The organism is Myxococcus sp. AS-1-15, from assembly GCF_020037055.1.
Taxonomy (GTDB): Bacteria; Myxococcota; Myxococcia; order Myxococcales; family Myxococcaceae; genus Myxococcus; species Myxococcus fulvus.
This window is the reverse complement of record NZ_JAIQDF010000001.1, coordinates 628,750-686,420: the sequence shown is the minus strand read 5'-3', so window position 1 is coordinate 686,420 and position 57,671 is coordinate 628,750. Positions and strand designations below refer to the sequence as shown.

The following is a 57,671-nucleotide window of genomic DNA, read 5'->3' as shown; positions in this document are numbered from 1 at the left end:
CTCGAGGTCGTCGAGCATCGACGCGTCCAGCGGCGCGATGCCCACGCGCGTGGGGACCTCGTCCACGTCGAGCGAGGCCTCCTCGACGAGCGTCGCCTGCTTGCGCGTGTCGGGCGCGGCGTCCTGGAGGAGCTGACGGGTGGGCGCGCGCACCATCGTCGGCGGCGGCGCGTCGTCATCGTCGCCCAGCGACATGGCCGCCATCGTGGACGTGGCCTCGTCGTCCGAGTCGCCCAGCGAGTAGCTCCCGTCGTCGGAGAGCGGCCCGTCCAGGTCGGCCGACTCGACGAGCGGCTCGTCGTCCGTGGACGCGAGGCCGGGCTCGTCCGTGAGCACCATCCCGTCGTCGCCGGACACCAGCAGCTCGTCCTCGGCAGCCGCCGCCAGGTCCTCCGGCGCGGGGGAGTCGTAGACGTCGTGCTCGCCCGAGGTGATGGCCTCGCCGACGAGCGCCTCCTCGCTGACGACGGTGGCGTCGTGCTCGTCGTCGATGACCTCGTCGGAGTCGCTCGAGGGCAGCGTGGCCAGCGCCAGCTCGTCCCCCGGAGGATGCAGCAGCGCGTCCTCGGGCGGCGGCGCGACGAGCACCTCGTCGTCGCTGGAGTCCACCAGGATGGCGTCCTCGCCCACCGACTCCACCACCGTCGCGGACGGAGAGGCCGTCACCGGGCCCTCCACGCGCAGCACCGACAGGAACGCCGGCACCTCCGGGTGCGCGGGGTTCTGCTGGAGGATGGTCGCCAGGTACGGCTGCGCGCGCGTCGAGTCCGCGGCGCGCGTGCACAGGCGCAGCACGTTCAACAGCTGCTCGCCCGCCTGCGCCGTGTTCCCCGAAGCGACGTAGATTTGATACGCCTTCTCGTGCGCGTCCAGGTTCTCCGGGTCAACGGAGAAGACCTTGCGCAGGTGCTCCAGCGCTTTGTCGTGGAGCCCGTACTTCACGTAGACGTCCGTCTCCGTGAGCAGCTTCGCCAGCTGCTCGCGCGCCATCCCCGCCTGCGAGGGGGGCGGCGCCGCGACGGGCGCGGGCTGCGGCTGGGCCGCGGGCTGAGGCGCGGCGCGGGCGGCCGGCTGGGGCGCGGAGGGCTGCTGGGGCTGCGGCGCCGCCACGGGCTGTGGCTGCGCGGGAGCCGGCGCCGGCGCGCGGCGCGCGAGCAGCTCCGGGTCCTGCGGATCCAACACTTCAATCTGCGTCCAGACCGCCTCGGCCTCGGTGAGACGGCCGCGCTCCTGGTGGATCTTCGCCAGCTCCTTGTAGACGGACACCGTCTTGGAGGTCTGCCCCAGCCCCTGGAACGCCTGGGCCAGGAGCGACAGCGTCTCCACGTCGCGGCCATCCGCCTTGAAGCACACCTGCAGCTTCGCGAGCGCGCGCTTCTGGTCGCCGCGCTGCAGGTACGAGGTCGCCAGCTCCTTGGCGAGCGGCAGGTTGTCCGGCTCGAGCGTGGACAGGCGCTCGGCCACGCGGGCCCAGTCGTCGCCGCGGCCGTTGCGCTTGAGGTACTCGGCGGCGCGCTTGAACTCCTGCACCGCCTCGCGCGACATGTTCTCGCGCGCGTACAGCTCCGCGAGCTTGATCTTCGACGCCACGTTCTCCGGGTCGAGGTCCACCATCTTCTTCAAGGTGTCGAGCGACGACTTGGTGTCGCCCGCCTTGTCGTAGTGGTTCGCCACGATCTGGAAGTAGGCCATCGCCTCCGACATCAGCCCGAGCTGCTGGTGCAGCTCCGCCAGCTTGAGGTTCACCTCGAGCAGGTTCGGGTTGAGCTTGAGGACCTGCTTGTAGAGGGCGACGGCCTTGAGGAAGAAGCCGTCCGAGGAGTAGCTCTCCGCGACCTTGGTGAAGAAGTGCGCCGCCTGGGCGTTGTCGTTCTTCTTCTGGTACAGCTCCCCCATCTTCTGGAGCACCCGGATGTCCTTCGGGTCGACCTCCAGGACCTTCTGATACTCCTTGATGGCCTTGTCGTACGCGCCCTTCGCGACCAGCTTCGCGGCGGCTTCGATGATCTTGTTCTTGTCCATCGAGCGTGGGCTTCCGGCGAGCCGAAACCCCTTGGAACTTCGCGGGTTTCTATCTTCAAAAGGGGGAGAGTCGGAGGCTAACGGAATCCTCCGACGCGGGTCAAGAAACAGCCCGGCTCCCCCCGGGGCCAGCTCACCTGCTTGCACACCCGCCCATTAGACGGACGCGCCACGTAGGCGGACGTGCGCTACGGCGTCTCTTCCACGGCTTTCTTGAGTCGACGGGAACCCGTCTCACTCGCGAGCAGTCGCTCCACGAAGCGCGTGTCGTAGTTGCCCTCCTGGAAGGACTCCTCGCCGAGCGCCGCGCGGTGGAACGGGATGTTGGTGCGGATGCCTTCCACCACGTACTCGCCGAGCGCGCGCTGCATGCGGCGGATGGCCGTCTCACGGTCCTCCGCGTGCACGATGAGCTTGGCCAGCAGGCTGTCGTAGTACGGCAGCACCGTGTAGTTCTCGTAGGCCCCCGAGTCCACGCGCACCCCATAGCCACCCGGGACGCTGTAGCCCGTAATCTTGCCGGGCCACGGCGCGAAGGTGATGGGGTCCTCGGCGTTGACGCGGCACTCGATGGCGTGCCCGCGGATCTGGATGTCCTCCTGCTTGAAGCGCAGGGGGTGGCCGTAGGCCATGCGGATCTGCTCACGGACCAGGTCCACGCCCGTGACGAGCTCCGTCACCGGGTGCTCCACCTGGATGCGCGTGTTCATCTCCATGAAGTAGAACTCGCCGCGCTCGTCGAGCAGGTACTCGATGGTGCCGACGTTGTTGTAGCGCAGCTTGCGCATCGCCTCGACGGACACCCGGCCCATCCGCTCGCGCAGCTCCGGCGTGAGCGCCGGGGACGGGGCCTCCTCGATGAGCTTCTGGTGCCGCCGCTGCACCGAGCACTCGCGCTCGTTGAGGTGGATGATGTTGCCGTGCTCGTCCGCGACGATCTGGATTTCGATGTGGCGCGGCTTCTCCACGTACCGCTCGATGTAGAGGTCGCCGTTGTTGAAGGACGCCACCGCCTCCGCCTGCGCGGTGGAGAACGCCTGCGCCAGCGCGCTCGGCTCGCGGACGATCTTCATCCCCTTGCCGCCGCCACCCGCGGCCGCCTTGAGGATGACGGGGAAGCCAATCTGACGGGCGAACTCCTCCGCCTCGCGCGGGTCCTTCACGGTGCCGGGGCTGCCGGGGAGCAGCGGCATGCCCGCCTCCCGCGCCGCCTGCCGGGCCCGCACCTTGTTGCCCATCATCCGCAGCATCTCAGGGCGCGGACCGATGAAGCGAATCTTGCAGTTCTCGCAGACCTCGGCGAACTCGGCGTTCTCCGACAGGAAGCCGTAGCCCGGGTGGATGGCGTCCGCGCGGGTGATTTCGGCGGCGGACAAGAGCTGCGGGACGTTGAGGTAGCTCTCCTTGGACGACGGAGGGCCGATGCAGACGGCCTCGTCCGCGAAGCGCACGTGGAGGGCGTTGGCGTCCGCCGTGGAGTGCACCGCCACGGTGGCGATGCCCAGCTCCCGACAGGCGCGGATGACCCGCAGGGCAATCTCCCCGCGGTTGGCGATCAGCACCTTCTTGAACACGGGGGTGTCTCCTGGAACGGTCGGCGTGGGAGCGCGCCCATCATGGGGCGAGGGGCGCGCCCGCCAGCGTCAGGCCGGCTCGATGCGGAACAGGGACTGGCCGAACTCCACCGGCCGCCCGTTCTCCACGAGGATCTCCACCACGCGGCCGGAGACCTCGGACTCGATTTCGTTCATCAACTTCATCGCCTCGATGATGCAGAGCACCTGGCCCTTCTTCACCACGGTGCCCACGTCAACGAAGGCCGGCTGGTCCGGCGCCGGCGTCCGGTAGAACGTGCCGACGAAGGGGCTGGTCACCACGTGGCCGGGCTTCTCCGGGGCCTTCTCAGCCGCGGGGGCCGGGGCGGCCACGGACGCGGCGGCAGGGGCGGACGACACGGGGCGGGGCGCGGGCGCCGCGTACTCCACCGCCGGGCCCACCGGGACGGCCGACGGGGCCGCGTGGTGGACGATGGTCGTCTCCGGGGCGTGGCCGCGGCGGATGAAGAGCTTCTCCTCCCCGCGCTTCCACACCAGCCTCGTCACGTCCGAGGCCTCCAGGATGTTGACGATTTCCCGCAGGGCCTCCACGTCCAGCGACGTGTTGCCCGCGTTGGCCGCGTTCGCCGGAGCGGACGCGCTGGCGGGCACGGAGGCCCGGGTCGACTTGCGCTTGGTTGCCATGCTCGCGTCCCCTCCCTCGGGCGTCCTGGGCTAGCCCGCGGTGGCCACGCGGGTCAGGTACTTGCCACCGTCGCGCGTGTCGATCTTGAGGACATCACCCTCGTTGATGAACAGGGGGACGTTGACCTCGAAGCCGGTCTCCAGCGTGGCGGGCTTCAGCGCGCCGGACACCGTGTCACCGCGCACGCCCGGGTCGCACTTGATGACCTTCAGGTCCACCGAGTTCGGCAGCGTGACGCTGATGGCCTTCCCGTTCCAGAACAGGATGGTCGCGTCGGTGTTCTCCTTCAGGAAGTTCTTCGCGTCGCCGAGCGCCTTCTCGCTGATGAAGGTCTGCTCGAAGTCGCGCTTGTCCATGAAGTAGTAGTCCTCGCCCTGGACATACAGGTACTGCATGTCCTTCTCTTCGATGTCGGGGCGGCCCACCTTCTCACCGGACTTCAGCGTCGGCTGCAGGACGCGGCCCGTGGTGAGGCTGCGGATCTTGGTGCGGACGAAGGCGGAACCCTTGCCGGGCTTCACGTGCTGGAACTCGACGATGACGAACGGCTCACCGTCGATTTCGATCTTCATACCGTTGTGAAACTCGGACGTATCGATGACACCGGCCATGGGGACCGACTCCTTCAGACTCGAAAATACGGAAGCTTGAAAAGTCGGGGGTGTCTAGCCCATGCCCCCTCCCATGGGAAGGGGAAAGCTGCGGAGCGCCGCGTCGTCCGGACGACTGCTTTACAGAGGGCGCGGCTAGAGCTCCGCGCTCACCTTGGGGGCCGTCACGCGAAGCACATAGCGGCCCTTGCCGTAGTTGCCATCCGCGCGCAGGGCGAGCACGAGGAAGTACTCCGGGGACACCAAGCGCATCAGCGTGAGGACCTTGTCGCTGTTGACGCTGACCTCGCTCACCGCGCCCGTCTTGAGCGTCTCCGCGGCGTGGCGCAGCTGCGTGAGGAGGTTGGCGTACTCCACCCAGGCCCCGCCCAGGTCCAGTTCGCCCGCCTCCTCGCGCTGGTAGGTGTCCACGGAGATGCCGTCGAAGCCCATCACGCTGCAGGCGAGGGCTCCGTCCACCTGGTTGACGACTGACTCGAGGTGCGTGCGAAAGGACATGGGCTCGTGGGGGGTTCCTGGGTGGAGCGGGACGGCGCTTACGGCTACGGAACGGGGATGTCCTCGCACTCCGGCACGATGCCGTTGTGGCCACGCAGGTCGCAGTTCGCGGTCGGCGCGGCGAATTGCTGCCCCGCCGAGCAGCCGTACCCCGAGCGACCGACCGTGAGCGGGAAGGTGAACTCGTTCGCTTCCACCTTGTTGTTGGCGGCTGTGTGACCCTTGAACTTGATGGTGATCAACGTATCGACGATGGCGCCACCCAACGTCGCGGCATCGAGCGCCTCCTGAGCCTCGCGCGTCAGCAGGTTGAGGAGCATGCTGCTCCCCTCGCCCCCTTCGAAGCCGCCGAACAGCCGCACATTGGCGTCCTCGATGCCGAGGTCCGGCTCCGTCTGATACGACACGTCCATCGACGTGATGAAGACGACCTGGGAGCCCGGGCTCGACACCTGACCGCCCTCGCCGACGAGGATCTCCGTGCCGATGCGGTTCGAGGTGACGATGAGCCCCAGCCGGTAGTTCGAGGCCAGGGTCATGTCCAACGAGCCCCGGAGGATGGCCTCGTCCTCCGGAATCGAGCAGTCGTCTTCAGGCAAGGCGGCGTGGAGGACCTGCAGCTGAGGAACGTCGTCGACACAAGACACCGAGCCGAACGCCAGCAGCGCGGCGAGATAGATGGGCTTCATGAGCGTACTCTCTCCTCGGAGAAGAGGCGCGATGCCTTACAGGCTCTGCGCAATGGTCTGCCGGTTGAGGATGCGGGGCGTGATGAAGATGAGCAGCTCCTGGCGCTCATCCGTGTCGTTCGTCTGCCGGAAGAAGAACCCGAGGACCGGAATCTTCGAGAGGAACGGCACCGAGTTGGTCCGCGTGGAGCCACGACGCACGTAGATGCCGCCGATGACCGTGGTGTCCCCGTCCTTCACCAGCACCTGGGTGACGGCCTCCTTGCGCTGGATGGAGGGCTGACCGTTGGCGCCCGTGTTGGCGGGGTCCGGCTGGTTGTTGGAGGCGTTGATGGCCATCAGGATGCTGCCGTCCTGGGTGATGTGCGGCGTCACCTCCAGCGACAGACGCGCTTCCACGAAGGTCGTGTTCACACCGGCCGCGGACGTCTGGCTGAACGGGATGGACACACCCTGGCTGATGCGAGCGGTGTTGTTGTCCAGCGTCGTCACGCGGGGAGCGGAGATGGTCTTGATGGTTCCCTCGGTCTCCGCGGCGGACAGGCGCAGGTTGAGTTGCAGCGCGCCACCGGCCGAGCCGAAGACGAAGCCCAGCGCACCACCGACGTTCTCACCCACCGGCGCCGGCAGGTTCACCGCGAAGTTCGGCACGGCCGGGACACCCTGGGCACCGACGCTCGGCGAACCGCCCGTCACGGCGACGTTGTTCGGGAAGATGAGGCCGGTCGAGTTGCCCGTGGCGGCGGCGGCCCGGGCCTGACCACCCCACTGCACGCCGAGCTGCCGGCTGAAGGTCGTGCTCGCCTCGACGATGCGGCTCTCGATGAGCACCTGCGGCGTCTGCGTGTCCAGGCTGCGCACCAGCGAGCGGGCCTTCTCCGTGTTGGAGCGCACGTCCTTGACGATGAGCACGTTGGTGCGCGTGTCCACCGTCACCGTGCCGCGCTCGCTCAGGACGTCCTTCACGCGGGCGGACATGTCGGAGGCCACCGCGTAGTTCACCGGGATGAGGTTGACCAGCAGGTCCTCCTGCTGCTGGAGCGACTTCTTGCGCTCCTGGCGCAGCCGGGCCTCCTCCTCCAGCGTCTTGAGCGGGGCGATGCGGATGATGTTGCCGAACTCCTCCTTGCCCAGCTGCTTGGTGCGCAGGATGAGGTCCAGCGCCTGGTCCCAGGGCACGTTGCGCAGGCGGATGGTGACCCGGCCGCTCACGTCGTCCGCGACGACCACGTTCTTCTTCGAGATCTCCGCGATGACGCGCAGGAGGTTCTGGATGTCGATGTCCTTGAACTCGAAGGACACGCGCTTGCCACGGTAGCGGGCCTGCTGCGGCGCGCCCTCGGCGGCGTAGGCGGGCGCCTCGGCGGTGAAGCCGGCGGTGCGCTGCGCGACCGACACCTCGTCCGTCTTCACGCCCTTGACGTCCAGGCGCCACGACAGGGTGTTGCCGCTCTGGCTGACCTTCTCCTCGATGGCGCCGTCGGCGGCGACCACCACGCGCACCTTGCGGCCCTCACCGGGGACGCTGAAGGCGCTGATCATCTTCACCGGCGTCTCCAGCGCGCTGGTGTCCAGGCTGCGCTCGAGCTTCTTGGGCAGCCGGGCGTTGTCCAGCGTCAGCACCGCGCTGCGGGGGTCCGGACGGTCCACCTTCCAGCCCGCGGTGCCGGACAGCTTCAGCACCACGCGGCCACCCGCCCCACCCTCCTGGAACGACAGGTCCTTGACCTCGACCACGGACGCGGTGGCCGGAGCCTCCACGACCACGGGGGCCGGACGCAGGGGCTCCACCTCGGCGACCGAGGCGATGACCTCTTGCGGCGCGGGCGACGGCGCGGCCTTGCGGGCCACCGCGCCACCGAGCACCACCTCGAGGCCCTTGTCCGCGCGGTCCACGCGGTAGGCGGGCATCTTGCCGCGCACGTCGAGCACCAGCCGGACCTTGTCCGAGTGGGCGCCCACGCGCACTTCCTTCAGGGTCGCGCCATTGATGCGGGGCGCGCGGGCCGCCAGGCCCACCCCGTACAGGTCCACCGCGAGCCGCGGCGGGTCCGCCAGCTCCAGCACCTCGTAGCGCGCGATGTCGCCGTCCGCGCGGATGCGCAGGGTGTCATCGGCGTAGGCGAGCTGGGTGATGCGCTGGGCGGGCTGCGCCACCTCGCGCTCGTCGGCCTCGGCGGCGACGACGTTCTCGGGCAGCGCGGGCTTCGCGGCCGCCTCCTGCTTCACGGGGGCCTCCGCGACGACGGCGGGCTTCACGTCGGCTGCGGGCGCGGGCGTCGTCGGGGCGGCGGGGGCCGTCGCGACGGTCGCGGGCGCGGCGGGCTTCGCCTCGGGGGCGGAGGCCGCTCCATCCACTGAGATGACCACGCGGTTGCCGTCCGCGCGCACGTCGTACTGGGACGCCTTGTCGAGCGCCAGCAGCACCCGGCCGACGCTCGCGCGCTCGTCCGAGAACTGCGACGCCACGACGCCGGACACCGGTCCGGAGCCGTCATGGTGGCCCTTGATACCCGTCGCATCCGCCGACGAGAGGTCCACCACCAACCGCTCCGGCCCACTGAGCCGGAAGACGGTGAAGGTGGGGGGCCGGGTTCCGGTCACCACCACCTGGGCGCCCGAGCCGGTACGGGACACATCCAGGTCCCGAAGCGTATTCAGTTCGGCGCCGCTACTGCTGGCGCCCGCAAGGACGACCGCGAATGCAGTCGCCAACATCCACTTGCCCCTCGTCACAGCGCTCCTCTCGAGCATGCGTCCCCTCACCAAGTTGGAAGCGGGCTGCCGCCCGCGGGCGCGCCACGGGGGCGCTACTCCCCGTAGTTTTTGCCCGTCATTAAATTGTAGCTCGGGTCCTGCCGATCATCGGGCTTGAGCTGCAGGGTCACCGGATTCTTGATGATCTCTCCGTTGCCCGAGAACACCTCGGTCACCGTCAGCGAATCACGGAGGATCTGCGTGACCTTGCCGCCCTGGCGCCCCACGCGGGTGTTGCGGCGCACGATGTGGCCTCGACCCAGCGGGTCTTCGACCATGGCAAGTGGATTGGCGTCGCCCGTGACGACCGCGACCAGCTTGAGCTGGTCCAGATCGAACGCGCACAGCGGCTCCGTGCAGGTGGGCGCCGCGATGTTGGGGTTCACCGGCCCCAGCTCTTCCAGCGGGCTGCGGAACGGGTCGCGCTTGCCCACCGGGTTGTACGAGTAGACGTACGGCGCAGCCGCCGCGGCCTCGACCGCGGCGGGGGCCGTCTCCGCCGGCGCGGCGGGGGCGGCCGGCGCGGGAGCCGCCGCCACCGGCGGAGGAGGCGGGGGCGCGTCCTCGCAGGCGGCGAGCGTCAGCGCGAGCGCGGCGGTCGTCATGGTGGCCTTGAACATCTTCATCCTCAATCCCCTTGTCGCCCTACTTCCGGGACGGATCAAGTTTCTAGTTCTTCTGGGTCTCGACGAACCGGAAGGTCGTCGCCAGGAAGCTGCTCTGAAGGACGACCTTCTCGTTCTTCAGCGTCGGCTGCCCCAGGTTGATGTTGTTGACGTTCACGATGCGGCGCATGTTCGCCATCTCCTGCAGGAACATGGCGATCTCGTGGTAGTTGCCGCTCACCGTCATGCGGATGGGGATGCGGGCGAAGAACTCGCCGCCACCCACGTACTCGCGGTCGGGCTGCACCAGGGAGATCTCCAGGCCGCTCTTCTTGCCGATGTCGTTGATCTGCGCGAGCAGCTCCTCGACGTCCTTCTTCTCCGGCAGCTCCGTGAGGGCCTCGGCGAGCTTCTGCTCCAGCACGTCCATCTCGCGCCGGCGCTCGTTGAGGTTCTGGGCGATCTCGCTCTTCTCGGCCAGCTCCAGGTCCAGCGTGCGCCGCTCACCCAGCTGCGCCTCGATTTGCGTTTCGGTCGGCTCGATGAGCAGGAAGTAGTTGGCGGCGGTCATCAGGATGATGATCGCGGCGAGGCCACCGAACTTGACGCCCGGGGACGCCTTGACGAATTGGTCCAGGTACTTGTCCATGGTGGGGCCTCGGTCAGATGGCGTAGTTCGCGGTGAGGGTGATCTTGAAGTCGACCAGGGCGGGCATGCCCACGGAGCCGGCGACCGCCTTGGTCTGCACCGCGCTGGTCAGGTCGATGTTGGTGAAGAACGGGGTGATCTGCCCGGCCGGGAACTCCTCGATGGTGGCCTCCGCCGTGAGCAGCTCCACGCGGGACGTCTTCGCGTCACGACGCTGGTCCACCAGGCGCCCCATGCCCTTGGGCGTCCACACCACGCCGTTCAAGCCGCGCATGAACTCGGCGACCTCGTCGTGGCTGACGGCCGAGCCATCGATGGACACCGCGCTGGCGGCCTCGACGAAGCCCTTCACCCAGACCTTCTTGGGGGTGGCGGACGCGAGCGCGTCCATCATCCGGACCGGGCCGTTGCGCCCCTTGCGCAGCGAGTCGAGCACCGCGAGCTTCTTCTCGACCTCCGCCTTGCGAGCGTTGATGTTCTTCACCTCGCCGATGACCTTCTCCAGCTCGGCGATCTTCGCGCGCGTCTGGGCGATGCCCTGGGCGTTGCGCTGGTATTCGGAATCACGGTCGTCGTACCAGAAGTAGTTGCCCACGGCGGCGCCGATGAGCGCCAGCGCGAAGAGGACCAGGACTTGCCGGCCCTTCTGCTGGGTCTGGACCTTCCGGACGGGAAGCAGGTTGATGCGAATCATCATGTGCGTCGTCTCCAGGAGGTGGACAGGTCAGGCCAGCTTGTCGCCCGGACGCCGGAGCGCCAGTCCCACGGCCACCGCGGCCATGGGCGCCACGTCCATGATGAACGCGGGGTCGAACTTGCGGTTGTCCACTTCAATCTTGCGGAACGGGTTGAGGATCTCCACCGGCACGCCGGTGCGCGCTTCAATCGTCTTGAACAGGGCCGGAATCTTCGCCGTGCCACCCGACAGGTAGACCTTGGTGAAGTTCGAGTCCGCCGCCGTGCCCGCGTAGAAGTCCAGCGAGCGCTGGATTTCGCCGGCCACCTGCTCGGCCACGCTGGAGAGCACGCGCTCGACATCCTGGGGCACCACGGCATCCGCGTCCGCGCGGTTGCCGCCGATCTTCAGCGCCTCGGCCTCCTCGTAGGAGACGTTGAGCTGCTTCTGGATCTCTTCGGTGAACTGGTTGCCACCGATGGTGACGTCGCGGGTGAAGACCGTGACGCCGTTGGCGATGATGTTGATGTTCACCACCGAGGCGCCCGCGTTGATGAGGACCACGGTCTCCTTCTCGGGGAGGTCGTAGTTGACGGAGAACATGTTCTGGACGGCGAAGGCGTCCACGTCCACCACCACCGGCGCGAGGCCCGCCTCGGAGACCACGGTGGTGTAGTCGTTGATCATGTCCTTCTTGGCGGCCACCAGCAGCACGTCCATCTGCCCGGTGGCGTCGTTGCCGCCGCCGTCGAGGATCTGCGTGTCGATGTTCACGTCCTTCACATCGAACGGGATGTACTGCTCGGCCTCCCACTGGATGCTCTCCTCGAGCTCCTCCTGGGACATGCGCGGCATCTGAATCTTCTTGATGATGACCGAGTGGCCGGACACGCCGATGGCGACGTCCTTGCCCTTCACCTTCAGCTCGGACATCAGCTCCTGCACCGCCTGCACGATGGCGGTGGAGTTCATCAGCGCTCCATCGACGATGGCCTCCGGAGGCAGCGGCTTCATGCCGAAGCTCTGCAACGCGAAGCCGACCTCGCCGCGCTTGCGCTGCTCCTTGAGCAGGATCATCTTGATGGAGGTCGATCCGATGTCCAGACCGAGTGCCAGTTTGCCCTTCGCCATTCTTGACTCCGTCGAGAGGCGGCCAGCGTAGCACTGGCCGTCAACCCCACCTAAAAAGTGCCCGGAGCCCGCCTGCTCTCCGTTCGGCCGGGACCCCTGCGTTCTTGCTGCGCCAGGCCCCCACCACGGTCGCGGAGGCCCGATTTTCCGGCCTCGGACGCATTTGGTCAAATGGGGACGGCACACCCCACCCGGTCATCCCCGCTCCGCCTCGGCGTCCGGGTCGATGCCGTACTCCTTGATCTTGTACAGCAACGCCCGGTGGCTGATGTCCAGCACCTCGGCCGCCCGGGTGCGGTTTCCCTTCGTCCGACGAAGCGCCGCCCGGATGTAGGACTCCTCGAGGTCCCGGATGGCCCGTTTGAGCGACAGGTCACTACCGACCTGTTGCACTCCGCCATCCCCCGCCGTGGCCGGTCCGGGTGTGGGGGCGGCCCACAGCCTTTCGGGCAGGTTGGCCGGGAGGATGTGCGGGCCATCCGCCAGGAGCACCGCGCGCTCCATGGCGTTCTCCAGCTCGCGCACGTTGCCCGGCCACGCGTAGGCGGACATCAGCGCCTCGGCCTCCGGGGACAGCCCCTCCACGGGGGGCTCCCGGTTGAGCTCGCGGTTGAAGCGATGGAGGAACGCGCTCGCCAGGAGCGGCACGTCCTCGCGGCGTTCGCGCAGGGGAGGTATCCGCACGTTCACCACGTTGAGCCGGTAGTAGAGGTCCTCGCGGAACTCCCCCTTCTCCACCAGCTTGCCCAGGTCGCGCAGCGTGGCCGCCACCACCCGCACGTCCACCTTCTCCACCCGACTCTCGCCGACGGGGCGTATCTCGCCCTCCTGCAGCACGCGCAAGAGCTTCACCTGCGCGGGCAGCGGCAGCTCGCCCACCTCGTCCAGGAAGAGCGTGCCGCCATCGGCCTCCGCGAACAGGCCGCGCTTGGCGGTGCGCGCGTCGGTGAAGGCGCCCTTGGCGTGGCCGAACAGCTCGCTCTCCAGCAGGCCACCGGGGATGGCGCCGCAGTTGACGGCGACGAAGGGCAGCGGCGCGCGGGGGCTCTTCGCATGCAGCTCCCGGGCGATGAGTTCCTTGCCCGTGCCGCTCTCGCCGCTGATGAGCACCGTGGTGTCCACGGGCGCCAGCCTCGCCACCTGCCGGAGCACCGCCTGCAAGGGAGCGCTAGAGCCGAGGATGTGCCCCTGGGGCAGCGACGGCAGCCCCGACTGCTTCAGGCGCTTGTTCTCGCGCAGCAGCCGCTCGCGCTCCTCGGCCTTGCGCAGGACGAAGACGATCTCCTCGGGCTTGAAGGGCTTCTGGACGTAGTCGTAGGCGCCCGCGGACACCGCCTCCAGCGCCTGCTCCTGCGAGCCGTAGGCGCTCATCACCACCACGGTGAGCCCCGGGTGCGCGGCCTGGGCCTCGCGCAAGAGCGTGAGGCCGTCCTTGCGAGGCATGCGCACGTCACACAGCAGGACGTCGTAGTCGCGAGCGGCCAGCTCCCGCAGGGCCTCCTCTCCATCCGCGACGGCGCGCACCTCGTACTTCCGGTCGGTGAGCACCAACGTGAGGATGTGGCGGATGGAGGGCTCGTCGTCGGCGACGAGGATGGAGCGGAACAGGGACATGGCGACCTTCCCTCCATCATCCCCCAGAGTCGCGGGAGGAGATAGCTTCTGGCCCGCTCACACGGCGGGCAGGGCCACGGTGAAGCGCGCGCCACCCTCGGGGAGGTTCTCCGCGCCCAGTCGCCCGCCCATCACCTGCGCGAGTCGCAGCGACACCGCGAGTCCCAGGCCCGTGCCCTGGCGCCCCTTGGTCGTGAAGAAGGGCTCGAACAGCCGGGGCATCACGTCCTGCGGGACTCCCGGCCCCTGGTCCGTCACCATCACCCGCGCCTCGCCCGCCTCCAGCCGGGTGGTGACGCTGACGCTGCCCTGCCCTCCCATGGCCTGCGCGGCGTTGAGCAGCAGGTTGATGAGGATCTGCGACAAGGGCCCCGGCTCCGCGCGGGCCAGCACCCCCGGCTCGAGCGACAGCTCCACCGAGACGCCCGCCAGCTCCGGCGCGGCCCGCACCAGCCGCACGCACGTCTCCACCACCGAGCCGACATCCACGGGTCCCGGAGAGGCCGTCTCGGGACGCCCCAGGTCGAGCAGCCCCCGGACGATGCGGTCGATGCGCTGCACCTCGTGGTCGATGCGCTCCAGGTAGTCCTTCAGCTCCGCCGAGGGCGCCTTCATTCGCGCCAGGGACAGGTAGCCCAGGATGCCCGCGAGCGGATTGCCCACCTCGTGCGCCACGCCCGCTGCCAGCCGTCCCACGGTGGCGAGTCGCTCGGAGGTCACCAACTCCGTCTGCGCGCGGGTCAGCCGCGTGTTCGCCTCGCGCAGGGACTCCATCTGGGAGCGCGTGAGGGACTGCTCCTGGCGCAGCGCATCCGCCAGCCGCTGCAGCGCGCGCTGCATGCGCGACAGCAGCGGGCCGCCCTGCGTGGGCGACAGGTGCGGGTCGGGCTCCAGGCGACCGAGCTGCTCCACCATCTCCTCGGCCGAACGCAGCGGGCGCCCCACCGTCAGATACAGAATCCCGTAGGCCAGCAGCGTGAGCGCCACCAGGTCCAGCCCGAGCGCCAGCGGCAGGAAGCCTCGCACCTGCGACAGCACCTCCGCGTCCGGCGTGCCCGGGCGGGCCAGCCGCCGCCCCAGGTCCAGGAGCCGGATGAGGACGGGCTGCAGTGACAGCCAGGACAGGCCGGTGCAGAGCGAGGCCAGCAGGAACGCCACGCTGGCGATGCGCCACTTCATCGCGTGCCCGCGCGGCTCACGGCGCGCCTCCCAGGAGCAGCGCGATGTCCATGGGCAGCACCCGCGCCAGCCAAGGACCGAGCAACATCACCTCCAGCCCCGCGAGCGCGAGCCACGGTCCGAAGGGGATGTTGGTGGGGCCAGGCACCCACTCCTCCTCCTCGCCCGTCTCCTCGTCCACGGGTGCGTCGGGAATCGGCTGGACGAGCAGGCACCAGGGAACCAGGAGCAGCCGCTTCCACAGCGGAATGCCGGGCCGGGTGAACTCCCACGTCATGGTGGGCTCAGGCTCCTCTTCCGGTCCCGCCTCGGATACGCGCGCGCCGCCCGCCGGGTGCGCGGCCATCCCTGGCAGCGACACATCATCCGACGAGGGCAGCGTGACGCCGCTCGAGGTCGATGTCGACGCGACGCCCGACGCCCCATCACCAGCCGGAGACGCATCCGCGGCCGGCGCGGGCCCCGGCCCCGTCGGAGAAGGTTGCGCGTCCGGAGCAGGCGGTTGCGCCGCGGGCCCCGCGCGTCCCGTGAGGGCGAGCAGCGCGACCCCCACCACCGCGCCCTGGAGCGAGGACAGGAAGAGGATGCCGAGCAGCGCCCGCCAGGAGAGGAACGCACCGAGCAGCGCGACGAGGAACTTGTCTCCGCCGCCCAGCGCCTCCTTCTTGAAGACCTTCCAGCCGATGTACTCCATCAGGCGGAACACGAGGAAGCCGAGCACCGCGCCCACGGTCGCGTCCACCACCGCGTCCGCGCCGCGAGGCACTGCCAGCAACAGCCCCGCGGCGATGCCCGGCACCGTCAGCGAGAACGGCAGTATCCAGTGCGCCAGGTCGATGAAGGTGAGCGGTATCAACAGCGACACCAGCACCAGCGCGGGGAACAGCTCGTACGTCCACCCGAAGCGGCGCAGGCACGCGAGGAACAGGAGCCCCGTGAGCAGCTCCACGAGCACGTAGCGCGGCGAGATGGGCGCGTGACAGGAACGACACCGTCCCCTCAGCGCGAGCCACGAGAGCACGGGGATGTTCTCGTACCAGGAGAGCACGTACCTGCACCGGGGACAGCGCGAGCCGGGCCGGACGATGCTCAGTCCTTCGGGGACACGCGCGATGACGACATTGAGGAAGCTGCCGATACACAGGCCGAGGACCAGGAGGAAGGCGCTGAAGAGAGGCCCGGCCCAGCCCGGCAGGAGGGAGAAGTCCGTCACGGAGCCCGGCATCCTAGCGTCGCGCCCGGAGAGGTCAGCCCCCTGGATCGACGATTTCCGTCAGAAGCAGTGACAAAATTTGGCAACCTGGCGCCCTGCCTGACGGGGAGCGCGGCCCGACCTCGTGGGAAATCCTCAGGTTGGGGTGACTGTTGGCCATGGCACCCTTCGTGCTAAGAATCCGGGCAGTCGTTCAACCCCCCTCTGCACCTGCGGAGCACTCCCGACATGCTGAACCGTCTCCTGAAGAAGAAGGGTGGCTTCACCCTCATCGAGCTGATGATCGTCGTCGCCATCATCGGCATCCTGGCCGCCATCGCCATCCCGAACTTCATCCGCTTCCAGGCCAAGTCCAAGCAGTCCGAGGCGAAGACCAACCTGAAGGCCATCTTCACGGCCCAGAAGGCGTACTTCGGCGAGAAGGACAAGTACGTCTCCGACTTCAAGGTCGTCGGCTTCGACCCGGAGCCCGGCAACCGCTTCAGCTACGGCATCAACGCCGCCTGCAACGAGGCGAAGGCCGTGACGGACCGCAACTACGCGGGTGGCTGCATCGGCCAGGACCTGGCCCGCTTCACCGAGACCCCGACGGTCGGCGCCCAGCCCCTGACGGCCGGCGTGTCGGGCACCTGCCCGAACTGTGACTTCTCCGCCGTCGCCGTGGGCAACGTCGACAACGACAAGAACGCCGACACGTGGGGCATCACGTCCCTGGCCACCTCGGCCACCACCCTGCAGGGCACCTGCGGCATCGACAGCAACAAGATCGGTGGCGGCGAGCCCGGCAACGCCTACAACGACGTGAGCTGCTAATCACGGGTCCGCCCTGGATTGACCAGGGTCTCATGCGGTACGAACGGGGCGCCCGAGCAGAACGGGTGCCCCGTCTCCGTTTCAAGGAATGATGCGCAAGCTGCCTCCCGTGCTCATGACCGCCGGCCTGCTCCTGGTGGTCCTCCTCGCTGGCCCCCCCCGCGCTCCGCTCTACCTGGGAGACCGCCCGGTGCTGCCGCGCGCCGGTTTCCTCAAGGCGTTGTTCAAGGCGCAGCTCGGGCTCGTCGCCGACTACTTCTGGATCCTGACCATCAACCGCGTCGGCACCGCCCGGAAGATCTCCGAGTACCGCGACATCTACTATTACGCGGACCTCACCACGGACCTCGACCCCCGATTCGCCAAGGTCTACACCTTCGCGGGCATCACCATCCCCATCCATCTGGGCCGCGAGGAGTACGCCAACGTCGAGGAGTCCTCGCGCATCCTCCGCAAGGGCATGGTCAACACGCCCGAGGACAAGCGCATCCACTTCCAGCTCGCCTACAACCTGATGTTCTTCGAGCGGAAGTACCGTGAGGCCGCGGCCATCATCGAGGAGCTCGCCAAGGAGCCGGGCGCGCCGGAGTGGTACTCGGGCCTGGCCACCCGGTTGTATGCGCAGTCGGGCGACTTCGACACGAGCCTCGGATTGGCGCAGGCCCTGCGCGACGGCGCGGAGGACGACGAGACGCGCGCCTATTACGAGCGCCGTGTGAATGAAATCCTCCAGGAACGGCTGCTCCAACAGCTCGACGCCGCCATCCAGCGCCACCAGCAGCGAGAAGGCCGCCTGCCCGCCTCATTGGAGGCGCTCGTGTCCTCAGGCGACCTGAGGGAGCTGCCCGCCGACCCCCTGGGCGGAAAGCTCTTCCTGGGGGAGGACGGCCGCAGCTATTCCACGGCCGCGCGGTTCCGGCTGGAGATCATCTACGACGAGAAGACCGAGGACGGAGACCGCCTCGTTCCCAAGCCCCTGGACTCGAAGAACCATGACGCTCAACCCCGCTGACGCGCCTCCCATCCAGGTTCGAGGACTATCGAAGACCTACAAGGTAGGCTTCTGGTTCAACAAGACGGTTCGCGCCCTCCAAGGACTGGACCTCGAGGTGGGCGCCGGGCAGATCTACGGCCTGCTCGGCCCCAACGGCGCCGGCAAATCCACGACCATCAAGATCCTCATGAACCTGGTGCGCCCCAGCGGCGGCACGGCGCTGTTGTATGGACAGCCCGTGGACCAGGCGGCGACGCGGCGGATGGTGGGCTTCCTCCCGGAGAACCCCTCGCCGTACGAGTACCTGACGGGACGCGAGTTCGTGACGCTCGCCGGACAGCTGTGTGGCATGGGTGGCCACGAGTTGGACCTGCGGGTGAAAGAGGTGCTCGGCGCGGTGGAGATGGGCCACGCGGAGAAGCTGCAGATCCGCCGCTACTCGAAGGGCATGGTCCAGCGCGTGGCGCTCGCGCAGGCGCTGGTGTCGAAGCCGAAGATGCTCATCCTCGACGAGCCCACGAGCGGCCTGGACCCGGTGGGCCGCCGGCAGATGCGAGACCTCATCCTCGCCGAGCGCGACCGGGGTACCACCGTGCTCTTCTGCAGCCACATCATCCCGGACGTCGAGGCACTCTGCGACAGGCTCGCGGTGCTCGTGGGGGGCCGCCGCGTGCGCGAGGGCAGCGTGCAGCAGTTGCTCTCCGCGCAGGTGCCCTCCGTCGAAGTCGTGGTCGAGGGATTGAAGATGGACCAGGTGAAGAACCTGGGCGTGACGCTGGAGTCCGCTCAAGCCCTGGATGGGCGCGTGATGCTGCAGGTCGCCGACGCGGACAGCCAGCGACTCCTGGGACAAGTGCTCGCGGCGGGAGGTCGGGTCAACAGCCTCCAGGCGGCGAAGTTCTCGCTGGAGCAGCTCTTCATGGATGCCCTGAAGGATTCCGGACGGGCGACGAGCGTCGGCGGGGAGATCAACACATGAGCGCGTTCGGCGCGATGGTCTGGAACGGCTTCCGCGAGGCGCGCCGCAACCGCGTCACGGTGGTGGTGGGCGCCTTCGCCGCGGTGGTGTTGCTGTCCTCGACGCTGGTGACGGAGGTGACGGTCGCCACGTTCGATCGGGTGCTCACCGACTTCGGACTGGGGATGATGAGCCTCATCCTCGTCTTCCTCACCATCTTCCTGTCGAGCGGCCTCTTGAGCCGGGAAATCGAGCGGCGCACCATCTTCCTGGTGGTGAGCAAGCCGGTGTCCCGCTCGCAGTTCCTGCTGGCGCGGCTCGCGGGCAACATGCTGACGCTCGCCGTGCTGATGGCGGCGATGATGCTCATCTTCCTGAGCCAACTGGTGATGTTCCAGGCCAGCGTCAATGCCACCCAGGCCCTCGCGGTGGTGGGGCTCTGGTTCGAGCTGCTCGTGCTCACCAGCGCGGGCATCCTCTTCTCCAGCTTCGCGGGCCCCGCCGTGTCGGCCATCGCCACCACGGGCATCTACTTCGCGGGCCACCTGGCCAACGACCTTTTCGACATCGCGCAGCGGCTGGACGATGGCCCCGTGAAGACGGGTGCCACCATGCTCTACTACCTGCTGCCGAACCTGGAGAGGATGAACTTCCGTCCCCAGGCCACCTATGCCCTGCCCGTGGACGCCTCCACGTTCTTCTCTGGCATCGGTTACGGGTTGGGCTGGGCCGCGCTGTTCACCGCCGCCGCCATCTTCATCTTCGAGCGGCGCGACTTCCGCTGAAGCGCCGGTGGCACAGGGGGGCGGCAGGCGAGCCCCCTTCGTGCATCACCGCGTCGCACCCGCCGCCAGTCGCGCCTGCCTGAGTCCCTCTCGCGCCGGCGCCGAGTCTGGCCGCAGACGCAGGGCCTCCTCCAAGGGAGCCACCGCCTCGCCCGCGCGTCCCAACCGAAGCAGCGTGCGCCCCAGTTCCAGATGCGAGTCGGCGCGCCGGGGCGAGAGCTTCAGCGCCGCCCGGAAGCGCTCCACCGCCTCCTCCAGCCGCTCCGCCTTGCGCAGGGCGAGCCCCAGGTTGTGGAGGACGACGGGCTCCTTGGGGCGCATCGCGTGGACCCGCTCGAGCTGCGGGATGGCCAGGTCCATGCGCCCCAGCAGGGCGTACGCGACGGCCAGGTCGCTCTGCGGCTGGTACAGCTGAGGCAGCGACTCCACCGCCACCCGCAGGTGGGGAATCGCGTCCTCCACGCGGCGCGCCTTGAGATAGGACGCCCCCAGGTAGGCGTGGATGCTGGGCTGGTCCGGCGTCTTGGAGAGGGTGTCCTCCCACAGCGAGATGTCATCGCGCCACGCGGGCACCCGCGCCAGCGTCAACGCGGCGAAGACCACCACCACGCCTCCCGCCGCGAGCCCCAGCGCCCTCGCCTGCCCTGGCCAGCGCTCGAGGAGCCACTTCACCGTCACGGCCACCAGCAGGCAGAAGCCCACGGAGGGCAGGTAGAGGAAGCGCTCGGCGTAGGCCTCCACGCCCCTGAGTTGCATGAGCAATACGGGCAGCAACGGCGTCAGCAGCCAGACAGCCCCGGCGAAGGTGGCCCGGGACGCGCGCCACGAGCGCCACGACACCACCGCCAGACCCAGGAGAAGGACGCCGCCCAGCACCACCTCCCAGGCCAAGGGAGGCACTCGCGAGGGAATCGTCACCACGAGCGGATGGGGCCAGAAGAGCTTCGCGCCCAGCTTCCCCACCAACGCCAGCATGTGCAGCGGGTAGAGGCCCGCTCCCCCTCCCTCGGCATGCACCGGCAGGGACAAGCCGACCGCGTTGAGCCGCAACACCGCGTACCCCAACGCGCCCAGGCCCAGCGGCGCATAGCGACGTGCCCATCCCCGGAGCCCCGGGGGCGACACGACGACCCCCGTCGCCCTGTCGGTGGCCCACAGCACGACGGGGAACACCACCGCTACCTCCTTGAAGAGCAGCGCCGCGCCCCACAGGAGCCCCGCGCCCACGCCTCGGCTCCAGGTGGAAGGCCCGGCGACCCTCTGCCGGACCGCGAGCAGCACCAGGAGGGTCGCCGCCACGTCCATGCAGCCACTCACCCACGCCACCGACTCGGTATGCACGGGGTGCACGGCGAACAGGAGCGCCCCCGCCAACGCGGCCCACTCCGCCGCCCCCGCCGAGTCCGCGTCCTGCGTCTTCAAGCATGTACGGAACAGCCGGAGGACCAGCACGCTGACGCCGGCGTGCAGCAGCATCAGCACCAGGTGGAAGCCCCACGCCTGCAGCCCGAAGACCGAGCGCTGCGCGAAGAGGAGCACGTGCGCCAACGGCCGGAAGTAGGCCCCCGCGGGCCCCCGCGCCTCCGTGGGCGGCACCCCGTCCTCCGAGGGGAACAATGGGTGGAGGAACGCGTTGCCCAGCTCCGTCCAGGAGCGCAACCAGGGGTTCTCCACCACGAGCTGGAGGTCGTCGTAGACGAGCCCGTTGCGAAGCGTCCCCGCATACACCGCCAGCGCCACGACGAAGACCAAGAGGGACCGAGGATGGGGTCGAAGCAGGCCGGGATGCACAGCGGGGTTGTCCATGGCGGTGCTCAGGAGCGATGGGCGGGCTGGCGGCACAGGTTCTTCAGTGCCGCTCAATGAGGCGCCCTGTCCGCGGCGGGCACAGGCGCGGCGGCCGGGGTGTCATCGGGGATGGGCTCCAACCGGAAGGGCTCCGGAGCCTTGCCGGGCAGCAGCCTGAAGAAGCGTCGGTCCGGGAAGCGTGAGCGCAGCTTGCGCGCGAAGCCCTCGCCATCCCGCAGGATGATGAGGTCCGACGCGTAGCTCGGATGGGGAGGCGCCCACTCCAGCACGAAGCTCCCCACCTTGCGGAAGGCGGGGACCTGACTCCACGCCACCGCGTACTGCGGCGCCAGGACCACCGCGCGCCCCAGGCCCGCGTCGTTCAGGAACGACTCCATCGTCTCGTGGATGCGGGCCTGCTCGCGCAGGGCCAGCGCATTGCGTGCATCGAAGATTCCCAGCCCCACCACCAGCGCGCCCAACATCCCCGCCATGAGCGTGGCGGGCGGCAGTTGCGCTCGGCGAGCCACATCCACCAGTCGCTTCAAGCCATGCACGGCCACCAAGGCCAGACCCGGCGCACATTCGGAGTAGTGGATGGGGCCCACGGAGTGGATGCCATGGTTGTCGTGGAAGAGGGCCAGTCCCAGCAGGGCGAGCACCGACGACAACAGCAGCTTCGTCAGCCGGTCCCACGCGGCCCCCACCCCCACCAGCAACAGCCCCACCGGCCCCAGGAACCACACCGCCAGCATCAACGTGTTGTAGCTGGTGTTCGCGCCGAAGCGCTCCAGCATCGAGCTGTCGTTCTGCGTGAGCTTCGCGGGGAATGTGTACATGGAGACGCGCGCGGGCAGCAGCGCATCCCCCGTCACCGCGTGATTGAAGGCGAGGAACGCCACCAACGCCGGCATCCACCCCAGCACGAGCCCGCCCAGGCACGCGCCCACCGGCAGCTCCCGGCGCACCAGCCGCCACAGCACCCACAGATAGAAGGGCGCCAGGAAGAAGAGCGTCTCGAACGGCCGGCACAGGAAGGACACGCCGCTCATCAACCCCAGCCCCAGCCACCAGCGCCCGCCCCTCTCCTCCGCCAGGACGAAGAACACCACCGCCACGGACAGGGCCGCGCGCGACAACAGGTGCGCGTGAGAGGTCATCGACAACAGCGCGGACATGGGCGACAGCAACACCAGCAGCGCGCCCACCGCGCCCCACGCGGGCCCCAGCCGGCGCGTCGCCACCCAGGCCACCGCCACCGCGGGCACCGCCGCCGCCAGCGAGAAGATGAGCGAGCCGGTGCCCGTCAACTCTCCCAGGGCCCACGCCACCTGCAACCCCAGCCATTCGAAGCTGGAGCCCATCCCATCCTTCACATACAGGTAGAGCGTGGGGAAGGCCTCCAGCGGGTCCGTCAGTTCCACCAGGAACCTGCCGCTGGCGAGCACCTGCCCTCCGAAGCGCGCCGCCTGCTCGTCGTCCGTCACCGGGCGGTCCAACAGGAAGACGAAGCGCCCGATGCGTGCCGCCAGGAAGGCGACCACGCCCACCAGCACGCCTCCGGTCAGCCGCTCCCGCGCGTCGAGGGAGTCCAGCCGCTTCCACAGGCGGACAGCGGACGGCGCGACCCACGGAATCAGGGCCAGACCCAACAGCACCCCGCCCGGCACCAGCAGCAGCGCATGTCCGAGCCACTGGTAGAGCTCGCCCGATGAGCTCGCGCTGAAGGGCATCCGAAAGGAGATGCTCAGGCCCGGGGCCGTGCGGCCCAGCCCGAAGAAGGCGGCCACCAGGAAGCAGCCCAGGGCTGCCTGGGTCACCGAGGTCCATCCCGTCCTGCCACGAACCGAGGTCATCGACTCCGTGGGGTAGCACACCCCTCGTCCGGCGGGCAAAGCCACGCGCATGCACGCGCGCAGGGCCAGCCGGCGGTCAGCGGTCCGCTCCAGGTGCCCGCTTCCGCCAGCCCCAGATGGCCTCGGGTGCCTCGGGCCCCAGGTGGAAGAGGACATCCAGCACCGTCACCGCGTGCTCGAACGGGGGATGGACCTGCGGGTACTCGGGGTACCCACCGTAGTCCTTGTAGGTGAGCTGGATGCCCGCCGCGTCGAAGTCCTCCTGTCGCAGGTAGGAGCGCGCGGCGGGGCCGGAGACGTAGTGCGTGGCGCCCGCCTGCTTCAGCAGGTCGAGGATGCGCTCCTGCTTCGCTCCAGCGAGCGTCCACTCACGCGAGTCACGAAAGCGCACCTGGAGCCCCAGGCACTCCCGGGCGATGTGGCGCACCAGGAACTGGTTCAGCTCCGACAGATGCGTCCACTTGCGAGCCAGGTACACGTCGCGGAGGAACGGCGCGTAGCGTTCGAAGTGCGGCGTACGCGCGTACTGGTGGCGCAGCGTCTCCCAGTGCTTGCGCGCCCACGCGTCGTCTTCGATGCGCGCCTCGCAGATGAGCCGGTCCGTGCTGGAGCCCACGGGAACGGTCAGCCACACCGGCCCCGTCGGCGTCTTGACGCGGTTGCGATTGCGCCAGTCGCGGTGGGTGTACTGCACGTCATCGTAGAAGATGAACGTGTCCACATCGTGGAGGATGTCGAAGTAGCCCTTCCAGGGCAGGTAGTTGGACTGGATGATGGCGACGGTGTGCCGGGGCCCTAGCACCGGAAATCCCTCACGGCGGTGAGCACCGTGGCCTGTTCCTGCTCCGTCATGGTGCTGAAGAAGGGCAGCCGCACCAGTCGGTCGCTGATGGACTCCGTCACCGGGCAGTCCCCCGCCTGTCCCCCGAACGTCCGCCCCATGTCCGACACGTGCAACGGCAGGTAGTGGAACACGGCGTTGATGCCCTGCTGGCGCAGCTGCTGGATGAAGCGCGTGCGGACCTCCAGCGACGGCATCAAGAGGTAATACATGTGATAGGCCTGCTCGCACTCGGCCGGGACATGGGGCTGGCTCACCCCCTGGGCCGCGGCCCAGCCAGCGAGCTCCCGGTGGTACGTCTCCCACAAGGCCCGGCGACGCGACTGGATGCGCTCGTGCTCGAGGAGCTGGCCGTAGAGGAAGGCCGCCAGCAGGTCCGACATGACGTAGCTGGAGCCGACGTCCACCCAGGTGTACTTGTCCACCATGCCCCGGAAGAAGCGGCTGCGGTTGGTGCCCTTCTCGCGGATGATTTCCGCGCGCTCGACATGGCGCGGGTCATTGACGAGCAGCGCGCCGCCCTCGCCGCAGCTCACGTTCTTCGTCTCGTGGAAGCTGAGCGTGGAGAAGCTGCCGAAGGTCCCCAGCGCGCGCCCTCGGTAGCGTCCGAAGAGGCCATGCGCGTTGTCCTCCACCACGGCCACGCCCCGGCGCCCCGCGATTTCCAGGAGGGTGTCCATCTCACAGCCCACCCCCGCGTAGTGGACGGGGACGATGAGGCGCGTGCGCTCGGTGATGAGTGACTCCACCTTGCGCTCGTCCAGGTTCAGCGTGTCGGGCCGGATGTCCGCGAACACCGGCCGCGCGCCCCGCAGCACGAAGGCGTTCGCGGTGGAGACGAAGGTGAAGGACGGAACGATGACCTCGTCACCGGGCTTCAAATCGAGCAGCAGTCCCGCCATCTCCAGCGCGTGCGTGCAGGACGTGGTCAACAGGGCCCGCCCCACACCCAGCGTCTGCTCCAGCAGCGCATGGCATTTGCGGGTGAACCCGCCGTCTCCCATCAGGTGGCTGTTGGCCAGCGCCTGCTCGATGAACTTCGCCTCGTCGCCGAGCATCTGCAGCCGATTGAAGGGGATGGTCATGGGACTCACGGGAAGCCGTTCGGGGGCCCCAGGCTACAGCAGCCTCCCGGGCTCCGGGAGGCGCTGGGAGCATGTGGCCCCCCAACCGGAGGGACGCGCGCCGAGCAGGCGACCCCACTCCTCCCACGACATGCCCCGGGAACGCGGTAGGCTCCACGCGTGCGGCTCGCCCCGCCCGCCCCTCCGCATGACCTCCCCCGCCGTCGACATCTCCGTGGTCATCCCCTGCTTCCGCGGGGAGTCATCCCTCCCCGAGCTGTGCGCGCGCCTGACCCGCTCGCTCGAGGCACGGGGCACCCCCTTCGAAATCATCCTGGTCGACGACAGCGCCCGCCCGGCGCTGTGGGCCGTCATCGAGGGGCTGGCCCAGGCGGACTCACGCGTCAGCGGCGTTCGACTGATGCGCAACTTCGGACAGCACAACGCCACCGTGTGCGGCTTCCGGCACGCCCGGGGGCGCTGGGTGGTGACGCTCGACGAGGACCTGCAGAACCCGCCCGAGGAGATTGGCGCGCTCCTGGCGCGCGCCGAGCAGACCGGCGCCGACGTCGTCTATGGAATCCCTCGCGCCAGGCAGGGACCGGGATGGCGCTCGCTCGCCTCGCGCCTCATCATGGTCATCCCGCGCAAGGTGATGCGGGTGTCGTTCGACATCTCCGCCTTCCGCCTCATCTCCGGCCGCGTCGCGGCCGAGGTCGCCCGGAGCGAACGCCACGACATCATCCTGGACATCTACCTGTCCTGGGTGACGGACCGCATCAGCGCCACCGAGGTGCGGCACGAGCACCCGGAGGGCCTGCGCAGCTCGTACACGCTCGGTCGACTGGTGACGGTGTTCTTCAACCTGCTCTTCAACTACGCCACCTTCCCGCTGCGGCTCGCCTCGGTCGGAGGGTTCTGCCTGTCGGTGGTGTCCGCGCTCGCAGGGGCGCTGGTCGTCTTCTCCAAGTACACCGGCTACATCACCGTGCCCGGCTGGGCCTCGCTGGCGGTGGCGGTGCTGTTCTCGTCGGGCGTGACGCTGCTGGGCGTGGGCATCCTGTCCGAGTACGTGGCGCGCATCTTCCTGCAGATCAACCAGAAGCCCCAGGCGGTCGTGCGACAGACGACCGCCGTCACGCTGCGCGCCGTCGCGGAGCCGACGCCCGAGCCCCATCGACAGGAATCCCTCCATGGACATCGCTGAGGAGCAACGCGCCTTCTACGGGGCGCTGCTGGACCAGTACGGGGACGACCCGCGCGCGTTGTCCCACCGCGACCAGGCCACGCAATACGAGCGCTTCCACCGGCTGGCGCGCGTCTTCGAGCACGAGCAAGGCCCGTTCTCCGTCCACGAAATCGGATGCGGCATGGGGCACTTCGGCGAGTTCCTGGAGCGGCACCACCCCGGGGCCCTGTACTCTGGCAGCGACGTCCACCCCTCCTTCGCCGAGGCGTGTGCCCGCAAGTTCCCCCAGGGCGGCTTCCACACCCGGGACATCGTCGCCAGCCTGCCTCCGGAGCGCTACGACTTCCTGACGCTGTCGGGGACCTTCAACGTCCGGCTGTCGGCCACGCCCGAGGCGTGGCGAGGCTTCGTCCAGGGCATGCTGCGCGCGATGTACGCGATGTGCACGCGCGGCTTCGCGGTGAACTTCCTCACCACGTTCCACGACCCGGAGTACACGCGGGCGGAGCTGCACTACGAGCCCCCCGGCGCGCTCCTGGACTTCGTGGTGGGACAGCTCAGCCGGTTCTGGGAGCTGGATGCCGCGGGCCCCCTCTACGAGTACACCCTGCGCGTGTACCGGCCCGAGCACGTTCGCGCGCGCCACGCGGACCCGGCCTTCACGCGCTACTTCAAGCCCGCCTCGCCATGAGCCTCTCGTCCTCTCCGGCCCCCCGTCCCTCGCAGCCGCCCCGCATCGCGGTGGTGGGAGCGGGCCCCGCGGGCCTCACGGCCGGCTATGTCCTGGCGAAGGCCGGAGCCCGGGTCGAGGTCCACGAGGGCAGTCGGTTCATCGGTGGGCTGTCGCGCACGCTGGACCTGTGGAACCAGCGCGTGGACCTGGGGCCCCATCGCTTCCACACGCAGGACGCGCGCATCGACGCGCTCTGGAAGGGCGTCGTCGGCGAGGACTGGTCCACCGTGGCGTCCCACCCCGGCGTGTTCCGCGCGGACGGGCAGGTGTTGCGCTATCCGCTTCAGGTCGCGGACGTGGTGCGCAAGGTGGGCTTCACCGAGTCCGTCCGGTGCGTGCTCGACTTCGGACGACAACAACTGCGTCCGCTCCCGGAGGTGAGGACCTTCGAGGACTGGCTGGTGCAGCACTTCGGCCGCCGCGTCTACGAGCAGTTCTTCCGTGACTACAACGAGAAGTTCTTCGGGCGCCCCTGCTCGCAGGTGGACGCGAGCGTGTCGGGCGCCGCCAGCAAGGACGCCTCGCTCATCGACACCGTCATCAATGCCCTGCGCATGCGTGTGGCCAATGCCCGGGCGAGCGCCGTCAAGCAGGTCACCGAGCAGTTCCCCTATCCCCAGCGCGGCACCGGCGAGGTGTACGAGCGCATGGCCCACGCCATCCGCGCCAGTGGTGGCGAAGTGTTCCTCGACAGCCGGGTGGAGGCGCTCCAGGTCGAGGGGCGCCGGGTGACGGGGCTGCGCTCCACCCAGGGACCTCGGGACTACGACTACGTCATCTCCAGCGCGCCGCTCGTGCCGCTCGTGGCGCAGCTGCCCTCCGCATCTCCGGAGGTCCAACGCGCGCTGAGCGACGCGCGCGACGTGCTCACCTTCCGCAGCGCGCTGCTGGTGTACCTGGAAGTCCACGGGACGGGCCTGTTCCCCGAGTCCTGGCTGGAGATGCACACGCGCGCCGTCCGGGCCTGCCGCGTCACCAACTTCCGCAACTGGGTGCCCGGGCTCCATGGCGCGGAGCGCTCCACCATCCTCTGCGTGGAGTACTGGTGTGCTCAGGACGAGGCGCTCTGGAGCGAGACGGACGAGAACCTGGCGCGACTCGCCCGGACGGAGCTGGAGTCCGTGGGCCTGCTCGGCAAGGCCCCCGTGGGGCGCTTCCATGTGGTGCGGCTGCCGCGCTGCTATCCCGTGTACCAGCCGGGCTATCAGCGCGTCCTCCAGCCCCTCCAGGAGCACCTCTCGAGCTTCGAGCGCCTGAGTTCCATCGGCCGGGGCGGCCGCTTCTCGTACAACAGCCAGGACGCCAACTGGCGCATGGGACTGGAGGCCGCGGACGAAGCCCGGGCCACCCTGGGCTTCTAGACGCTCACCCGCGTCCCGTCGGCTCCTCCAGCTCATCCGTGAGGCCGTGCTTCGCCAGCCGGTAGCGGAACGAGCGGAACGACAGCCCGAGCAGTTCCGCGGCGCGCGTCTTCACGCCGCCCGCCTGCTTCAGTGCCGCCAGCAGGTAGCGCCGCTCGCTGTCGTCCAGGTGGCGCTCCAGGTTGAAGCCCGTGCCCAGCGACGGCTCGCCCGGCTCGCCCGGGCGTGACATCGGCTCCGACTCGCCGCGCACCGCGGGCGGCAGCGTGGACGGGCCCAGCAGGTCCGTGTCCGACAGGGTCGCCGCGCGCTCCACCATGTTCTGCAACTGGCGCACGTTGCCGGGGAACGCGTAGCGCTCCAGCAGGTCCAACGTCTCCTGCGCGAAGCGCAGCGCCGGACGCCCCAGCTCCTCCGCCATCCTCGACAGGAAGTGGCTCGCGAGCAGCGAGATGTCCCCCGCGCGCTCACGCAGGGGCGGCAGCTCGAGCGTAATCACGTTGAGCCGGTAGAAGAGGTCCTCGCGGAAGCGGCCCGCCTTCACCTCCGCCTCCAGCCGCCGGTTGGTCGCCGCGATGACGCGCGCCTGGAAGGGCACCTCCGCCGCGCTGCCCACCGGCTTCACCTTGCGCTCCTGCAACACGCGCAGGAGCTTCACCTGCGTGGCCAGCGGCATCTCCCCCACTTCGTCCAACATCACGGTGCCCTCGCCCGCGGACACCAGCAGCCCCGAGCGCTCGTGCAACGCCCCCGTGAAAGCGCCCTTCACGTGGCCGAACAGCTCGCTCTCCAGCGTGCCCTCGTTGAGCGCCGCGCAGTTGAAGGGCAGGAACGGCTGCGCCGCCCGGCTGCCTCGCATGTGGATGGCCCGCGCCACCAGCTCCTTGCCCGTGCCGCTCTCCCCCGTCACCAGCACCGTGCTGCGCCCCGGCGCCACCTTCTCCACCAGCGACCACACCGCCTGCATCCGGGCGCTCTGCCCCACCGCCATGCCCAGCCCGGGCAACAACCGCGCGCGCAGGGTGGTGTTCTCCTGTCGCAAGAGGCGCTTCTCCAGCGCCTTCTGCACCAGGAGCCGCAGCTCGTCGTTGTCGAAGGGCTTGCAGATGTAGTCGTACGCGCCCTCGCGCATCGCCTCCACCGCGGCGGCGGGCGAGCCGAAGGCCGTAATCAGCACGACCTCCGGCGGCTCCTTGCGCGCGCGCGCCGTGCGCAGCACGTCCAGCCCGCTGCCCGTCCCCAGCTTCATGTCGGAGATGACCAGGTCCACGCCATCCCGCGCGAGCACCTCGCACGCGGGCTTCACCCCGGGCACGCTCGTCACCACATAGCCCTCGCGGTGCAGCAGCAGCTCCAGGTACTCACGCATGGACAGCTCGTCGTCCACGATGAGGACATGGCCTCGGAAGGCGCCTTCTTGGGCTTGAATGGTCGTCACAGCGGCAACCCCACGACGAACTCCGTTCCCTCGGCCGGGTCCGAGCGCACGCGGATGGAGCCCCCATGCGCGCGGACGATGGAATGCGCGGTCGACAGCCCCAGCCCCGTGCCCCCATCCCGCGTGGTGAAGAAGGGCTCGAACAGGTGTCCCATCATCTCCTCCGTGATGCTCCCCGCCGAGTCCCACACCCGAATCTGCGCTTCCTTCTCACTCCTGGCCAATCCCACCTTCACCTCACCCCTGGGCCCCGCGGCCTGGAAGCCGTTGCGCACCAGGTTGATGAGCACCTGACGCAGCTGGTCCGGGTCCACCGCGGCCATCAGCGGCTCGCGCGCGGACACTTCCACCCGCACGTCCCGGGCCAGCGGGTCCGCGCGCAGCATGTCCACCGTCTCCGTCAGGAGTGAATCCAGCGGCACCTCCCGCCGCACCGGCTCCGGAGGCCGCGCGAAGCGAAGGAAGTCCTCCACCAGTCGCCCCAGCCGGTCCGACTCGCGCACCAGGATGTTGGTGAGCTTCTGCACCACCACGTCGCTCGAGCGCTCCTGCGCGAGCAGCTGCGCCGAGCCCCGCATCGCCGCCAGCGGATTGCGCAGCTCGTGCGCCAGCTGCGCGGAGAGCGTCCCCAGGCTCGCCAGCCGGTCCGAGCGCTCCAGGTCCTCCTCCATCCTGCGCAGCTCCGTCAGGTCCTGGAACACGATGAGCAGCGCGCCCGACTCGCCCTCCAGCGGCGTCACCGACAGCCCGAGGATGCGCCGGCGGCCATGCTCGGCGCCCACCACCAGCTCGCCTCGCGACGAGCGCGGCGCCAGCACCGCCACCCCCGGCAGGAGCGCCTCCAACGGCTGGCCCACGCCTTCGACGCCCTCCACCTGGAGGATGGCGCGCGCGGCGGCGTTGACGAAGGTGACGCGGCGCTGCGAGTCGCAGGTGATGAGCCCCGAAGGCATGGAGGAGAGGATCTGCTGCTGCAGCCCACCCAACCGGCGCAGGTCCGCCTCGCGCGCCGACAGCGCACCGCCCGTGGCGGACAGCTGCCGCGACAGGTAGCCCGCCAGCACCGCGATGAGCCCCAGCGCCAGCAGGTTGCTGCCCAGCACGAACAGGCCGCGGCTGGACAACACCGGCCCCAGCGGCGCCGCGTCCGTCAGCCGCAGCACCACCACCAGCGAGGAGAACGACACCGCGCCCGCCGCCGCCACCCACAGCGCGCCGCGCCAGTCCAGCACCACCGCGGCGCCGATGACGGCCAGGCTGTAGAGGAACGTGAGCGGCGAGTCGGAGCCACCACTCAGGTAGACGAGGCCCGTGGCGATGACCACGTCGCCCAGCACCTGGACCCACGCGTCCAGCCGCCCCGCCCTCTCGCGCCGCAGGCGGATGCCCACCACCACCGTGGACGCATAGGCCGCGATGATGACGCCCAGGGACAGCGAGTCCGCCCGGCTCGGCTCCTCGAGGGGCTGAATCAGCAGGCGCCCCACGGTGATGACGAGCGACAGGCTCGCCGCCACCGTGCGGAACAACACCAGCCAGACCAGGCGCACGCGGAGCCTCTCGGCCTCGTCCGCGCGCACGCTAGAGACGACGGAGCTACTTGATGGCACCGGCAATGGAGAAGATGGGCAGGTACATGGCGATGAGGAAGCCGCCGACCACGCCGCCGAGGAACACCATCAGGATGGGTTCGATCATCGCCGTCAGCGCGCCGACGGCGGTGTCCACCTCGTCGTCGTAGAAGTCGGCGATCTTGTTGAGCATGGTGTCCATGGCGCCCGTCGCTTCACCGACGCCAATCATCTGCACCACCATGGAGGGGAACACCTTCGTCTCGAGCAGGGGACCGGCGATGTTCTTGCCCTCGGCGATCTTCCCACGCACGTAGTAGATGGCCTCTTCCACCGTCTTGTTGCCGGCCGTCTTCGCCGTCACGTCCAGCGCGTCGAGGATGGGCACGCCGGAGGAGATCATCGTGCCCAGGGTGCGCGTGAAGCGCGCCACGGCCACCTTGCGCAGCACGGGCCCGAACAGCGGCATCTTCAGGAACACCTTGTCCCAGAACTTGCGCCCCTTGGGCTGCTTGTAGCTCCAGGAGAAGGACACCACCACCACGGTGATGGAGGCGACCACGTGGAACCAGTACGCCTCCGCCCATGCGGACAGGTCCACCACGAACTGGGTGGGGGCCGGCAGCGCCGAGCCGAAGTCCGCGAACATGGCGGCGAACACCGGCGTCACCTTGAGGAGCAGCAGCGCCGTCACGCCGATGGCCACCAGGATGACGATGGCCGGGTAGGTCATCGCGCCCTTGACCTTGCGCTTGAGCTTCTCGCTCTTCTCGCGGTAGGCCGCGAGCCGGTTGAGGATGGTGTCGAGGATACCGCCGACCTCGCCGGCCGCGCACAGCTGGACGTAGAGCTCGTCGAAGACCTTCGGGTGCTCCTTGAGCGCGTCGGCGAAGGTGCTGCCCTGCTCCACCTTGCCCTTGATGGCCAGCAGCACCTTCTTGAAGGCCGGGTTGTCCATCTGGCTGGCGAGGATGTCCAAGCACTGCACCAGCGGCAGACCCGCGTCGATCATCGTCGCGAACTGACGGGTGAAGACGAGGATGTCCTTGCCCGTCACACCGCCCATGCCCGGCAGGGTGATGTCGCCGTCGAGCGCGCTCTTCTTGCGCACCTTGACGGGGTTGAGACCCAGGGACTTCAGACGGGCGTTGACGGCCTCGGAGTCCGAGGCCTCCATCTCACCCTTCTTGGTCTCACCGCTCTTGGTCTTCGCCTCCCAGAGGAACTGGGCGGTGTTCTTCTTGGAAGCTGACTTCTGGACTGCCTGTGCTGCCATGAGCTCGACCTCCGCGGACGCGCGCGCGAGTCTAACCGCTGAATCTCAAAACCAGGAACTAACGACCCGCCGCTCCGCCGGCCGGCCGCTGGGCACCCGGCACCGCCCCGCCCGTGGCCAGGATGTTGCGCAGCTCCTCCGGGTCGCTGGAGCGACCGAAGGCCTCGTCCTGCGAGATGACCCGCCGGAGCAGCAGCGCCGCCAGGGCCTGGTTGAAGGTCTGCATGCCGTACTTGGCCTGTCCCACCTGCATGGACGAGTAGATCTGATGGACCTTGTCCTCGCGGATGAGGTTCCGGATGGCGGGGTTGGGCACCATGACCTCCAGCGCCAGCACGCGTCCCGGAGCGCCCGCCTTGGACACCAGGGCCTGGCTCATCACGCCCTCCAGCACGAAGGACAGCTGGGCGCGCACCTGCGGCTGCTGGTACGGCGGGAACACGTCCAGCACGCGGTTGATGGTCTGCACCGCGCTGTTGGTGTGCAGCGTCGCGTAGCAGATGTGACCCGTCTCCGCGATGGTGAGCGCCGCCTCGATGGTCTCCAGGTCGCGGAGCTCACCGACCAGCACCACGTCCGGGTCCTGGCGGAGGATGTACTTGAGGGCCGTCTTGAAGTTGCGGGTGTCCGCGCCCACCTCGCGCTGGTTGACCAGGCAGTTCTTGTGCGGGTGCAGGTACTCGATGGGGTCCTCGATGGTCATGATGTGCTCATGACGCTCGGTGTTGATCTTGTCGATCATCGAGGCCAGCGTGGTGGACTTGCCCGAGCCCGTGGGGCCCGTCACCAGGATGAGGCCGCGGGGCTTCTTCACCAGCTCCGCGACGATGGGCGGCAGGCCCAGCTCCTGGAAGGTCAAAATCTTGAACGGAATGGTGCGGAACGCGCCGGCCACCGCGCCGCGCTGCATGAAGATGTTGGCGCGGAAGCGCGACAGCCCCTTCACGCCGAAGGACAGGTCCAGCTCGTTGTCCTCCTCGAACTTGTGCTTCTGGGCGTCCGTGAGGATGGAGTAGCAGAGCTGCTTGGTCTCCACGGGCGTCAGCGGCGCCGTCTTCAAGGGGACGAGCTCGCCGTCCACACGCAGCTGGGGCGGGGAGCCGGTGGTGATGTGGAGGTCGGAAGCGCCCTTCTCGACCATCGCCTTGAGGAGCTGGTGCAGGTTGGCCACGGTGGGGGTGTCCTTCGAATCAGTCTGGGGGAGGAAGTGACTAGAAGCGGTCCGGGGCGGTGTTGCCCACGACTTCTTCCAGGGTGGTCGCGCCGTCCATCACCTTCTTGAGGCCGCTCATGCGCAGGCTGCTCATGCCCAGGCGGATGGCCTCCTGCTTGAGCTCGGAGGCGGACGCGCCGTTGATGACCAGCTCCTTGAGGCCGTCCCAGAAGGGCATGACCTCGTAGATGGCCACGCGGCCCCGGTAGCCACGGTCGTTGCAGTCGCGGCAGCCGACCTTCTCGTACAGGGTGAAGGTGCCCATCTTGTCCGGGGGGATGCCGGCGTCGATGAGGGCCTGCTCGTCCACCTTGTCCGCGGGCTTCTTGCAGGCCGGGCACAGCCGGCGCGCCAGACGCTGGGCGAGGATGAGGTTGAGCGAGGCGGTCACCAGGAACGGCTCGATGCCCATGTTGAGCAGGCGGCTGACCGTGCCCGGGGCGTCGTTGGTGTGCAGCGTGGAGAGCACCAGGTGGCCGGTGAGGGCCGCCTTCACGCCGATCTCCGCCGTCTCGAAGTCGCGGATCTCACCAATCATGATGATGTCCGGGTCCTGGCGGAGGAACGAGCGCAGCGCGGCCGCGAAGTTCAGGCCGATGTCGTCGTGCATCTGCACCTGGTTGATGCCGGCGAAGTTGAACTCGACCGGGTCCTCCGCGGTGGAGATGTTGGTGCCCACGTCGTTGAGGCTGGAGAGCGCCGAGTACAGCGTCGTCGTCTTGCCCGAGCCCGTGGGGCCCGTCACCAGCACCATGCCGTAGGGCCGGTCGATGGCCTCCTTGAACCACGCGAGCGGCTGCGGGTCGAAGCCCAGCTTGGTCATGTCCAGCTGGAGGTTGCTCTTGTCGAGCAGACGCATCACGACCTTCTCGCCGAAGAGCGTGGGACACACGCTCACGCGGAAGTCCATCTCCTTGCCGCCGCCCATCTTGATCTTGATGCGGCCGTCCTGCGGCAGGCGCCGCTCGGAGATGTCCAGCGAGGCCATGATCTTCAGACGCGAGGTGATCGCGTTGCGAAGCTTCATGGGCGGCCGCATCACCTCGTACATCACGCCGTCGATGCGGAAGCGGACCCGGAAGTCCTTCTCGTACGGCTCGATGTGGATGTCGGACGCGCGCTTCTTGATGGCGTCCATCAGGATGAGGTTCACCAGCTTGACGACGGGCGCGTCATCCGCGGCCTTCGCCATCTCGTCGATGTTCTCCGTCTCCTCCTTCGCCAGCTCGATGTCGTCGCCGACGTCGCCGACGATCTCCTCCATCGAGGGGCCCTTCTCCGCGTAGTAGCGCTCGATCGCCTCGCGGATGGAGACCTCCGAGGCCACCACCGTCTCGATGTTGTAGCCGGTGAGGAACTTCAGGTCGTCCACGGCGAAGATGTTGGACGGGTCGCACATGGCCACGATCAGCGACGGGCCCGCGCGGTTGACCGGAATCACCAGGTGCTTCTCGGCCACTTCCTTGGGCACGAGCTTGATGATGTCCGGGTCGATGTCGAAGTCCTTCAGGTTGATGGCCGGCACGCCGTACTGCTTGGAGAGGAAGTCGGTGAGCTTCGACTCCTCGATGGCGCCCGTCTTGATGAGCGCGGTGCCGATGCGCGTGCCGCTCTTCTGCTGCTCTTCCTGGGCCTTGCGAAGCTGCTGGACGGAGATGAGGTTCTCGCGGACCAGCAGTTCACCCAATCGACCGGACATTCGTGAAGCCTCTTCCTTGTGGCAAAGAAGGACGAAGCGGGCGGGGGCCCACCTCGCTCCAGGGGAGACGCGGGCGTTGCCTCGGGGCCCCACAGCACCTTTGGCACGGTTCCTGACTGCGAATTAGAGGGGAGCCGCTCACATCCGTCAAGGCGCCCCCTCGGGCCGCCGGATCCGCCAACCCGTTGAACACTCACGGGAAAAATGCGGGGCTCAGGCGCCGGTCCTGGCAATCACCGTGCGAGCGGCCTCGACATCCCGCTTGATCTGCCCCGTCAGCTCCGCCACGGAGCCGAAGCGCTGCTCGGGGCGCAGCCGCTCCAGGAACTGCACCCGCAGCTCGCGGCCGTAGATGTCCCCGGAGAAATCCAGGAGGTGCGCCTCGATGGTGACCTCGGTGCCGCCGAAGGTGGGCTTGATGCCGATGTTCGCCGCGCCCCCGTGCCACGCGCCCTCCGCATCCTTGAGGAAGCGCACCCGGATGGCGTAGACGCCCGGCGCCGGCCGCAGCTCGTTCTGCGTGTCCACGTTGGCCGTGGGAAAGCCGATGGTGCGCCCGCGACCCGCCCCCGCCACCACGGTGCCGTCCAGATCGAACGGGCGGCCGAGCAGGCGGCACGCCGCGGACACCCGGCCCTCCAGGATGTACTCGCGCACCCGCGACGACGAGGCGACGACGCCGTCCACCGTGACGGGCGTCACCACGTGCACCCGGGCGCCCCGGCGGCCCGCGGCCTCGCGCAGCGTGTCCACCGTGCCCGCGCGCGCGGCGCCATAGGTGAAGTCGCTGCCCACCACCACGTGCGAGACGCCCAGCCTGTCGAAGAGCGTGGCCTCGAAGTCGCCGGGCCCCGTGCGGGCATAGTCGCGCGAGAAGGCCTGCACCACGGAGGCCTCCAGCCCACAGGCGGCGAGCAGCTCCAGGCGCCGGGGCAAGAGCGTGATGAGCTTGGGCGCCAGGTCCGGCTGGAGCACCTTGCCCGGGTGGGGGTTGAAGGTGAACGCCGCCGGGGACGCGTGCTTGCGCGCCTCCGCGAACAGGGCCTGGTGGCCCACGTGCACGCCGTCGAAGTTGCCCAGAGCCAGCGCCCGGCCCTCGAGCGCCCGGCCCGCCTCCGCCACCGAGTGGAAGACCTTCATGCCCCCCCTATACCAGTGTTTTTCCCTGGCCAGACCCCGCTTGGCCGTGGTTGGAGCGCCTGGAACATGCCCCGCCCTCGCCTGCTGCCAGACCCCGTCGGACTCCACCTCGTCGAAATGGCCACCCCTCCCGACTGGGACGCCGAGTTCGGCTTCGCGGGCCCCCTGGAGCTCGAAATCGGCTCCGGCGCCGGCGGCCACGCCCTGGAGTACTGCCGCCGAAATCCCCAGGTGCGCTTCGTCGCCTTCGAGTGGCGCAAGAAGTACGCCCGCGACACCCAGGACCGCGCCGCCAAGGCCGAGATGAAGAACCTGCGCGTCGTCGAGTCCGACGCCCGCTTCGTCGTGCCCCGCATCTTCGCGGACAACTCCCTGGCCGCCATCCACCTCCAGTTCCCCGACCCCTGGTGGAAGCGCTCCCACGCCAAGCGCGCCGTCGTCCAACCCGACTTCGCGAAGCTCCTGCTCGCGAAGCTCGTCCCCGGCGGCCTCTTCGACATGCGCACCGACGTCCAGGACCGCGCCGTCAACATGCTCTCCATCCTGGAATCCGTGGGATTCCACAACCCCTTGGGTTCCGGCGTTTTCCATCCGTATGACCCGGAGGAGGTGCCCTCCACGCGGGAGCGGCGGTACCTGTCGTCGGGGGAGCCGGTGTACCGGGCGCGGCTGCGCAAACCGCTCTGAGCGCATGAAGTGACGGGCACTTGCCGTCCCCCTTGGCTTCGGTGGGGACGGCGGGTGAGAATCAGAGCCATTCTGGCAGCGCGGGATGATTGCACTGGGGGCGCAACCGCATGGCGGACGGCGAGAGGAAGAAGACGCAGGAGGTCGCGCGTCGGGCGGGGACAGGCGGGGAGCTCAGTGGGCGGACGGTGCTCATCGTCGACGACGACCCGGCGCATGTGGCGCACGTGCGCGAGGGGCTGGCGCCGCGGGGCTACGTGTTCAAGGAGGCGCACGACGGGACACAGGCCCTGTCGGCCATCCGCGAGTCGCGGCCGGACCTCATCCTGATGGACGTGGAGATGCCGGGGCTGGGCGGCGTGGAGGTGTGCCGCATCATCAAGGCGAACGCGGGGGAGGACGGGTTCGGCTTCATCCCGGTGATTCTGATGACGGCGCGCCAGGCGGCCGGGAAGGTGGAGGGGCTGGAGCTGGGCGCGGACGACTACCTGGTGAAGCCCTTCGACATGCTGGAGCTGTCGGCGCGGGTGAAGTCGATGCTGCGGCTCAAGGTGCTCCAGGACGCGCTGGTGGAGAAGAACCGGGAGCTGGACCGGGCCAACAAGGAGCTGGCCAAGAAGCGCGAGGAGCTGCTCGCCCTGTCGCGCACGGACGGGCTGACGGGGCTGTACAACCGGCGCTGCTTCGAGGAGCGGCTGAGCGAGGAGTTCGCGCGCTCCAGGCGCTACCAGTCGCCCCTGTCGCTGGTGATGCTGGACATCGACCACTTCAAGCGCATCAACGACACCTTCGGCCACGTCTTCGGGGACCAGGTGCTCAAGGCGGTGGCCCAGACGACGCGCGCCCGGCTGCGCGAGGTGGACATGCTGGCGCGCTATGGCGGAGAGGAGTTCATCGCGCTCCTGCCGGAGACGGCGCCCCAGGACGCTCTCAAGGTGTGCGAGCGCGTGCGCGAGGCCATCGCGGCGCTGGGCGTGGAGCACGTGGGCGCGGACGGAAGGACACAGCAGGTGCGACTGACGGCGTCGCTGGGCGTGGCGACGGTGCCCTCCCCGGATTTGGAGACGGCGGAGGCGCTCTTGCGCGCGGCGGACGCGGGGCTCTACGCGGCCAAGGGAGCGGGGCGAAACCGTGTCCAGCAACACGTTCCGTGACACTGCCTCACCAGAGGCTTTCCCCCGGCGCTGGTTTGACCTAAACCCCACTCCCATGCGCCTGACCGCGACGACGCCCTGGTTGCTGGCCCTGCTCCTGGTGGGCATGGGCGGCTGCAACCAGCCCCGCTTCGGCACACCGCAGGACGCCTATACCTCCTTCCACCGGCTGGTGAAGCGCGGTGAGCTGCGTCAGGCCTGGGGCGCGTTGTCCCAGCCGACGCAGGCGGCCCTCCAGAAGAGGGCGCAGGCGGTGAGCGATGCCTCCGGTGGCGCGGTGAAGGCCGAGCCCCTGGGCCTGTTCTTCGCGAATGTCCCCCCTCCTCCGGATGTTACGGAGGTCTCCCTGGTCCGGGAGGCGGGCGACGAGGCGACCGTGCTCGTGCGCTCGTCAGGCAGCACCCATGAGGTCCGGATGGTCCGGGAGCCGTCTGGGTGGAAAGTGGACCTCTCAGCCTCCCTCCAGCCGTGAAGCCGGGCATGCCCGGGCTCCTCGCATCAGGTAACGTACGACTGTGAACGATCGGAAGACACGGCGGGTCATCCCCGCGGTCGAAGTCATCCGGCGGCCGGCCTCGACGCCCGGCAGCGCTGGGCAGAGTCCGTCCCCCTCGGACTCCCCTGCGCCCACGCCGCGCCCCACGCCCCGCCCCACCACGGCGGGTCCGGCGGCCCCCGTCGCGCCCCGTCCCGCGGGCGTGGCGCCCACGCCCCGTCCCGCCACTCCGGCGGCGGCCGCCCCGGCGAGCCCCGCCGCGCCAGCCCCCTCGCCCGCGCCGCGTCCTTCGGTGCCGGTGGCCTCCAGCGCTCCCCGCCCCTCGGGCGTGGCGCCGGGCGCCCGGCCGATGGCGCCTCGCTCGCCTGGAGGGCCCGGTGGCCCGGGTGGACGTCCGGGCGGCTTCGGTGGCCGTCCCGGGGGCTTCCGCTCCTCGGCGCCCCGGCCCCCGCCCACGCCCGAGCAGATCCTCGCGCTCGCGCAGCGCGAGCACGTTCCGGCGCGCATCGCCAAGGGTGAGCTGGAAGGCAAGATGAAGTGCCGCATCTGGCGCAAGCTGCACGCCGAGGAGGCCAAGCGCTTCGACCAGGTCTACGAGCTGATGGGCCAGACGCCGGGGCTGTCGCTGGGGGACGCGTTCGGCGTGCTCCAGAGCGGCATGACGGTGGCGGAGTTCATGGCGCGCAAGGAGCGCACCCAGCGCAAGGCGGCCATCAAGCAGGCGCGCGGCGAGGTGGACAACGCCGTCGTCGCCGAGCTGCTCTCGGGCCTCATCGCCGGCAAGACGGAGGTCTCCATGGTGCTGGCGGAGCGCTCGCTCCTGGACACGCTGGTCGCCGAGGAGCCCATCGCCTTCACGCTGGAGCGCACCGGGCGGCTGGAGAAGCTGCAGGTGGTGCTGCTGGCGCGGCGCGGGGAGTGGGAGCGGCTGCTGCCCGGCCTGGAGCGCGACGCGAAGCTCACCCAGAAGCCCGCGACGGTGGCCCGTCAGCCGGACAAGCGGCCGTACTCGGACCCGCGCGCGTTCCTGGACCACCTGGGCCAGCAGGTGAAGCTGGTGCTGCGCAACGGCATCACACTCCAACTGCCGCTGATGCACGTGGGCCGCTTCGACCTGCTGTTGGGCGAGACGGGCCACGAGGTGTTCGTCCCGCTCCACGCGCTGCTGCGCTTCGAGCCGGTCGCCGCGAGCGCTCCCGCCACCGAGGCCTGAAGCCGAGGCCGCGGAATTTCGCGGGGGCGCCGCCCCTTCCTCCATCTTTCGCCGAGCGAGGCACCCACTCCATGCGCCCCTTCATCTCCCGCATCATCAAGCCCTGGCTCGCGCTGGCCGCGACGGCCGCCATGGTGGGCGCCACCCAGCAGGGCTGCACCAAGGACACCCCGCCCGCCGCCGCCGCGGCCCCCGCGCCCACCGTCCCGGAGAAGCGGGAGAACGGCGTGCGCGTGGTGGAGCTGACGGTGACGGAGAAGGGCTACGAGCCCAGCCCCGTGCAGCTCAAGAAGGACGAGCCGGTGAAGCTGGTGGTGACGCGCAAGACGGACCAGACGTGCGCGACGGAAGTCGTGATGGACGACTACGGCATCAACACCGCGCTGCCGCTGGGCCAGCCGGTGGACATCACCTTCACGCCCAAGACGTCCGGCAAGCTGGTGTACGGCTGCGCCATGGGGAAGATGATTTCCGGCGTTTTCCTGGTGGAGTGAAGACGTAGGCCGAAATCTGGGCACCGCGCCGGGGAGGAGTAGTGTGCCGACCCTGCATGGGCGGCGCGGCGGAGCTCTTCACGCGGCATGTCTTCCTCGACCTCGAGACCACGGGGTTGGATCCACGTGCCGACGAAATCATCGAGCTGGGGTGTCTGTTCTTCGAGAACGGGCGCGAGGTGGACCGCTTCGCGCGGCTGTACTCGGCGTCCAAGCCCCTGCCCCTCACGATTCGTCGGCTCACGGGCCTGACGGACGCGGACCTGGAGGGCCGGCCGCGCTTCGGCGTGGACCTGGAGGACCTCAAGGCGCGGCTGACGGGCTGGACGGTGGTGGCGCACAACGCCTCGTTCGAGAAGGGCTTCCTGCCGGACCTGTTGGGCTCCATTCGCGCGCCGGTGCTCGATTCGTGCGAGCTGATGCACTACCTGCACCCGGAGCTGCCCAGCCACTCGCTGGAGTCGCTCTTGCGCTGGGCGGGGCTGGGCATCCGCCAGCCGCACCGCGCGGTGTCCGACTGCGAGGCGGTGTACGCGGTGCTCGTGCAGACGATGGAGCGCTGCATCAGCGACGGGCGCGGCGAGGACCTCGCGGACCTCGTGGCCACACTGGACCCTCGGGCGGCGCGGCGGCTGGGCTCCGCTGACGTCCTCGAGGAGGGCGCGTTCGATTACGACGAGTGGCCGCTGCTGGAGCTGCTGTCGCGACTGAACGCGGCCTGCCGGGCGAGGCCCACGCCGCTCGCGCTCGAGACGCAAGGCGGCTTCCTGCGCGGACGACCGGAGCGGCGTCGCGCGGCGGGCGTGCCCGCAGTCGCGGAGCCCGAGGCCGAGACGCCGGTGGTGCCGGTGCGGGCCGACGAGGTGTCCGCGATTCTGGGTGCGGGCGGTGCGCTGGAGCAGCGCGAGGAAGGCTTCCGCAGCCGGCCCGCGCAGCTCGACATGGCGCAGGCGGTGGCGCGCGCGTTGTCGGACGGGGAGCAGGTGGCGGTGGAGGCGGGCACGGGCACGGGCAAGTCGCTCGCGTACCTGACGCCCGCGGCCCTCTTCGCCGCGCGCAACGGGCGCAAGGTCGGCGTGGCGCCGCACACCAAGACGCTGCAGGACCAGTTGCTGGAGAAGGACCTGCCGCGCCTGCACCGCGCGCTGGGGGGCACGTTCGGCTACGCGCTGCTCAAGGGCCAGTCGAACTACCTGTGCCGCCGCCGCGCGCTGGAGGCCACGCGCGTGGAGCCGGGCATGGGGCACAACGCCCGCGCCCCTCGCGCGTACCTGCGCGCGTACCTGCGCCGCAGCGTCGAGGGAGACCTGGACCGGCTGAGCCACTGGTTCCGCGAGCGCTTCCCGGTGCTGATGGGGTTGATGCCGGCGGTGCGCTCCGAGGCGGCGACGACGCTGGGCGACAAGTGCCCGCATCACCACCGGTGCTTCTACCACTCGGCGGTGGCCCAGGCGCGCGAGGCGGACGTGCTGGTCATCAACCAGTCACTCGCCTTCGCGTGGCCCGCGCGCTACCCGAAGCTCGAGCACCTGATTCTCGACGAGGCGCACGAGGTGGAGGATGTGGCCACCACGGCGCTCACCGTGGAACTGTCGGACCTGGCCTTCCACCGGCTCACCGAGCGGCTGCACGGACGAGACGGACGACACGGCCTGTTCGCCGAGCTGCGGCGCGCGCTGTCCGCCTCCCGGCGCGAGGAGTCCCGCGCGCTGATGGGTCAGGTGGAGGACGCGCTGCGCCGGCTGATGGACGAGGCGCGGGACCTGGGCGCGCGGGTGACGGAGCTGTGTGAGCCCTCGGCGACGGCGGCCGGAGAGGACCCGGACGAGGGCGCCTATGCCCCGGAGCTGCGCGTGACGGAGGCCGTGCGCGCGCTGCCCGCGTGGACGCCGGTGCGAGAGGGGCTGGAGCTGGTGCGCGGCGCGCTGCAGGCGCTGCACACGCTGCTCGCGGTGCGCGTGCTGGAGGCCCTGCCGGAGCTGGCGGCGCGGATGCCGGCGCTGGAGCGCGAGCTGTCCGGCGCGACGACGGAGCTGGGGGAGCTATCGACGCTGGCCACGGAGCTGTCGGGTGAGGCGGCAGCGGGGCGGTGCTACTCGGCCACGGCCGAGCCCCGGCGTCAGCGCTGGAGCGTGGGCGCGCAGCCGGTGGACGTGTCCTTCCACGTGTCGCGCGACTTCGCCGCGAACAAGCGCGCGCTGGTGCTCACCTCCGCCACGCTGGGCCCGAGCAACGGGAGCGGCACGCCCTTCGTGTTGAAGCGCCTGGGGCTGGATGGCCGGGGCGACAAGCCCGCGCCCCGGTTGTTGCGCGCGCCCTCACCCTTCCAACTGCACGAGCAGGCGCTCGTCGTGCTCGTCACGGACGCGCCGCGCGCGCACGAGGAACCCTTCGTCGACTGGGCCGCGACGCGCATCTCCGGCCTCGCGCAGACGATGGGCGGGCGGCTGTTGGGGCTGTTCGCGTCCACGCGGCGCATGGAGCGCGTGGGCGCGGAGGCTCGCAACCGGCTGGAGCCGCTGGGCATCGAGGTGCTGCGGCAGTCCCGAGGCCACGGCCGCTCCCTGGCGGCGCGGCAGGAGCGCGACACGGGCACGGTGCTCTTGGGCACGAAGAGCTTCTGGCAGGGCGTGGACATCCCCGGGCGCGGCGTTGGGTGCGTCTTCATCGACAAGCTCCCGCTGGAGCCCGCGCTGCGTCCGCTGGTCGCCGCGCGCGAGGAGCCGCTGGCCCGCGCGGGGGGCGAGTATCAGGGATTCCTCCAGTACCGGCTGCCGCGCGCGCTGCTCCTGCTCCGGCAGGGCGTGGGGCGGCTCATCCGCTCCACCACGGACCGGGGCGTCGTCATCATCGCGGACCCGGGGCACCCCAGCTACCGCGCGTACCTGATGAACGCCCTGGAGGGCTACCGCGTGGAGGCGCTGCCGTGGGCGCAGGCGCGCCTGCGCATCCACGGCGTGCTCAAGCAGACGGGGCTCCTCGTGGACTCACCCGCTCCGCGCTGAACAAGGCTCACGCGCCCAGGCGCGCTCGGAAGCGGGACTCCAGCGCGCGCAGCTCGCCTGACGCCCCGCCACGCTGAGCGCGGCTCAAGCGTCCAGGCGCGCTCGGAAGCGGGACTCCAGCGCGCGCAGCTCGCCGAGCGACTCGCCCGACGCCCCGCTCCGCTCCGCGACCTCCAGCGCCTTCGCCAAGGCCCGCGCGTCCTCTTCGCTCTGCTCGCGCAGCCGCTGCATCATCGTCCGCGTCGCGTCGAACAAATCCTTCAGCTCGTCACCATCGCGCAGGCCATACGACGGGGGACGCAGCTTGCCCTCCGCCACCTCCCCCACCATGCGCCGGATGCGCAGCAGCGGACCCGCCACCCGGTGCGTCACGACGATGGTGCCCAGCGCCACCACGGCGATGAAGGCCAGGAGGAACGCGCCCAGCACCCACCACGTCGCGCGCTGGCGCCACTCGAGCTCCGCGCGCTGCGCGACGATGGCCGCGCGCTCCTGCTCGTAGGCCGCGTCGATGGTCTGCGCCTTCTCCCGGAAGGCGGCCTCGAACGCCGGGTCATCCATGCGCGCGAGCAGCTCGTTGGAGAGCGTGGCGCTGGACAGCTCCCGGCTCACCTCCGCGGCCTTCGAGCGCGCCTCCACCGCCGTCGCCGTCTCCTGCATCAGCGCCCGCGCCGAGCGCACCAGGAACACGCCCAAGAGCGCCGACAGCACCAGCGTCACGCCGACGATGTACGCGGTCAGCTTGAGCTGGAAGCTCGTATCCAGCAGGAAGTTGCGCCAGCGCCGCTTGGGGGCCGCCTGCTGCGCCGTGCTGCTCGTCGTCATGTGTCGTTGCTCCACTCGAAGGTTTCGGCGGCGTCCTCCACGGCGCGGGGGACCAGCGCCTTGAGGAGGTCCGCGGGCTGCGCGCCCCCGGCCTTCACGTCCACCTGCCCCAGCAGGGACAGGTCCGGGTAGGTCATGCAGACGATGGCCACCCGCAGGCCCCCACCCTCCATGGGGTGGACCTCCGGGGTGATGCGAAATCCCCGCACGCCCAGCTTCTTCAGCGCGCCCTTGGCCTGCGCCTTGGTCTCCTTGGCGGGCGCCAGCACCGCCCCCCGGCGCACCAGCCGCGAGCGCAGCCGTGCCTCGGTGGCCTTCACCAGCTCCGGCGGCAGCGAGCGCGTCAGGTCCTTCATCCCCTCCATGGCGATGTACAGCCGGGCCGGACGCGCCTGGTACTCCTTCAGCGCGCTCACCGCCTCGCGCACCGCCGCCTGCACCGCCGCGTCCGCCTCGTCCTTGTGGGCCTCCAGGCAGGGCAGCGCGGAGGACTCCAGCAGCTTCGCCAGCGACTTGGCGACGGCGGCGCGCACCAGCTCGCTTGCGTCCTTGAGGCCGGGGCACAGCACGGCCACGGCCTCCGGGTCCTCGGTGGCGCCCAGCACGAGCGCCGCCTGGGAGCGGGAGCGAGGGTCCTTGCCCTGCTGGAGCTGGCGCCCCAGGAACGCAAGACGGGTATCCCCCTGGGCGAGGGTCGCGCCGGGCGCGAGGAGGAGCAGGAGCAGGGAGAGAGCGGGCAGCCGCATGGCGGGGGAGGGCGACTCGCAGTGTAGCGCCGTGTGCCCGGTGACGAACAGTTGCCTGGAGGGCGGGCCGTTCACACCCACCTCCCCTCCCCTCGTAGGCGTCGTGGATCCGACCTGGGGCCATCCTGGGGTAACGTGCGCCCGGTCCAGGAGGGCATGCCCGGTGTCATTCGCTTCCCGGTTGGAAGGTCTGCTGCAGCAAGTGGGATTGAGCGGCGTGGTGGAGGAGGTGCGCACGCGCCTGGGCTACGCGCGCCCGAATCCTCCCCCCGCCCACAACGGCCATGGCGCGCCCCGCCCCATCGAGCGCAGGGAGTCTCCGGTCGCCCCCGCGCCCCCCGGCGCCCCCGAGCCCACGCGCGTCGAGCGCACCCCGCGCCCGCGCCCCATCATCGAGGAGCCACCAGCCCCCGCCGCCGAGGTCGCGGCCGAGGAGCCCGCGCCCCCGACGAAGGCCGCGAAGGCGCGAAAGGCCAAGGTGACGAAGAGCGCGAAGGGCGCCCCCAAGGCTCCCGCGCCGAAGCCGGGCAAGAGCAGCCCCGCCCGGAGCAAGCCCCGCGCGAAGAAGCGCGAGAGCCCGGCCGCGGCCGCATCGCCCACCGCGGACGCGGGACAGGCGGTGGACCGGTTGATGGCGGCGCTGCGGACGCATCCGCGTCACGAGGAGCTCGCCTCCGCGGGCAAGCTGAAGGACCAGCTCGTGCGCTCACTGATTCCGCTCTACCTGGCGCGCGCCGCGGAGCTGGACATGGAGGTGACGTCGGGGACGACGTCGCGCTTCTGGGGCGAGCTGGGCGTCACCTACGCGGCCCCTAACGCGGCCAAGGCCCTGAGGCTGCACGCCGGGTACGCCCAGGACACCAAGAAGGGCAAGGCCATCACCGCCAAGGGCGTGCAGTACGTCGAGGACGCGCTCAAGCGCCTGCGCGACGGCGAGGCCTCCTGAGCCCCCTTGGCCACCGGGGCGAGTGTCGGACCGGTGGCACTTGGAGGTCCAAGGGGGCGTGGTGAGGTTGGCTGGCGGACGCTCGCGGGCCCCTGGCCAACGAGCAACTGGCCGGGACGCGGGCTCCCCCTAGATTGGCGCGGAGCCATGGCTTCGACGCGCCCGTCCTCCTGGATGCCCCCTCCGACGCCCGCTGCCTCCCACTCCGGGATGGCGTCCTGGGCCGAGGAGCGCCTTGAGGCCCGGCCGTCGTCGGGCCGCCGGGGGACGGGACGGGGTGGGACATGGGTCCGACGGCGCTGACCTTCTACCGGGCCGCGAGGCGGCTTCGCACGCTGGGTGTCCCGATGCTGCCAGGCATGGTGGCCGCGGTGGGCGACCGACTCCTGCACAGCCACGTGGACATCGACGCGCGGCTGCATGCCTCGGTGGGACTGGGCTACGGCGGCGTGGGCGTGGTGGTGGCCCCCGGCGTGGAGGTGGGCGAGGGCAGCTTCCTGTCCCAGAACGTCAGCGTGGAGCCGCAGGTGGGTGTGCCCGGCGTGCCGCGCATCGGCCGCAACGTCTACGTGGGCGTGGGGGCTCAAATCATCGGCCCCGTCACCGTGGGGGACGGCGCAGTGATTGGCGCGGGCGCCCTGGTGACGGCGGACGTGCCGCCCCTGGCCGTGGTGGCGGGCATGCCCGCCCGGGTGGTGAAGGTGAAGCAGACGATGTCACACGGGCACTGACGCGGGGCCTTCCGGGAGACGGCCCCTGTCCGGTGTCCCCTCCCCCACCGGCCATCCAGGCGGCTCGGGGGTTGTCGGAGTCTCGTCGGTCGGGGCGTCCACCCCTCCATGCAAACTCCAAGAACTCCTGCGCGGCCCACTCTTGTGGCATATACCCACACCATGCCTTCCGCCCTGACCGCCTCCGAGATTCGAGAGGCGTTCCTCAAGTTCTTCGAGGAGCGTGGACACCGCCGCGTCCCGTCCTCCTCGCTGGTGCCCGCCAACGACCCGACGCTGCTGTTCACCAACGCGGGCATGGTGCAGTTCAAGGATGTCTTCACGGGCCGCGAGCGCCGTGACTACAGCCGCGCCACGACGTCGCAGAAGTGCGTGCGCGCCGGCGGCAAGCACAACGACCTCGACAACGTGGGCTACACGGCGCGCCACCACACGTTCTTCGAGATGCTCGGCAACTTCTCCTTCGGCGACTACTTCAAGGCGGACGCGATTGCGTACGGCTGGGAGTTCGTGACGAAGACGCTCGGCCTTCCCCCCGCGCGGCTGGCCATCACCGTGTTCAACGGCGAGGGCGGCATCCCGTGGGACGAAGAGGCGTTCGAGCTGTGGGCGAAGCAGGGCGTCGCCCGTGAGCGCATCTACAAGCTCGGCCTGAAGGACAACTTCTGGTCCATGGGCGAGACGGGCCCGTGCGGCCCCTGCTCTGAAATCCACTTCCACCAGGGCGACGACATCCCCTGTGTCGAGGAGGCGGCGGGCAAGAAGTGTCAGGGCGTCGCGTGTGACTGTGACCGGTGGCTCGAAATCTGGAACCTCGTGTTCATGCAGTTCGAGCGCAAGGAGAAGGACGCGCCGCTGATTCCGCTGCCCAAGCCGTCCATCGACACGGGCGCGGGCCTGGAGCGCATCGCCTCCGTCGTGCAGGGCAAGCGCTCCAACTACGACACCGACCTGTTCCAGAGCATCATCGCCAAGGTGGTGGAGGTCTCCGGCAAGCCGTACTCGCAGGAGACGGGCGCCTCCCACCGCGTCATTGCGGACCACGCGCGCGCGGCGGCGTTCCTCATCGCCGACGGCGTGCAGCCCTCCAACGAGGGTCGCGGCTACGTCCTGCGCCGCATCATGCGCCGCGCCATCCGCCACGGCACGCTCCTGGGCCTGGAGCAGGTCTACTTCTTCTTCAAGATCGTGGACCGGGTCATCGAGCTGATGGGTGACGCGTATCCGGAGCTGCGCGACAGCCGCCCCTTCATCCTCAAGGTGGCCGAGCACGAGGAGGAGAGCTTCCGGCACACGCTCAGCCGCGGCATGAAGATGATCGAAGAGAGCGTCTCCCGGCTGAAGCAGTCCGGCGAGAAGCTCATGTCCGGCAAGGACGTGTTCCTGCTGCATGGCACCTACGGCTTCCCGTGGGATTTGACGCAGATCATCCTGCGTGAGCATGGGCTGGACGCGGACATCCCCGGCTTCGAGGAGGAGCTGAGGAAGGAGCGTGAGCTCAACGAGGGCGGCAAGCTCACCAAGGACAAGGCCATCGGCGACGTCTACCTCAAGCTCATCGAGAAGCTCGGGCCCTCGGAGTTCCTGGGCTACGAGGGCGAGGGCCACGAGGGCGAGGGCAGCATCCGCGCGCTGATTCGCGACGGCGTGGAGGCGGTCCAGGCGTCCCAGGGCGACAAGGTGGAGCTGGTGCTGGACCGGACGCCGTTCTACGGCGAGTCCGGCGGCCAGCTGGGCGACACCGGCAACATCGTGGGCCACGGCGGCAAGGCGAAGGCCAAGGTGCTGGACGCGCAGCGCCCGGTGCAGGGGCTCATCGTCCACACGGTGGAAATCACCGAGGGCACCTTCAAGGTCGGCGACATGGTGCAGGCGGCGGTGGACGTGGAGCGGCGCAAGGCCATCCGCGCGAACCACTCCGCGACGCACCTGCTGCACAAGGCGCTCAAGCTGGTGCTGGGCGAGCACGTGAAGCAGGCGGGCTCCGTCGTGGCGGCGGACTTCCTGCGCTTCGACTTCTCGCACTTCGGTCCGATGACGACCGAGGAGTCGGAGAAGGTCGAGGACCTGGTCAACGGCTGGATTCGCGACAACGCGGCGGCGCAGACGCGCGTCATGACGCTGGAGGACGCGAAGAAGTCCGGCGCGGTGGCGATGTTCGGTGAGAAGTACGGCGAGACGGTGCGCGTCGTCACCGTGCACCCGGAGTCCACCGAGCTTTGCGGCGGCACGCACGTCAAGCGCAGCGGCGACATCGGCCTGTTCAAGATTTCGAGCGAGAGCGGCGTGGCGTCCGGCGTGCGGCGCATCATCGCGCTGACGGGCGTGGGCGCGTTCCAGCACGTGCGCGAGCAGGAGCATGAGCTGCGCAAGGTGGCGGAGCTGCTCAAGACGTCGCCCAAGGACGTCGTCAAGCGCGTGGAGGCGACGCAGAAGCGCGTGAAGGAGCTCGAGCGCAAGGTGGAGGAGGTCTCCGTCAAGGCGCAGACGGCGGGCAGCAAGGACCTGCTGGAGCAGGCGCGCGACGTCAACGGCATGAAGGTGCTGGCCACGCGCGTGGACCCGGCGGACGACAAGGTGTTCCGCGGCATGGCGGACCAGCTGCGAGACCGCATCCAGTCGGGCGTGGTGGCCATCGGTGGTGAGAAGGACGGCCGGGCCATCATCCTCGTCGCGGTGACGAAGGACGTGGTGGCCAAGGGCATCAGCGCGGGTGAGCTGGTCCGGGAGATGGCCAAGGAGGTCGGCGGCAAGGGCGGTGGCAAGCCCGACATGGCGCAGGCCGGCGGCCCGGACTCGGCGAAGCTGCCCGCCGCGCTCGACAAGCTGTACGAGCTGGTGAAGGGAGCTGGCGCCGCGTGAGCCCTCGTGTCCGCCTGGCCCTGGTGTCGGTGACGCAGCTCCTGGCCGTGGCCCTCCTGTCGGGGGGCTGCACGAAGGAGGAGCCTGCGTCCGGGGCCCTGGGCACGGCGGACGAGCGCACGCTGCAGAAGCTGCGTCAGGAGGTGGACCGGGTGAACCAGGGCGGCCGTCCCACGCCCGGTCCCGAGTCGACTCGGGGAGACCCGAACGCGCAGCTCGCGGGGCTCGCCGCGGGGTTGGACGATGCGGCGCCCCGGCGGCTGGAGCTGCCGGAGTCGAATGCCACGGTGCACGTGGACACGGTGGCGGTGAAGCTCACGGGCCTGGAGTCCTCGCACTCGGTGAAGGGCTCGGGGAAGCTGAGCATGACGACGGAGGAGCTGTTCCTCCGGGTGCAGTTGGTGACGCAGAACGTGGGTCCCGCGCCGGTGACGATGGATTGGGATGCGGCGCGGGTGGTGGGCGCGCGGGAAGCGACGTATGGGATTGCCCGGGATGCGCAGGTGCTCGCGGGGACGCGTCCGCTGCGCCGCACGTGGGCGCTCGAGGAGCGCTCGGACGTCATCCTCATGTTCGAGCTGCCCCCGCCGGCCCTGAAGGAAGGTGACCTCCAGCTGGTCATCCCGGGGACGGGGGGAGAGGTGCGGATCCCCCTGCGATGAGCGGGCTTGTTCCCAAGCTGCTTCCGCTGCGCATCCGTCTTCCGTACGGCACGGAGGAGGAGTTCATCGACAAGTATGGCTCGAACGTGGCGCGCGGCGGCGTGTTCATCGCCACGCGCGCGCTGAAGCCCGAGGGGACGGGGCTCGCGTTCGAGTTCGTGCTGGCGGATGGGAGCCGGCTGTTGCGCGGCGAGGGCGTGGTGGTGAAGGCGCAGGTGGAGTCGGGCGCGGGGCGCTCCGGCATGACGGTGCGCTTCGTGAAGCTGGACGCGGCGAGCAAGGCGCTCGTCGACCGCGTCGTCGCGCGGAAGGGGCCGCCCGAGCCCGCGCCGCATCAACTGGTTCCCGGGTTGGTGCGCAAGGGACGGCCCACGCCGGCACCCGCGGCACCGCCGGTGAGTCCCGGGGGCTCGAACTCCGAGGCGGCCCGGCCTGGTCCGTCCGAACTGGGTGAGCGGGCGTCGGACGCGGAGGCTGCGCCTCCCGCGCCTGGGTACGAGGCTCCGCGCGATTTCGGTTCGGAGGCGGAGTCGCGGGCCGCTGACGTCGAGGCTCCACGTGATGCGGCCTCGGAAGCCGCGTCACCGTCCGCGGGATTTGAAGCATCGCGCGCGGAGCCTGAGCATGAGGCCGTGGCCCGGCATGACGAAGGTTCTGGGACAGGGCCCGTCACTTCGGAATCGACGACGGCGGGCACGGCTGACAATCAGGCGGAGCCGGCACACGCGCAGGTGGATGCGAGCACCGCTCCGCCTCCCGATGCATCCGTGGGCGATACCGGGCTCGACTTCGACATCACCGCGAGCCTGTTCGGTCCCGATGACGACGAGCCCGCCGATGCTTCCGGCCCCCCTGGAGCGCGGCCGCTGACGGCGGAGTCGCTGGGGACGACGGCCTCGCCAGAATCGCGGTCGACTCTCACGGCTGAGGCGCTCTTCGGCGACGACTTCGACGCGCGGGACACCCCGCCTTCATCGCCGACCGCGGAGCCCGCTGAGACAGCGGAACCTGAGACGAGTGCCGATTCAGACTTCATCTCGGAAGCACGGTCCGAGTCGACGCAGCGGCCATCGACTCCTGCCTCGACGGCGAATGATGCGTCTCGCTTCGAGGCCGTGACGGACGGTTCGGAGCCTTCGACGACTTCGGCTACCGGCGTCGAGGCATCAACGAGCCCCGATGCTGCGGACACGTTGGGCACAGCTCCAACGAGCGATGCCGGGGCCATCCAGTCAGTCGACCCGACGACCTCTTCGGGGCACGGCACCAAAGGCGTCACCCTCGCCGTAGCATCCGCATCCACGGGCACGACAGAACCCACTCCGTCGACCCAGACCACCGATTCGGTGGAGTCCAGCACCGCGAATGTCTCCAGTGGCCCAGAAGTGCCCCTCAACACGTCCGTGGCCACGGGCAGCACGACAGAATCCAGTTCGTCGACGCCCAGCCTCACGAACATCACCAGGGCCGACGAGGTGTCCTCCATCACGGGCACGACCGAGTCGGCCTCGTCGACACAGCCCACTGAATCGACCACCGTCGGCGCGGCTGGCGTGCCTGCCACTGAGGGAACGACCGAATCGGCGTCGTCGACACAGCCTGTGTCGAACTTCTTCAATGAACCGGAAGTAACGGCATCTACGAGCACGACCGAGTCGGCCGCGGCAGCGCCGACCACTGCATCGACCAGCATCGGTGCAGCGGACGTGACCGCCACCGCAGGAACGCCTGAGTCGGCTTCGGCAACACAGCCCACTCCATCGACCAGCATCGATGCTGCAGGCGTAACCGCATCGACGGGCTCGACTGAGTCGGCTTCGACGACACAGCCCACTCCATCGACTAGCATCGATGCTGCAGGCGTAACCGCATCGACGGGCTCGACTGAGTCGGCTTCGACGACACAGCCCACTCCATCGACCAGCATCGATGCTGCAGGCGTAACCGCATCGACAGGCACGACCGCGTCGGCTTCGACGACCCTGCCCACAGCGCCGAGCGGCATCGGTGCGGTAGGCGTGATCACCACCGCGGACACGACCGAGTCGGCTTCGACACTGCCCACAGCGCCGAGCAGCTTCGATGCAGCAGACGCGACCACCACGGCGACCACGCCTGAGTTGGCCTCGTCGACACAGCCCACTGAATCGACTGGCGTCGGCGCGGAAGGCGTGACGGCATCCACGAGCCCGACCGATTCGACCCCGACAACACAGTCCACTGCATCGAGCAGCCTCGATGCAGCAGGCGCGACGGCATCCACGGGCACATCCGAGTCAGCCTCGTCGACACAGCCCACTGCGTCGATCAGCGACGGTGCGGCAGACACCGAGGGCACGACCGAGTCAGCTTCGTCGACACAGCCCACTGGATCGACCGGCGTAGGTACCGCAGACGTGACCGCCACGGCTGTCACCACCGAGTCGGCCTCGTCGACACAGTCCACTGCATCGACCAGCGTCGGTGCGGCAGACACTGAGGGCACGACAGATTCGGCCCCGTCGACACAGTCCACTGCCTCAACCAGCGTCGGTACGACAGACGCGACCGCCACCACGGGCACGACAGAACCGGGTCAGTCGGCACACGCCACCGCTGCACCGCCCAACAGTACCGGTGCCGCAGGTACGTCCGTCACCACCGCCCCCACTCCCGCGACACGTCCCAACACCGAAGCGCGGGCCGCGCCCAGCGACGCCCCGACTCCTCCACAAGATGCCGACACCGCGCGCAATCGCCGCCGCGCGCTGCTCGACGTTCCCGTCTCCGCGCCCACCACCTCCCCCTCGCTCCCCGAGGTCGTCCTCGGCATCGACCTGGGCACCTCTCACGCGCGCGTCGCCGTCTTCCACGACGGCATCGCCCAGCTCGTCCCGCTCCCGGGCACCGACGGCCACGAGCTCCCCGCCCTCGTCGCCGTGGACGGCAACGAAGAGCTGCTCGTCGGCCCCGCCGCACAGGTCGAGGCCACTCGCGCCCCACGTCGCGCCGCGCCCGGGCTCATGCGACTGCTCGGCCTGCGCGCACGCTCGCCCCGCCTGCGCACCCTTGCCCCGCAGCTCCCCTTCCCCGTCGCCGCGGACCCGAGCGGGGATGCCTCCGTGGAGCTCGGGGGACGCCTCGTCGCCCCCACGCTCGTCACCGCGCTCCTCCTGCGCGAGCTGAAGCACGCCGCGTCGACGTTCGTCGGCCGCAAGGCCACTCGCGCCGTCATCTGCGCCCCCACCCACTTCACCGACCGACAGCGCGCCGCCCTGCGTGACGCGGCCACCATGGCCGGACTCGATGCCCAGCGCATCCTCACCGCTCCCGCCGCCGCGGCCCTCGCCCACGGTCACAGCAAGGGCCTGGCTCGCAAGCGCGTGCTCGTCGTGGACCTCGGTGGCGGCGGGCTCGGCGTGTGCGTCGTCCAGGTCACCGGCGACGACCTCGAGGTCATCACCACCGGCGGAGACCCCACCGTGGGCGGCCTCGACTTCGACGCCCGCATCGCCGAGGCCCTCGCCAGCGACCTCGCGGCCCAGGGCATCCCCCGCCCCGAGCACCCGCTCGACTGGGGCCCCCTGCGCAGCGCCGCCGAGTCCGCCAAGATGGCCCTCACCGAGAAGGACCAGGTGGACGTCTGCCTGCCCTCGGGAAGCGTCCCCCCGCTCAGCCGCGAGCGCATGGAGGCCCTCACCGCGGACCTCGCCCAGCGCGTGACGTCCGTCGTGCGCGAGGTCCTCGACTCCAACGCCCTCTCGCCTCAGGGACTCGACGCCGTGCTCCTCGTGGGTGGCCAGGGCCGCACGCCCCTCGTCCGCCGCCGCCTGGAGGAGAGCCTCGGCGTCCCCGTGCGCGACGACGTGGACGCGCGCGGCGCCGTGGCCCTGGGCGCGGCCCTGCTCGGCCACGGAATCGTGCTCGCCGAGGGCGGCAAGCCCGCCGCCTCCGTCTCCGAGGTCCTCTCCGCCCCCATCGGCGTCGCCGAGCGCGGAGGCACCCAGCGCCGCGTGCTCGAGCGCACGACGCGACTGCCCGCGGGCAAGACCCTCGTCATCCCCGTGCCCGCGCCCGGCCCGCTGGAGCTCGCCCTCTTCCAGGGCACCGCGCCGCTCGTCGCGGAGAACGAATACCTCGGCCGCCTCTCGCTCAACGTCGAACGCCCGGGTGAGGTGGAGCTGCACTTCGCGCTCACCGCCGACGCCGCCCTGTCCCTCGAGGCCACGCTGCCAGGCGTGCGCCGCCAGCCTGTCTCCCTCGCCCTGGAGGACCTGGACGACGCGGGGCGCGAGGCGCTCGTCGCCCGCTCGCCGCTGGTGGGCGAGCCCGAGGCGCGTCCCAGTGGCCTTCTCTCCGGGCTGAAGAAGCTCTTCGGCCGCCGCTGAGCGCCCCTTCGTCCGGCTCCTGTCGGACCTTCCGAACCACCGCCGCTCCAGTGGCCTCTCTCTGTAGCCGACTCAACGGATGCCCAGCTTTCCGCTGACCGGATTTACGAGGAGGTAGTCGATGCGACGTTCGATGGTGGGAGGAGTCGCCGTGGCGACCGTGGCGCTGGCGAGCCCCGCGTTCGCGATTGAGGCCCAGAAGGTGGCGGGGGCCCTGGACGTGAGGCAGCAGCCCGAGGTCGGCCTCGACGTGCGATTGGGCCTGGGCAGCTTCACGGGGGACCTGGGCGAAGACGTGGGCGTGGGCCCCCTCTTCAGCATCAACGCCGACGCCCAGGCCTGGAAGTACGTGGGAATCGAAGTCGGCTACGAGCTGCAGCGCATGCCCGTCGACTCGCGGCGCATCGACGATGAGGACGCGGGCCTGTGGCGCAACAACCTGGGCCTGATGGCCAAGGCGGGCCCGCTCATCGACGAGAAGTGGCGGCCCTTCGTCGGCGCCGGCGTGGGCCTGAGCTACGTGGACCCCTCCGACGGCGCGGATGGCGTCTACGACAGCGACTGGATGACCGAGCTCCCGCTCGCCGCCGGCGTGGACTACCGCCTGGGCAGCGTCCTCTTCGCGGGCGCCCGGGCCACCTACCGCCTGCTGGGCGGCGAGAACATGGTGGACCGCCCCGGCACCACCAGCGCCGCCAAGGGCAGCCTCTTCAACGCCAACCTCACCCTGGGCGGCCGCTTCTAGCCCGTCCGCTCACACCGTGCGCAGCGCGAGCACCGTCTCGGGGCGTGGGTCCTTCTCCCACGCCTCGAGCAGCTCCGCCGCCGGCGAGCGCTTCGACGCGGCGACCTCCGCGAGCGGCTCCAACAGCGGCGCATCCGCCGCGTCCAGCCGATTCAGGCCCCGCCGGGCGATGCCCACCATCTCCTCCGCGAGCCGGTACAGCTCGCGCGCGCCCAGCCGCCCCGCCAGGCCCTCGCGCCGGGCCGTGTCGTGGAAGGCCAGGTGCTCCACGTACGTGAGCTTGGGCAACAGCCGCTCCGCCTCGTCCAGCGCCGTGGCGTCGTACAGGATGCCGCGCCACAGGGCCGCCAGCGCGCCCGTCATCGCCGCGCTGCCGCAGTCCGCGCCACGCACCTCGACGACCTTCTTCAGCCGCACCTCGGGGAAGAGCGTGGAGAGATGGTCCGTCCAGTCCGCCAGGTCCGGCGGCTTGCCCTCGAAGCCCTGCTCCATCAGCTGTCGGAAGGTGAGCTTCGGGTGCAGGTACTGCCCCTGGCGGCGCAGGAAGAGCAGCGGCGCGTCCAGCGCCCACTCGACATAGGCCCGGTAGGAGAAGGAGCCGTCGAAGAACGCCGGCAGGTAGCCGCAGCGCGTCGGGTCCACCTCATCCCAGACGCGATTGCGGAAGGACAGATAGCCGGAGGGCCTTCCGTCCACGAGCGGGCTGTTGGCGTACAGCGCGTTCATGATGGGGGACAGCCGGGCCACCACCACCGTCTTGCGGACACAGTCCGCCTCATCCTTCCAGTCGAGCGACACCTGTCCGGTGGCGGTCATCAACATCATGTTCAGCGCCAGCCGGCCGCGCTCCGGCAGGGTGCGCCGCATCACCAGGTAGCGGCTCTTGGGCATCCACGGCTGGGTGAACGTGGTCCCCGTGGGCCGGTAGCCCAGGGTGACGAGCCGCAGCCCCAATTCCCCCGCCGCCGCCTTCACCTGCTTGAGGTGGGCCAGGTTCTCCGCGTGCGCCTCGCGCGCGGTGTGGAAGGGGCTGCCGGACAGCTCGAACTGGCCGCCGGGCTCCAGGGAGATGGTGGCCTCGCCGCGCTCGCGCTGCAGGGCGATGACGGGGGAGTCGGGCGTCTCCCGGAACGGGACGTAGCCGTCGGGGGCCAGCCGGTTCAGGAGCGCGCCCACCCCGGAGTCACCCTCGTAGGGGACCGGCTCGGACGAGCCCACGGGGTAGAGGAGCTTCTCGTGCTCGAGCCCCAGGCGCAGCTCGCCCTGGGGTTTCTCGGCGGCGCGAAATCCCGACACCAGCATATCGACGGAGGTGATGGGCTCGGAGGCGGCTCGCTTGAGGTCGAGTGACATGGGCGCGCCCTATATAACGGGGACCTCCGGACCCGCTGTCGATTCGCGCACTGGCCCGCCATGAGCCCTCCCTCTCCCATCCCCACTGTGTCCCCCCAGCCGCGCCTGTCCGATTTCTTCCAGGGCCTGGGACTGCTCGGCCGAGCCGCGGGCCTCATCCTGCGCTCCCGCCGCCTCTTCGCCCTGTCCGCCCTGTGCGCCGTCGTCACCGCCATCGCCCTGGTGGGCCTGGCGTGGCTGCTGTACCACTACGCCCCCCTGGCCCTGGGCTCCGTCTGGACCCAGCCCGAGTCCTGGTACGGCCGGGGCGCCTGGTACACGGTCCTGGTGCTCGCGGGGCTGGTGCTCTGGGTGGTGGGCGCCAACATCGTCCCGCCCCTGCTGCTCGCGCCCCTGCAGGACCCGCTGTCGGAGGCCACCGAGGCCCTCTGTGGAGGAAACGACGGCCCGCCCTTCACCCTGGCCGGCTTCGTGCGGGGCATCACCACGGGCCTGTTGCACACGCTCGCCCGGCTCTTCTTCCTGCTCGCCGGGCTGACGCTCCTGCTGCCCCTGCACCTCATCCCCGGGGTGGGCAGCGTGCTGTGGACGGTGCTGGGGGCCCTGTGGACCATGACCTGGATGGCGGGCGAGTTCCTGGCCGCCCCCATGACGCGCCACCTGTACCCCTTCGCCGAGGTGCGCCGGATGCTCCGCCAGCGCCGCGCCCTCTGCCTGGGCCTGGGGGCGGGCGTCTACCTCCTGCTCTGGGTGCCGATCCTCAATACGTTCTTCCTCCCGG

The 57,671-nt window shown here is 69.8% G+C and carries 47 protein-coding genes and 2 pseudogenes (2 of these 49 only partly in view); 21 read left to right on the top strand and 28 right to left on the bottom strand.

Annotated elements, in window-relative coordinates; genetic code table 11:
- The 14 genes from K8625_RS02825 to K8625_RS02760 all read right to left on the bottom strand — a co-directional run.
- Nucleotides 1-2,022, bottom strand: the 5' portion of a protein-coding gene (locus tag K8625_RS02825) for a tetratricopeptide repeat protein (RefSeq protein ID WP_223781762.1). Its footprint begins 1,152 nt before the window's first position; 2,022 of the gene's 3,174 nt are visible here — the first part of the coding sequence; its start codon is at nt 2,020-2,022; the stop codon falls past the left edge of the window.
- Nucleotides 2,023-2,210: 188 nt separating this feature from the next.
- Nucleotides 2,211-3,596: an acetyl-CoA carboxylase biotin carboxylase subunit gene (gene accC / locus K8625_RS02820; RefSeq protein WP_141323742.1), complete on the bottom strand. Its 1,386-nt coding sequence runs from the start codon at nt 3,594-3,596 to the stop codon at nt 2,211-2,213.
- Nucleotides 3,597-3,665: 69 nt separating this feature from the next.
- Nucleotides 3,666-4,262, bottom strand: a complete 597-nt coding sequence (accB, locus tag K8625_RS02815) for an acetyl-CoA carboxylase biotin carboxyl carrier protein (protein WP_223781761.1) — start codon at nt 4,260-4,262, stop codon at nt 3,666-3,668.
- A 30-nt stretch (nt 4,263-4,292) separates the two neighbouring features.
- Nucleotides 4,293-4,874 (bottom strand): elongation factor P, encoded by a 582-nt coding sequence (efp, locus tag K8625_RS02810; RefSeq protein WP_223748138.1) that lies wholly within the window; start codon nt 4,872-4,874, stop codon nt 4,293-4,295.
- Between the two features lie 135 nt (nt 4,875-5,009).
- Nucleotides 5,010-5,372 carry a hypothetical protein gene (locus K8625_RS02805; RefSeq protein WP_141323739.1) on the bottom strand — a complete coding sequence of 121 codons (363 nt, stop codon included), beginning with the start codon at nt 5,370-5,372 and terminating at the stop codon, nt 5,010-5,012.
- A gap of 44 nt (nt 5,373-5,416) precedes the next feature.
- On the bottom strand, nt 5,417-6,061 hold the full coding sequence (locus K8625_RS02800) for a hypothetical protein (RefSeq protein ID WP_223781760.1): 645 nt from the start codon (nt 6,059-6,061) through the stop codon (nt 5,417-5,419).
- A 36-nt stretch (nt 6,062-6,097) separates the two neighbouring features.
- Nucleotides 6,098-8,815, bottom strand: coding sequence for a type IV pilus secretin PilQ (gene pilQ / locus K8625_RS02795; protein ID WP_223781759.1), 2,718 nt, complete (start codon nt 8,813-8,815; stop codon nt 6,098-6,100).
- Nucleotides 8,816-8,871: 56 nt separating this feature from the next.
- Nucleotides 8,872-9,444 carry a pilus assembly protein PilP gene (locus K8625_RS02790; protein WP_223781758.1) on the bottom strand — a complete coding sequence of 191 codons (573 nt, stop codon included), beginning with the start codon at nt 9,442-9,444 and terminating at the stop codon, nt 8,872-8,874.
- 43 nt (nt 9,445-9,487) lie between these two features.
- A complete protein-coding gene (locus K8625_RS02785; protein WP_141323735.1) occupies nt 9,488-10,072 on the bottom strand; it encodes a type 4a pilus biogenesis protein PilO in 585 nt (194 codons plus the stop codon).
- A gap of 13 nt (nt 10,073-10,085) precedes the next feature.
- The gene (locus tag K8625_RS02780) at nt 10,086-10,769 is read right to left on the bottom strand and encodes a PilN domain-containing protein (RefSeq protein WP_223781757.1); all 684 of its coding nucleotides are present in this window, start codon (nt 10,767-10,769) and stop codon (nt 10,086-10,088) included.
- A gap of 27 nt (nt 10,770-10,796) precedes the next feature.
- Entirely contained in the window at nt 10,797-11,879 is a 1,083-nt protein-coding gene (pilM, locus tag K8625_RS02775; RefSeq protein WP_046715650.1) for a type IV pilus assembly protein PilM, read from the bottom strand.
- 195 nt (nt 11,880-12,074) lie between these two features.
- Entirely contained in the window at nt 12,075-13,493 is a 1,419-nt protein-coding gene (locus K8625_RS02770; protein WP_223781756.1) for a sigma-54 dependent transcriptional regulator, read from the bottom strand.
- A gap of 57 nt (nt 13,494-13,550) precedes the next feature.
- Nucleotides 13,551-14,672, bottom strand: a complete 1,122-nt coding sequence (locus K8625_RS02765; protein WP_223781755.1) for a sensor histidine kinase — start codon at nt 14,670-14,672, stop codon at nt 13,551-13,553.
- A gap of 16 nt (nt 14,673-14,688) precedes the next feature.
- Nucleotides 14,689-15,897, bottom strand: a complete 1,209-nt coding sequence (locus K8625_RS02760) for an A24 family peptidase (protein ID WP_223781754.1) — start codon at nt 15,895-15,897, stop codon at nt 14,689-14,691.
- A 231-nt stretch (nt 15,898-16,128) separates the two neighbouring features.
- Here K8625_RS02760 and K8625_RS02755 point away from each other — a divergent pair, with 231 nt between their 5' ends.
- From K8625_RS02755 to K8625_RS02740, 4 genes are all read left to right on the top strand, one after another.
- On the top strand, nt 16,129-16,698 hold the full coding sequence (locus tag K8625_RS02755; RefSeq protein ID WP_223782053.1) for a prepilin-type N-terminal cleavage/methylation domain-containing protein: 570 nt from the start codon (nt 16,129-16,131) through the stop codon (nt 16,696-16,698).
- 91 nt (nt 16,699-16,789) lie between these two features.
- Nucleotides 16,790-17,710 (top strand): M48 family metallopeptidase, encoded by a 921-nt coding sequence (locus K8625_RS02750; RefSeq protein ID WP_223781753.1) that lies wholly within the window; start codon nt 16,790-16,792, stop codon nt 17,708-17,710.
- The gene (locus K8625_RS02745) at nt 17,691-18,671 is read left to right on the top strand and encodes an ABC transporter ATP-binding protein (protein WP_223781752.1); all 981 of its coding nucleotides are present in this window, start codon (nt 17,691-17,693) and stop codon (nt 18,669-18,671) included. The genes K8625_RS02750 and K8625_RS02745 overlap by 20 nt, the downstream gene beginning before the upstream one ends.
- Complete coding sequence (locus K8625_RS02740) at nt 18,668-19,435, top strand: ABC transporter permease (protein WP_223781751.1); 768 nt, start codon at nt 18,668-18,670, stop codon at nt 19,433-19,435. The genes K8625_RS02745 and K8625_RS02740 overlap by 4 nt, the downstream gene beginning before the upstream one ends.
- Nucleotides 19,436-19,480: 45 nt before the next feature.
- Here the strand turns inward: K8625_RS02740 and K8625_RS02735 are convergent, their stop codons facing one another.
- From K8625_RS02735 to rffA, 4 genes are all read right to left on the bottom strand, one after another.
- Nucleotides 19,481-21,241, bottom strand: a complete 1,761-nt coding sequence (locus tag K8625_RS02735; protein WP_223781750.1) for a tetratricopeptide repeat protein — start codon at nt 21,239-21,241, stop codon at nt 19,481-19,483.
- 53 nt (nt 21,242-21,294) lie between these two features.
- Nucleotides 21,295-23,043 (bottom strand): glycosyltransferase family 39 protein, encoded by a 1,749-nt coding sequence (locus K8625_RS02730; protein ID WP_223781749.1) that lies wholly within the window; start codon nt 23,041-23,043, stop codon nt 21,295-21,297.
- A gap of 112 nt (nt 23,044-23,155) precedes the next feature.
- On the bottom strand, nt 23,156-23,881 hold the full coding sequence (locus K8625_RS02725; protein WP_141333100.1) for a WbqC family protein: 726 nt from the start codon (nt 23,879-23,881) through the stop codon (nt 23,156-23,158).
- Nucleotides 23,875-25,005 carry a dTDP-4-amino-4,6-dideoxygalactose transaminase gene (gene rffA, locus K8625_RS02720; protein WP_223781748.1) on the bottom strand — a complete coding sequence of 377 codons (1,131 nt, stop codon included), beginning with the start codon at nt 25,003-25,005 and terminating at the stop codon, nt 23,875-23,877. Before rffA ends, K8625_RS02725 begins: the two co-directional genes overlap by 7 nt.
- A gap of 187 nt (nt 25,006-25,192) precedes the next feature.
- Between rffA and K8625_RS02715 the strand changes: the two genes are divergently transcribed.
- Genes K8625_RS02715 through K8625_RS02705 form a run of 3 tightly spaced genes read left to right on the top strand, consistent with a single transcriptional unit; the run spans nt 25,193 to nt 28,267 of the window.
- Entirely contained in the window at nt 25,193-26,191 is a 999-nt protein-coding gene (locus tag K8625_RS02715; RefSeq protein ID WP_223781747.1) for a glycosyltransferase family 2 protein, read from the top strand.
- Nucleotides 26,178-26,864: a trans-aconitate 2-methyltransferase gene (locus K8625_RS02710; RefSeq protein WP_223781746.1), complete on the top strand. Its 687-nt coding sequence runs from the start codon at nt 26,178-26,180 to the stop codon at nt 26,862-26,864. Before K8625_RS02715 ends, K8625_RS02710 begins: the two co-directional genes overlap by 14 nt.
- Entirely contained in the window at nt 26,861-28,267 is a 1,407-nt protein-coding gene (locus K8625_RS02705; RefSeq protein ID WP_223781745.1) for an FAD-dependent oxidoreductase, read from the top strand. Before K8625_RS02710 ends, K8625_RS02705 begins: the two co-directional genes overlap by 4 nt.
- A gap of 4 nt (nt 28,268-28,271) precedes the next feature.
- Here the strand turns inward: K8625_RS02705 and K8625_RS02700 are convergent, their stop codons facing one another.
- From K8625_RS02700 to K8625_RS02675, 6 genes are all read right to left on the bottom strand, one after another.
- The gene (locus K8625_RS02700) at nt 28,272-29,696 is read right to left on the bottom strand and encodes a sigma-54 dependent transcriptional regulator (RefSeq protein WP_248541889.1); all 1,425 of its coding nucleotides are present in this window, start codon (nt 29,694-29,696) and stop codon (nt 28,272-28,274) included.
- A 5-nt stretch (nt 29,697-29,701) separates the two neighbouring features.
- Nucleotides 29,702-31,255: a nitrogen regulation protein NR(II) gene (locus tag K8625_RS02695; RefSeq protein ID WP_223781743.1), complete on the bottom strand. Its 1,554-nt coding sequence runs from the start codon at nt 31,253-31,255 to the stop codon at nt 29,702-29,704.
- Between the two features lie 46 nt (nt 31,256-31,301).
- Nucleotides 31,302-32,552, bottom strand: coding sequence for a type II secretion system F family protein (locus K8625_RS02690; protein WP_223781742.1), 1,251 nt, complete (start codon nt 32,550-32,552; stop codon nt 31,302-31,304).
- 58 nt (nt 32,553-32,610) lie between these two features.
- Nucleotides 32,611-33,723, bottom strand: a complete 1,113-nt coding sequence (locus K8625_RS02685) for a type IV pilus twitching motility protein PilT (protein WP_223781741.1) — start codon at nt 33,721-33,723, stop codon at nt 32,611-32,613.
- Between the two features lie 40 nt (nt 33,724-33,763).
- Nucleotides 33,764-35,464: a type IV-A pilus assembly ATPase PilB gene (gene pilB, locus K8625_RS02680; protein ID WP_141329363.1), complete on the bottom strand. Its 1,701-nt coding sequence runs from the start codon at nt 35,462-35,464 to the stop codon at nt 33,764-33,766.
- A 213-nt stretch (nt 35,465-35,677) separates the two neighbouring features.
- Nucleotides 35,678-36,604: a bifunctional riboflavin kinase/FAD synthetase gene (locus tag K8625_RS02675; protein WP_223748117.1), complete on the bottom strand. Its 927-nt coding sequence runs from the start codon at nt 36,602-36,604 to the stop codon at nt 35,678-35,680.
- Between the two features lie 66 nt (nt 36,605-36,670).
- Here K8625_RS02675 and K8625_RS02670 point away from each other — a divergent pair, with 66 nt between their 5' ends.
- From K8625_RS02670 to K8625_RS02645, 6 genes are all read left to right on the top strand, one after another.
- Nucleotides 36,671-37,291: a tRNA (guanosine(46)-N(7))-methyltransferase TrmB gene (locus K8625_RS02670; protein ID WP_223748116.1), complete on the top strand. Its 621-nt coding sequence runs from the start codon at nt 36,671-36,673 to the stop codon at nt 37,289-37,291.
- Between the two features lie 110 nt (nt 37,292-37,401).
- On the top strand, nt 37,402-38,445 hold the full coding sequence (locus tag K8625_RS02665; protein WP_223781740.1) for a diguanylate cyclase: 1,044 nt from the start codon (nt 37,402-37,404) through the stop codon (nt 38,443-38,445).
- Nucleotides 38,446-38,500: 55 nt separating this feature from the next.
- Complete coding sequence (locus K8625_RS02660; protein WP_223748114.1) at nt 38,501-38,917, top strand: hypothetical protein; 417 nt, start codon at nt 38,501-38,503, stop codon at nt 38,915-38,917.
- A 373-nt stretch (nt 38,918-39,290) separates the two neighbouring features.
- Nucleotides 39,291-40,154: a hypothetical protein gene (locus K8625_RS02655; protein ID WP_223781739.1), complete on the top strand. Its 864-nt coding sequence runs from the start codon at nt 39,291-39,293 to the stop codon at nt 40,152-40,154.
- A 71-nt stretch (nt 40,155-40,225) separates the two neighbouring features.
- Entirely contained in the window at nt 40,226-40,648 is a 423-nt protein-coding gene (locus K8625_RS02650) for a cupredoxin domain-containing protein (protein ID WP_223748112.1), read from the top strand.
- Nucleotides 40,649-40,704: 56 nt separating this feature from the next.
- Nucleotides 40,705-43,653, top strand: a complete 2,949-nt coding sequence (locus K8625_RS02645) for a helicase C-terminal domain-containing protein (protein WP_223782052.1) — start codon at nt 40,705-40,707, stop codon at nt 43,651-43,653.
- A gap of 84 nt (nt 43,654-43,737) precedes the next feature.
- Here the strand turns inward: K8625_RS02645 and K8625_RS02640 are convergent, their stop codons facing one another.
- The gene (locus K8625_RS02640) at nt 43,738-44,478 is read right to left on the bottom strand and encodes a signal protein (protein ID WP_223748110.1); all 741 of its coding nucleotides are present in this window, start codon (nt 44,476-44,478) and stop codon (nt 43,738-43,740) included.
- The gene (locus tag K8625_RS02635; RefSeq protein WP_074950705.1) at nt 44,475-45,224 is read right to left on the bottom strand and encodes a HEAT repeat domain-containing protein; all 750 of its coding nucleotides are present in this window, start codon (nt 45,222-45,224) and stop codon (nt 44,475-44,477) included. The genes K8625_RS02640 and K8625_RS02635 overlap by 4 nt, the downstream gene beginning before the upstream one ends.
- 163 nt (nt 45,225-45,387) lie before the next feature.
- Between K8625_RS02635 and K8625_RS02630 the strand changes: the two genes are divergently transcribed.
- The 5 genes and pseudogenes from K8625_RS02630 to K8625_RS02610 form a co-directional block, all read left to right on the top strand.
- Nucleotides 45,388-46,170, top strand: coding sequence for a hypothetical protein (locus K8625_RS02630; RefSeq protein WP_223748109.1), 783 nt, complete (start codon nt 45,388-45,390; stop codon nt 46,168-46,170).
- Between the two features lie 284 nt (nt 46,171-46,454).
- Nucleotides 46,455-46,871, top strand: a pseudogene (locus tag K8625_RS02625) (DapH/DapD/GlmU-related protein); the annotation flags it as partial.
- 192 nt (nt 46,872-47,063) lie between these two features.
- The gene (gene alaS / locus K8625_RS02620; RefSeq protein WP_223781737.1) at nt 47,064-49,763 is read left to right on the top strand and encodes an alanine--tRNA ligase; all 2,700 of its coding nucleotides are present in this window, start codon (nt 47,064-47,066) and stop codon (nt 49,761-49,763) included.
- Entirely contained in the window at nt 49,760-50,425 is a 666-nt protein-coding gene (locus K8625_RS02615; RefSeq protein WP_223748106.1) for a hypothetical protein, read from the top strand. The genes alaS and K8625_RS02615 overlap by 4 nt, the downstream gene beginning before the upstream one ends.
- Nucleotides 50,422-50,718, top strand: a pseudogene (locus K8625_RS02610) (TIGR02266 family protein); the annotation flags it as partial. The gene K8625_RS02615 and the pseudogene K8625_RS02610, both read left to right, overlap by 4 nt.
- 413 nt (nt 50,719-51,131) lie before the next feature.
- On the opposite strand, the gene K8625_RS02605 reads toward K8625_RS02610, so the two are convergent.
- The gene (locus tag K8625_RS02605; RefSeq protein ID WP_223782058.1) at nt 51,132-52,979 is read right to left on the bottom strand and encodes a hypothetical protein; all 1,848 of its coding nucleotides are present in this window, start codon (nt 52,977-52,979) and stop codon (nt 51,132-51,134) included.
- A gap of 193 nt (nt 52,980-53,172) precedes the next feature.
- Between K8625_RS02605 and K8625_RS02600 the strand changes: the two genes are divergently transcribed.
- Nucleotides 53,173-54,792 (top strand): Hsp70 family protein, encoded by a 1,620-nt coding sequence (locus K8625_RS02600; RefSeq protein WP_223782051.1) that lies wholly within the window; start codon nt 53,173-53,175, stop codon nt 54,790-54,792.
- Nucleotides 54,793-54,913: 121 nt separating this feature from the next.
- Nucleotides 54,914-55,537, top strand: coding sequence for an outer membrane beta-barrel protein (locus K8625_RS02595; protein WP_141329484.1), 624 nt, complete (start codon nt 54,914-54,916; stop codon nt 55,535-55,537).
- A gap of 9 nt (nt 55,538-55,546) precedes the next feature.
- Here the strand turns inward: K8625_RS02595 and K8625_RS02590 are convergent, their stop codons facing one another.
- The gene (locus K8625_RS02590; protein WP_223748105.1) at nt 55,547-56,890 is read right to left on the bottom strand and encodes a glutamate--cysteine ligase; all 1,344 of its coding nucleotides are present in this window, start codon (nt 56,888-56,890) and stop codon (nt 55,547-55,549) included.
- A 60-nt stretch (nt 56,891-56,950) separates the two neighbouring features.
- Between K8625_RS02590 and K8625_RS02585 the strand changes: the two genes are divergently transcribed.
- Nucleotides 56,951-57,671, top strand: partial view of an EI24 domain-containing protein gene (locus K8625_RS02585; protein WP_223748104.1) — the 5' portion only. 95 nt of this gene lie beyond the right edge of the window; only the first 721 of its 816 coding nucleotides appear in the window; it begins with the start codon at nt 56,951-56,953; the stop codon falls past the right edge of the window.

What these genes read in the sequence shown, in the direction of transcription:
- accB (WP_223781761.1), bottom strand. Translation starts at nt 4,262, where the DNA reads ATGGCAACCAAGCGCAAGTCGACCCGGGCCTCCGTGCCCGCCAGCGCG.
- efp (WP_223748138.1), bottom strand. Translation starts at nt 4,874, where the DNA reads ATGGCCGGTGTCATCGATACGTCCGAGTTTCACAACGGTATGAAGATC.
- K8625_RS02805 (WP_141323739.1), bottom strand. Translation starts at nt 5,372, where the DNA reads ATGTCCTTTCGCACGCACCTCGAGTCAGTCGTCAACCAGGTGGACGGA.
- K8625_RS02800 (WP_223781760.1), bottom strand. Translation starts at nt 6,061, where the DNA reads ATGAAGCCCATCTATCTCGCCGCGCTGCTGGCGTTCGGCTCGGTGTCT.
- pilQ (WP_223781759.1), bottom strand. Translation starts at nt 8,815, where the DNA reads ATGCTCGAGAGGAGCGCTGTGACGAGGGGCAAGTGGATGTTGGCGACT.
- K8625_RS02790 (WP_223781758.1), bottom strand. Translation starts at nt 9,444, where the DNA reads ATGAAGATGTTCAAGGCCACCATGACGACCGCCGCGCTCGCGCTGACG.
- K8625_RS02785 (WP_141323735.1), bottom strand. Translation starts at nt 10,072, where the DNA reads ATGGACAAGTACCTGGACCAATTCGTCAAGGCGTCCCCGGGCGTCAAG.
- K8625_RS02780 (WP_223781757.1), bottom strand. Translation starts at nt 10,769, where the DNA reads ATGATGATTCGCATCAACCTGCTTCCCGTCCGGAAGGTCCAGACCCAG.
- pilM (WP_046715650.1), bottom strand. Translation starts at nt 11,879, where the DNA reads ATGGCGAAGGGCAAACTGGCACTCGGTCTGGACATCGGATCGACCTCC.
- K8625_RS02770 (WP_223781756.1), bottom strand. Translation starts at nt 13,493, where the DNA reads ATGTCCCTGTTCCGCTCCATCCTCGTCGCCGACGACGAGCCCTCCATC.
- K8625_RS02765 (WP_223781755.1), bottom strand. Translation starts at nt 14,672, where the DNA reads ATGAAGTGGCGCATCGCCAGCGTGGCGTTCCTGCTGGCCTCGCTCTGC.
- K8625_RS02760 (WP_223781754.1), bottom strand. Translation starts at nt 15,897, where the DNA reads ATGCCGGGCTCCGTGACGGACTTCTCCCTCCTGCCGGGCTGGGCCGGG.
- K8625_RS02750 (WP_223781753.1), top strand. Translation starts at nt 16,790, where the DNA reads ATGCGCAAGCTGCCTCCCGTGCTCATGACCGCCGGCCTGCTCCTGGTG.
- K8625_RS02745 (WP_223781752.1), top strand. Translation starts at nt 17,691, where the DNA reads ATGACGCTCAACCCCGCTGACGCGCCTCCCATCCAGGTTCGAGGACTA.
- K8625_RS02740 (WP_223781751.1), top strand. Translation starts at nt 18,668, where the DNA reads ATGAGCGCGTTCGGCGCGATGGTCTGGAACGGCTTCCGCGAGGCGCGC.
- K8625_RS02735 (WP_223781750.1), bottom strand. Translation starts at nt 21,241, where the DNA reads ATGGACAACCCCGCTGTGCATCCCGGCCTGCTTCGACCCCATCCTCGG.
- rffA (WP_223781748.1), bottom strand. Translation starts at nt 25,005, where the DNA reads ATGACCATCCCCTTCAATCGGCTGCAGATGCTCGGCGACGAGGCGAAG.
- K8625_RS02715 (WP_223781747.1), top strand. Translation starts at nt 25,193, where the DNA reads ATGACCTCCCCCGCCGTCGACATCTCCGTGGTCATCCCCTGCTTCCGC.
- K8625_RS02710 (WP_223781746.1), top strand. Translation starts at nt 26,178, where the DNA reads ATGGACATCGCTGAGGAGCAACGCGCCTTCTACGGGGCGCTGCTGGAC.
- K8625_RS02705 (WP_223781745.1), top strand. Translation starts at nt 26,861, where the DNA reads ATGAGCCTCTCGTCCTCTCCGGCCCCCCGTCCCTCGCAGCCGCCCCGC.
- K8625_RS02690 (WP_223781742.1), bottom strand. Translation starts at nt 32,552, where the DNA reads ATGGCAGCACAGGCAGTCCAGAAGTCAGCTTCCAAGAAGAACACCGCC.
- pilB (WP_141329363.1), bottom strand. Translation starts at nt 35,464, where the DNA reads ATGTCCGGTCGATTGGGTGAACTGCTGGTCCGCGAGAACCTCATCTCC.
- K8625_RS02675 (WP_223748117.1), bottom strand. Translation starts at nt 36,604, where the DNA reads ATGAAGGTCTTCCACTCGGTGGCGGAGGCGGGCCGGGCGCTCGAGGGC.
- K8625_RS02670 (WP_223748116.1), top strand. Translation starts at nt 36,671, where the DNA reads ATGCCCCGCCCTCGCCTGCTGCCAGACCCCGTCGGACTCCACCTCGTC.
- K8625_RS02665 (WP_223781740.1), top strand. Translation starts at nt 37,402, where the DNA reads ATGGCGGACGGCGAGAGGAAGAAGACGCAGGAGGTCGCGCGTCGGGCG.
- K8625_RS02660 (WP_223748114.1), top strand. Translation starts at nt 38,501, where the DNA reads ATGCGCCTGACCGCGACGACGCCCTGGTTGCTGGCCCTGCTCCTGGTG.
- K8625_RS02655 (WP_223781739.1), top strand. Translation starts at nt 39,291, where the DNA reads ATGGCGCCTCGCTCGCCTGGAGGGCCCGGTGGCCCGGGTGGACGTCCG.
- K8625_RS02650 (WP_223748112.1), top strand. Translation starts at nt 40,226, where the DNA reads ATGCGCCCCTTCATCTCCCGCATCATCAAGCCCTGGCTCGCGCTGGCC.
- K8625_RS02645 (WP_223782052.1), top strand. Translation starts at nt 40,705, where the DNA reads ATGGGCGGCGCGGCGGAGCTCTTCACGCGGCATGTCTTCCTCGACCTC.
- K8625_RS02640 (WP_223748110.1), bottom strand. Translation starts at nt 44,478, where the DNA reads ATGACGACGAGCAGCACGGCGCAGCAGGCGGCCCCCAAGCGGCGCTGG.
- K8625_RS02635 (WP_074950705.1), bottom strand. Translation starts at nt 45,224, where the DNA reads ATGCGGCTGCCCGCTCTCTCCCTGCTCCTGCTCCTCCTCGCGCCCGGC.
- alaS (WP_223781737.1), top strand. Translation starts at nt 47,064, where the DNA reads ATGCCTTCCGCCCTGACCGCCTCCGAGATTCGAGAGGCGTTCCTCAAG.
- K8625_RS02595 (WP_141329484.1), top strand. Translation starts at nt 54,914, where the DNA reads ATGCGACGTTCGATGGTGGGAGGAGTCGCCGTGGCGACCGTGGCGCTG.
- K8625_RS02590 (WP_223748105.1), bottom strand. Translation starts at nt 56,890, where the DNA reads ATGTCACTCGACCTCAAGCGAGCCGCCTCCGAGCCCATCACCTCCGTC.